44 protein-coding genes and 2 rRNA genes (2 of these 46 running past the window's edge) are annotated in these 57671 nt (G+C 37.3%); 23 read left to right on the top strand and 23 right to left on the bottom strand.

Going from position 1 to position 57671, the window contains the following annotated elements:
- The 3 genes in view from feoB to CLV96_RS06665 are tightly spaced (at most 9 nt apart) and all read right to left on the bottom strand, a layout consistent with a single transcriptional unit that may run on beyond the window.
- Positions 1–1107, bottom strand: partial view of a ferrous iron transport protein B gene (gene feoB, locus CLV96_RS06675; RefSeq protein ID WP_134151861.1) — the 5' portion only. Its footprint begins 963 nt before the window's first position; only the first 1107 of its 2070 coding nucleotides appear in the window; it begins with the start codon at positions 1105–1107; its stop codon lies beyond the left edge, outside the window.
- Positions 1104–1343, bottom strand: coding sequence for a FeoA family protein (locus CLV96_RS06670; protein ID WP_004786392.1), 240 nt, complete (start codon positions 1341–1343; stop codon positions 1104–1106). Before CLV96_RS06670 ends, feoB begins: the two co-directional genes overlap by 4 nt.
- 9 nt (positions 1344–1352) lie before the next feature.
- A complete protein-coding gene (locus CLV96_RS06665; RefSeq protein ID WP_004787064.1) occupies positions 1353–2651 on the bottom strand; it encodes an ABC1 kinase family protein in 1299 nt (432 codons plus the stop codon).
- A gap of 115 nt (positions 2652–2766) precedes the next feature.
- Between CLV96_RS06665 and CLV96_RS06660 the strand changes: the two genes are divergently transcribed.
- The gene (locus CLV96_RS06660) at positions 2767–4767 is read left to right on the top strand and encodes a hypothetical protein (RefSeq protein WP_004786851.1); all 2001 of its coding nucleotides are present in this window, start codon (positions 2767–2769) and stop codon (positions 4765–4767) included.
- 104 nt (positions 4768–4871) lie between these two features.
- On the opposite strand, the gene CLV96_RS06655 is transcribed toward CLV96_RS06660, so the two are convergent.
- From CLV96_RS06655 to CLV96_RS06630, 6 genes are all read right to left on the bottom strand, one after another.
- The gene (locus CLV96_RS06655; protein ID WP_004784493.1) at positions 4872–5168 is read right to left on the bottom strand and encodes a hypothetical protein; all 297 of its coding nucleotides are present in this window, start codon (positions 5166–5168) and stop codon (positions 4872–4874) included.
- Positions 5169–5193: 25 nt separating this feature from the next.
- Positions 5194–6816: an apolipoprotein N-acyltransferase gene (lnt, locus tag CLV96_RS06650; protein WP_004784809.1), complete on the bottom strand. Its 1623-nt coding sequence runs from the start codon at positions 6814–6816 to the stop codon at positions 5194–5196.
- A complete protein-coding gene (locus CLV96_RS06645) occupies positions 6785–7834 on the bottom strand; it encodes a lipase secretion chaperone (protein WP_004785645.1) in 1050 nt (349 codons plus the stop codon). Before CLV96_RS06645 ends, lnt begins: the two co-directional genes overlap by 32 nt.
- A gap of 95 nt (positions 7835–7929) precedes the next feature.
- On the bottom strand, positions 7930–8859 hold the full coding sequence (locus tag CLV96_RS06640) for an esterase/lipase family protein (protein ID WP_004786863.1): 930 nt from the start codon (positions 8857–8859) through the stop codon (positions 7930–7932).
- Between the two features lie 280 nt (positions 8860–9139).
- Positions 9140–9607, bottom strand: a complete 468-nt coding sequence (locus CLV96_RS06635) for a hypothetical protein (RefSeq protein ID WP_004786324.1) — start codon at positions 9605–9607, stop codon at positions 9140–9142.
- Positions 9608–11008: a glycine--tRNA ligase gene (locus CLV96_RS06630; RefSeq protein ID WP_040917281.1), complete on the bottom strand. Its 1401-nt coding sequence runs from the start codon at positions 11006–11008 to the stop codon at positions 9608–9610.
- A 63-nt stretch (positions 11009–11071) separates the two neighbouring features.
- Here CLV96_RS06630 and CLV96_RS06625 point away from each other — a divergent pair, with 63 nt between their 5' ends.
- From CLV96_RS06625 to CLV96_RS06615, 3 genes are read left to right on the top strand one after another with little or no spacing between them, the layout of a single operon-like run.
- Entirely contained in the window at positions 11072–12880 is a 1809-nt protein-coding gene (locus CLV96_RS06625) for an energy transducer TonB family protein (protein WP_004784831.1), read from the top strand.
- The gene (locus CLV96_RS06620) at positions 12877–13641 is read left to right on the top strand and encodes a PrsW family glutamic-type intramembrane protease (protein ID WP_004785739.1); all 765 of its coding nucleotides are present in this window, start codon (positions 12877–12879) and stop codon (positions 13639–13641) included. Before CLV96_RS06625 ends, CLV96_RS06620 begins: the two co-directional genes overlap by 4 nt.
- A complete protein-coding gene (locus CLV96_RS06615; RefSeq protein WP_004785521.1) occupies positions 13638–14075 on the top strand; it encodes a hypothetical protein in 438 nt (145 codons plus the stop codon). The genes CLV96_RS06620 and CLV96_RS06615 overlap by 4 nt, the downstream gene beginning before the upstream one ends.
- On the opposite strand, the gene CLV96_RS06610 is transcribed toward CLV96_RS06615, so the two are convergent.
- A complete protein-coding gene (locus tag CLV96_RS06610; RefSeq protein ID WP_004787373.1) occupies positions 14065–14529 on the bottom strand; it encodes a GyrI-like domain-containing protein in 465 nt (154 codons plus the stop codon). The genes CLV96_RS06615 and CLV96_RS06610 overlap by 11 nt on opposite strands.
- Before the next feature lie 91 nt (positions 14530–14620).
- Between CLV96_RS06610 and rrf (CLV96_RS06605) the strand changes: the two genes are divergently transcribed.
- Positions 14621–14737, top strand: a 5S ribosomal RNA gene (rrf, locus tag CLV96_RS06605).
- A gap of 593 nt (positions 14738–15330) precedes the next feature.
- On the opposite strand, the gene CLV96_RS06600 is transcribed toward rrf (CLV96_RS06605), so the two are convergent.
- The 4 genes from CLV96_RS06600 to CLV96_RS06585 all read right to left on the bottom strand — a co-directional run bounded on the left by CLV96_RS06600 (position 15331) and on the right by CLV96_RS06585 (position 17731).
- Entirely contained in the window at positions 15331–15960 is a 630-nt protein-coding gene (locus tag CLV96_RS06600; RefSeq protein WP_004784389.1) for a hypothetical protein, read from the bottom strand.
- A 112-nt stretch (positions 15961–16072) separates the two neighbouring features.
- Positions 16073–16549 carry a VOC family protein gene (locus CLV96_RS06595; RefSeq protein ID WP_040917282.1) on the bottom strand — a complete coding sequence of 159 codons (477 nt, stop codon included), beginning with the start codon at positions 16547–16549 and terminating at the stop codon, positions 16073–16075.
- A 136-nt stretch (positions 16550–16685) separates the two neighbouring features.
- Positions 16686–17030: a hypothetical protein gene (locus CLV96_RS06590; protein WP_004786623.1), complete on the bottom strand. Its 345-nt coding sequence runs from the start codon at positions 17028–17030 to the stop codon at positions 16686–16688.
- Between the two features lie 71 nt (positions 17031–17101).
- Entirely contained in the window at positions 17102–17731 is a 630-nt protein-coding gene (locus tag CLV96_RS06585; protein WP_004786176.1) for a TetR/AcrR family transcriptional regulator, read from the bottom strand.
- Positions 17732–17918: 187 nt separating this feature from the next.
- Here CLV96_RS06585 and CLV96_RS06580 point away from each other — a divergent pair, with 187 nt between their 5' ends.
- The 14 genes from CLV96_RS06580 to CLV96_RS06515 all read left to right on the top strand — a co-directional run bounded on the left by CLV96_RS06580 (position 17919) and on the right by CLV96_RS06515 (position 42955).
- Positions 17919–19451 carry a phytoene desaturase family protein gene (locus CLV96_RS06580; protein ID WP_004785050.1) on the top strand — a complete coding sequence of 511 codons (1533 nt, stop codon included), beginning with the start codon at positions 17919–17921 and terminating at the stop codon, positions 19449–19451.
- A 52-nt stretch (positions 19452–19503) separates the two neighbouring features.
- Complete coding sequence (locus CLV96_RS06575) at positions 19504–20688, top strand: FAD-binding oxidoreductase (RefSeq protein ID WP_004786468.1); 1185 nt, start codon at positions 19504–19506, stop codon at positions 20686–20688.
- 143 nt (positions 20689–20831) lie between these two features.
- A complete protein-coding gene (locus CLV96_RS06570; protein ID WP_004785355.1) occupies positions 20832–22379 on the top strand; it encodes a hypothetical protein in 1548 nt (515 codons plus the stop codon).
- A gap of 69 nt (positions 22380–22448) precedes the next feature.
- On the top strand, positions 22449–23474 hold the full coding sequence (locus tag CLV96_RS06565; RefSeq protein WP_004784644.1) for a hypothetical protein: 1026 nt from the start codon (positions 22449–22451) through the stop codon (positions 23472–23474).
- Positions 23475–23552: 78 nt separating this feature from the next.
- A complete protein-coding gene (locus tag CLV96_RS06560; RefSeq protein WP_004784666.1) occupies positions 23553–24500 on the top strand; it encodes a hypothetical protein in 948 nt (315 codons plus the stop codon).
- A 56-nt stretch (positions 24501–24556) separates the two neighbouring features.
- A 5S ribosomal RNA gene (gene rrf, locus CLV96_RS06555) occupies positions 24557–24673 on the top strand.
- 738 nt (positions 24674–25411) lie between these two features.
- Positions 25412–27370, top strand: a complete 1959-nt coding sequence (locus tag CLV96_RS06550; protein WP_040917284.1) for a PAS domain-containing hybrid sensor histidine kinase/response regulator — start codon at positions 25412–25414, stop codon at positions 27368–27370.
- 50 nt (positions 27371–27420) lie between these two features.
- Positions 27421–28548: an Nramp family divalent metal transporter gene (locus CLV96_RS06545; protein WP_243836424.1), complete on the top strand. Its 1128-nt coding sequence runs from the start codon at positions 27421–27423 to the stop codon at positions 28546–28548.
- 147 nt (positions 28549–28695) lie between these two features.
- Positions 28696–30048 carry a Na+/H+ antiporter NhaC family protein gene (locus tag CLV96_RS06540; protein WP_004784313.1) on the top strand — a complete coding sequence of 451 codons (1353 nt, stop codon included), beginning with the start codon at positions 28696–28698 and terminating at the stop codon, positions 30046–30048.
- A gap of 94 nt (positions 30049–30142) precedes the next feature.
- Entirely contained in the window at positions 30143–30961 is an 819-nt protein-coding gene (locus tag CLV96_RS06535; RefSeq protein ID WP_004787111.1) for a sigma-70 region 4 domain-containing protein, read from the top strand.
- 63 nt (positions 30962–31024) lie between these two features.
- Complete coding sequence (locus CLV96_RS06530; RefSeq protein ID WP_002989181.1) at positions 31025–31366, top strand: STAS domain-containing protein; 342 nt, start codon at positions 31025–31027, stop codon at positions 31364–31366.
- 21 nt (positions 31367–31387) lie between these two features.
- Complete coding sequence (locus tag CLV96_RS06525; protein ID WP_004787673.1) at positions 31388–34420, top strand: LIC_11026 family protein; 3033 nt, start codon at positions 31388–31390, stop codon at positions 34418–34420.
- 7 nt (positions 34421–34427) lie between these two features.
- Positions 34428–35015 carry a DUF1318 domain-containing protein gene (locus CLV96_RS06520; RefSeq protein WP_004785098.1) on the top strand — a complete coding sequence of 196 codons (588 nt, stop codon included), beginning with the start codon at positions 34428–34430 and terminating at the stop codon, positions 35013–35015.
- 86 nt (positions 35016–35101) lie between these two features.
- Positions 35102–42955, top strand: a complete 7854-nt coding sequence (locus CLV96_RS06515) for a PD40 domain-containing protein (protein ID WP_004784386.1) — start codon at positions 35102–35104, stop codon at positions 42953–42955.
- On the opposite strand, the gene CLV96_RS06510 is transcribed toward CLV96_RS06515, so the two are convergent.
- On the bottom strand, positions 42952–44037 hold the full coding sequence (locus CLV96_RS06510) for an aminopeptidase (RefSeq protein WP_004786302.1): 1086 nt from the start codon (positions 44035–44037) through the stop codon (positions 42952–42954). The two genes, CLV96_RS06515 and CLV96_RS06510, sit on opposite strands and share 4 nt — an antisense overlap.
- A gap of 3 nt (positions 44038–44040) precedes the next feature.
- On the opposite strand from CLV96_RS06510, the gene CLV96_RS06505 reads away from it, so the two are divergent.
- Genes CLV96_RS06505 through purM form a run of 4 tightly spaced genes read left to right on the top strand, consistent with a single transcriptional unit; the run spans position 44041 to position 48303 of the window.
- Positions 44041–45168, top strand: a complete 1128-nt coding sequence (locus tag CLV96_RS06505) for a S1C family serine protease (protein WP_004784920.1) — start codon at positions 44041–44043, stop codon at positions 45166–45168.
- A 5-nt stretch (positions 45169–45173) separates the two neighbouring features.
- The gene (locus CLV96_RS06500; protein ID WP_004785511.1) at positions 45174–46475 is read left to right on the top strand and encodes a pyridoxal phosphate-dependent aminotransferase; all 1302 of its coding nucleotides are present in this window, start codon (positions 45174–45176) and stop codon (positions 46473–46475) included.
- Positions 46476–47285, top strand: coding sequence for a glutamate racemase (gene murI / locus CLV96_RS06495; protein ID WP_004787517.1), 810 nt, complete (start codon positions 46476–46478; stop codon positions 47283–47285).
- Positions 47278–48303: a phosphoribosylformylglycinamidine cyclo-ligase gene (gene purM / locus CLV96_RS06490; protein ID WP_004784305.1), complete on the top strand. Its 1026-nt coding sequence runs from the start codon at positions 47278–47280 to the stop codon at positions 48301–48303. The genes murI and purM overlap by 8 nt, the downstream gene beginning before the upstream one ends.
- Here the strand turns inward: purM and CLV96_RS06485 are convergent.
- The 8 genes in view from CLV96_RS06485 to CLV96_RS06450 are tightly spaced (at most 7 nt apart) and all read right to left on the bottom strand, a layout consistent with a single transcriptional unit that may run on beyond the window.
- Complete coding sequence (locus tag CLV96_RS06485; RefSeq protein WP_040917285.1) at positions 48296–50782, bottom strand: ATP-binding protein; 2487 nt, start codon at positions 50780–50782, stop codon at positions 48296–48298. The genes purM and CLV96_RS06485 overlap by 8 nt on opposite strands.
- Positions 50782–51147: a response regulator gene (locus CLV96_RS06480; RefSeq protein ID WP_004787315.1), complete on the bottom strand. Its 366-nt coding sequence runs from the start codon at positions 51145–51147 to the stop codon at positions 50782–50784. The genes CLV96_RS06485 and CLV96_RS06480 overlap by 1 nt, the downstream gene beginning before the upstream one ends.
- Before the next feature lie 7 nt (positions 51148–51154).
- Positions 51155–51514: a response regulator gene (locus CLV96_RS06475; RefSeq protein WP_004787467.1), complete on the bottom strand. Its 360-nt coding sequence runs from the start codon at positions 51512–51514 to the stop codon at positions 51155–51157.
- 2 nt (positions 51515–51516) lie between these two features.
- Positions 51517–52773, bottom strand: a complete 1257-nt coding sequence (locus CLV96_RS06470; protein ID WP_004786735.1) for an ATP-binding protein — start codon at positions 52771–52773, stop codon at positions 51517–51519.
- The gene (locus tag CLV96_RS06465) at positions 52770–53813 is read right to left on the bottom strand and encodes a protein-glutamate methylesterase/protein-glutamine glutaminase (RefSeq protein WP_004784918.1); all 1044 of its coding nucleotides are present in this window, start codon (positions 53811–53813) and stop codon (positions 52770–52772) included. The genes CLV96_RS06470 and CLV96_RS06465 overlap by 4 nt, the downstream gene beginning before the upstream one ends.
- A complete protein-coding gene (locus CLV96_RS06460; RefSeq protein WP_004786011.1) occupies positions 53810–55690 on the bottom strand; it encodes a chemotaxis protein CheA in 1881 nt (626 codons plus the stop codon). Before CLV96_RS06460 ends, CLV96_RS06465 begins: the two co-directional genes overlap by 4 nt.
- A gap of 3 nt (positions 55691–55693) precedes the next feature.
- Positions 55694–56197 (bottom strand): chemotaxis protein CheW, encoded by a 504-nt coding sequence (locus tag CLV96_RS06455; RefSeq protein WP_040917286.1) that lies wholly within the window; start codon positions 56195–56197, stop codon positions 55694–55696.
- Positions 56198–56204: 7 nt separating this feature from the next.
- Positions 56205–57671: the 3' portion of a methyl-accepting chemotaxis protein gene (locus CLV96_RS06450; protein WP_004787455.1), read on the bottom strand. Its footprint extends 282 nt past the window's final position; the window shows 1467 of its 1749 coding nt (coding positions 283–1749); the start codon falls outside the window, past its right edge; it ends in the stop codon at positions 56205–56207.

Genomic DNA, 57671 nt, shown 5'->3' with positions numbered 1-57671 from the left:
TCCTGATTCTTCTAAAATTCCAATAAATAAAAAGAGTAGTGCAATCTGAGGGATGAAAACAATCACACTTCCTACTCCTCCGATAATTCCTTCCGTCAAAAGAGATCTAAGTAACCCTTCGGGTATAACGGACTCGGCAAACGATTGTAAATCGGAGATCCCTGATTCGATTAAGTCCATTGGGATCTCTGCAAAACTAAATAAACTTTGGAAAAGAAATCCCATCAAAAGAAAAAAACAAATAAATCCGAGGACGGGGTGTAATAACACTCGATCCAGTTTTTCTTCCCAACTTCCTGGAGTGGATTTAGGATAGGTAATCACATCGGCCAAAACCTTTTTAATAAAAAAAGAGCGATAGATCATTTCCTCTTGGTAAAAAAAGGAATAACCCTTGCCTTCCACCTCGGATCGTAACCAATTTTTTGTTTCATTGGGAAATTTAACAAAGTAACGTTCTTCACTTAGATTGGGATCTTTATTTAAATATTTTAATGATTGCGATAAAAAGAATTCTGCTTCGTTGGTATTGATTCCTAATTTTTGTTTTGCTGTTTTTAAAAAAGATTCTTCCTTGTCTCCCCATCTCCATAACCTAGGGCGTTTTTGAAATTGACTTTGATCTTTTAAAACTTCCTTTAGAACATCGACACCTTCTCCAGACTTTGCATTTACCAATAAAAATTGAAGACCAATGGATTTTTTAAGTTTATCTAAGTCCAATTGAATTCTTTTTTTCTCCAACACATCTTTCATTGTTAAAACTACAAGTGTTGGAACACCCATGTCGATGATTTGTAATAAAAACTGGAGGCCTCTTTCTAGATTTAACGCATCTAAAACATAAATTACTAGTTCATCTGATTTTCTTGAAAGTAATACTTCGTAAGCAATTTTTTTGTCTTCTGCGGTTCCACCTAGGCCGTATGTACCAGGTAAGTCGGTGATGGTCCACTCTAACTGATCTAATACTAAAGTTCCTTCTCTTTTTTCTACAGTGACTCCACTAAAGTTTCCTGTTTTTTGTTTAAGCCCAGTCAGTTGGTTAAATAAAGTTGATTTCCCACAGTTGGGATTCCCAACTAAATAAATTCGTTTGTCTTTCATGTTTGTTTCAGTTTGATTTCGATTGCTTTCCCATCATCGATTCTTAATGCAATTGTGGTTCCACTTAAAACACAGACCATCTTCCCCAGTAAAAGCGACTTGTTTTGGAGTGTGATTTCTGCTCCAGGAAAAAAACCGAGTTCTAATAATTCGGTTATCATCGGTTTCGGAAGTTTTTGTGAATTCAGTGAAACAATCTCTGCCGTCTCACCGATTTTTAAATCTTGTATAGTCATTCGTATTATTTAAGAAATCGCAAATTTTTGTGAATCGCGGAACAAGTTGATTTCTGGTGCTATTGATTTAACATATCTGTCAAAGTATAACATTTGTTTCATGAGGAGTGCAAATTCTCTCGGAATCTTCAGTCCATTTTTTTCTGCAATTTCCTTCATGTCGTACATGATTCGATTTACCCTGGATTCGTCAAACATCTCATTATCGGTTAAATGGACATAAACGGATTCTAATTCATTAAAAACAGAATCCAATTCTTTTGCAAGGACAGTCGGATTAACTCCGCTATTGGTTGAGTCCATTTCGACCAAACCTTGTGCAACTAATGTTGGTTCGCCGATGCCGATTCCTTGGGTAAATAACATCAAACCTTTCCATATTTTTGGAGAAATTCGTCCTACGATACCGAAATCAATAAAACCGATGGTTCCATCTTTTAGAATCATTAAATTTCCAGCATGCACATCTGCATGAAAAAAACCTTCGTTAGATAAAGAGGAAAACCAAATTTCTAAAGCATCACTTAGAACTTTTCTAGGATTGTTTGTAAATTTACGCAGACCAACTTCATCGGTAATGGGAACACCGTAGAATCGTTCCATAGTTAAAACTTTTTTGGAAGAGAGAGTATGATACACTCTGGGAACCCTTGCTCTAGATTCTTTGGCTCGCAAAAGATAATCTTCAAACTCTTCAATGTTTTTGGCTTCTTGGATAAAATCGATTTCTTGCAAGATTGAGATTTGAAATTCTTCGAACATAGCCGTGAACCCTGATTTTTTAAAGTCAGGTGCAATGAATTCCAAAATTTTGGTTAGAATTCCGAGAATTTGCATGTCGGTTTTTAATGTTAGGTGGACATCCGGCCTTTGGACTTTTACAACAACATCAAGACCTTCTTTGGTAACCGCAGCATGAACTTGTGCAATCGAAGCTGAGGCTAGGGGAGTTTCTTCAAAACTATGGAATAAATTTTCGAGTTTTCCACCCAATTCTCGTTCTACGGAAGATCGTATGTCCCGAAAGGCCACAGGTCGTACAGAGTCCAAACATGCTTGCATTTCTTCTACATATTCTTTGGGGAAAAGGGAGGGGGCACTGGCGATGAATTGGCCTAACTTGATATAAGTGGCACCTAGATGGGAAAATGCCTCTCGGAGGGTGATGGCAATTTCTCTATGGTTGGGTTCTCCTTTGGCAAGTTGGGTCAGGATCCCAAAGGCTTTAGAACTGAACACAAAACTGGAATGGGCGACTCGTAGGCTTGATTGCCAACCAAAAGAAACGATTTCAGAAAGGGAATCCATACGCCCTAGTTTAAGACCTAAATCGGGATTGGAAACGAGAAAATCTCCTTTGATCCTGCAATTGAAATAGAGTTGCAGGAATAGGTCCCAACCAAAAACTTATCAAATCGCACCCATGAGCCAAGAAACTGTCCTGTACCAAGAGTTAGAGAAACTCGATCTCAACGAGATCAAAAAAATCGCCAGCCTTTGGAACATCCAAAAGATCCCGGGAAAGGACAAAAAATCGACCATTTTGGGACTTATGGAGATTTTCCAGAACGAATTTTACCTCAAAGGGGTTCTGGAAAAGTTTACCCCACTCCAAGTCAATATTCTAACATCCATATTAAAGAACAAAGGGGTGATGACACTTGGTGAAATTTCTAGAAAGGTAAACATTCCACCCATTAACGTGGAGATGGAGCTCAATGTTCTTAGGAAATACTACCTTCTTTACCAAAGAAAAAACCGAGAGCGTCTTACTAACAATTTAGATAAATACCATACTTATGATGAATATTTAAAACTCATCAAAGTGGAAACAAACCCTAAGGGGGAGAAATTTAAATTCTCCATTGAGAAGGCTTTACACAAATCGACTCTTGCTGAACTCCCTGAAGAATGGAAAGAAGCTGTTGGTGCCAAAAAAGGCGAACACATTGAAACATTCTTAAAGAATGCTCTCGAGAGGGAATTCCTTCAAAAGTTAATCGAAGACCTTTCTGATTTTGATAAAGATATTCTCCATCAAATTTATATTCATGGCGGTGTGATTGAAGCGGATACCATTCGTAATTACATCACGGTCAACCGCGGTAAGTTTGAACAAACTATTCCTCACCTAACATCACTTTATCTTGTTCGTGACTTATATTATGTAGAGGATAAATTTATTCGGGTCATTGTCATTCCGAAAGAAATTTTAGACCATTTGCAGTTCTCTCCTATTTTACCTCCTGTAAAAAAAGGAACCAGAGTGCGTCAGGAAAAAATTTCTGCCAATGGACTCGATTTTTTCCTAAATGTCAAAAAACTCATTTCTTATATTTCACGTAAAGGTTTGAACCTTGCAAAATCAGGGAAAATCAAACAGGCAGACCACAAAAGAACCGAAACGGAACTTTTATCTCCTGATATAGAAATTTTCCCTGAAAAAAGTCAGGTCTATCAAATTGAACTCATCCTTCCGATCCTAAAACTTTTGGGATATGTGGATATCAAAGGTGAAAATGTAATTCTCATCCAAGAGACCGATGAATTTTTAAAGAAAGACATCTTTGAAATCATGAAACTCGTGATTCATGAAGTCAATGAAGCAAGAACACGTCGTTTAAATCCTCCTGAAGTGTTTACAGCCACCGAAGTTCCGTTCTACGAAAAAGGTATTTTGGATAAAACTGTAAAACTGATTATGGCACATGGAAAGATCAATACTTCTGTGATTTTTTCACATATCATTCGTGACCATCTGGTGTTTTCACCGACTTTCCAAATCAAAACGTATGAAGAAGATTTGGCAGATTTACGAAAAGAAATCATCTCTGCTATTTTTTACTTACAACTCTTTGGTCTCATCGAGGTGGAATACCCACAGCGAAACCTAAGCCTCTCTGAGCTTGGTGCTCACTATTTCAACCATGAAGCACTGGTAACAGTAACAGAAAAAGGTGGAATCACCATCAACCCAGATTTCTCGATCATTGCCTTCCCTGATCGGGTTTCTTTACATGGTATCCATTTGTTAAAGGCTTTCTGTGAGTTAAAAGATTACGATCGCGTTTACACCTTTTTACTTACCAAAGATAGTTTCCAATTGGGAATTCTTTTAGGTTATGACAAAGAAACTTTTGTTCATTTTTTACGAGAATCATCCAAGGCGGATTTAGCACAAAACTTACTCTTCCTACTCGATGATTGGGGTAACAACTTACCAATTGTTACCATTACGGAAGATTCCGTCCTTCTCCGAACCAAAGACTCGCAAGTGATGGAACTTCTACTTGGTCAAATCAAAGGGAAAAAGTTTGTTTTGGAAGAAGTTAGCCCGACAGGAATCATCATTGAAAAATCAAAGGTGATGGAAGTCATCGCCATTGCAGAAAAGTTGAACATGATCATCCGACTGAATCGGTAGTTTTAAAACCTAAAAAAACAATAAAAAAAGACCAACATTTGTTGGTCTTTTTTTATGTACACAGGGCCTAAACGAAGGACAACACAGGCCAGGTATTTGATCGTTTATTTTTTTTCGCCAGCTGCTAGCTCTGGGTCAGTGACTTTGATTTTGTTTTTAAAATCCCATTTACGAAATGGAGAAACTGCATCCAAACGTTCTTGAGTGACAAAGAACAATCTCTCACCGTATTTTACGAGCCCACCCTTATAATAAGCATACTTGGTTTTGTGGTCTACCATTCCCACTTCCATGACCTTATTCCAATCTTCGCAGGTCTTTAAAGAAGGTACCTTTCGGAGATACAATTCCTTAATTGAGTTTTCTTTCACCGCATCGCGAAGTATTTTTTCCCATTCCATATTCGAATAGCCTTTCTTTCCTTAGCTAAATTTCAATTTCATTTTTCTTTTTATGAGGGACTAACTGAGGTGGACTACGGAAAAAAACAAAAAATATTAGAAAAAGGGCCATGATTCGCCAAGGACTCGGGCCGAATTGGAGATAAGGCGTGGTTCTCTCCTTGGTCACTGTTGGTAAATCAAGATAACCGATGGCTTTTTGGAATGTTTGTAAATCGCCCATCATTTCTCTACCCCATGGATCAAAAGCTATGGTGAGCCCTGTGACCGCAACACGAACGACCGGCCTACCAGATTCGATCGATCTTAGCCTACCTGCTCCCGCATGTTGTTTGGTTTCCGTTAAACTTTCAAACCAGGAATCATTGGTAAGATTCAGAATGAACTCAGAAGGAGAATGATTGACTATCTTTCTAACAAATTCGGGATAAAGAACTTCATAACAAATCAGCGGACTAAATGTAACTGTTTCGCCCGTTTTTGTTTGGAACCCTAAAGCATCTGTTAGTTTTCCTGGAATGTGACGGCTGGTTTCTGGGAAGATAGTTCGTAACCAAGGAAATTCTGTTTCCCCCGGTAAATACTCTCCAAAGGGTAATAATACTTGTTTGTATCGTCTTTCTGATGATAGGGACAAAGGATGAAGGACGGTGAATGAGTTCCTTGAACCTTGGTCCCAAACTAATTCATTAAATGCGAGAGGGGTTTTGCCAATTTGAACCAAACTTGTTGTAATATCCACAAAACTTTTGCTATACGTTGAATTAGGATCTTTTGAATCAAGAGTGCCCAAAAAGGGAATCGAAGATTCAGGCATCACCAGTAAATCAATGGGTTTTGGAGAATTTTGAATGGCCTCAAGTCCTATATCATAAACGGATTGGATGGTTTTTGTCATCCAGTCCTGGTTTTCTTGAATTTCTTTCTTCGCATAAGTCGTATTTGGTTGCAGTAATGCGAGGTGGATGGTTGGGCCTTGGGGTATGGTTTCTGCTAGAAAATAGAGATTCATCGAAAAAAAACAAAAAATTGGGAATAAAAAAGGGAGATAACTTTTTACTCCCTTAGCGGATTTTAAAAGCATTAAATACAGGAGGGAGGCAGAGACCACGGAAACAAAACCCAAAACCTCAATGCCGAACCTTGCCATTTGGCGCCAAAGGATTTGGTTTCGAAATAGATCACCCCAATATACGGGAAATACCATGGGGCAAATCCAATCAGATATTAAAAATAAAGAAGGAAGGACAAATAAAAATAAATGAGAGTCCTTGATGGCTCGATGTTTGGTTAAAAAAACAGAACCAAAAAAAACAATTCCTATTTTATAAAAAGAAAGAAGTGCATAGACCAAAAAGAGAAAAGCCGAGACCAGAACCCCTTGGCTAGAAATATTGCGAATGGCATTCCAGATCCAATAAAAACTTGTCAATGTCACAAGTGAGGAAAACAAAATGGTGCCAATAAAGGTTTTTTTCCAACTAGAACTAACCGTTAGTTGTTTTGTGAAGTGAAGCAATAGAAAGATACAAAGAAACCCCGCAGAGGTGAGTCCAAAGGGTTCTAAGGCCAGTGCAAAAAAAACTGAGACTGGAAAAAGTATAAGGATTGGATATTTAATTTCCGGAATTTTTGAGTGTTTTCTCATATTCCATTCTTCTTGTGTATTCCTCTGCTAGTTCTTTACTTCCCAAGGTTTGGATACGAAGGTCCATCAGTTTCTTTTCACGTTCTGACTCAGAAAGATTGGGAAAGTTTTTTAATAGTTTTTTTTCTTCGACTTGGAGTTTAGAAATTTTTTCTTCCTCTTCTTTCATCTCCTTTAAAACCTTCTCCATCCTTTCGTTCCCGTCTTTACCAAAATAACGAATTCGAACTTCTTTTTCTTTGACTTCCCTTTCCGGACCAGACAACTTAGAAAGTTCAATTTGTCTTAAGTCCATTTCGGTTTCGAACTTATCAAACTTAGGTTCTCTTGCTTCAACTGCATTGTAAAATGCCCCAAAAGTTTTTTTGCGATAGTCCTCATATAAACGAATTCTTTCGTCGGCTTTTAGATTTTTGGTTTCATCTAAAAAGTTTTTTCTATTGAAACTAAAATCTGCTGTTGCTTCTTCTAATCCGAAAATGAGTTCAGCATCTTCTTTGGCAAAATACTTTCTACGAAGTTGTTTGATTTGTTCGTATCTTTCTTGGTTGGTATAAGATTTACTGGAAGGATCCAAATGCACCATAGCTTCTTCATATTTTAAATAATTGGAAAGCATTGTAATCAGTCGTTTGGCTTCTTCTCCCCCATATTCATTTTGGAGAAAGGCTTTGATGTATTCGTGGCATTGTTCGCGGGTGCTCCCTTCCGGACATTGTCTTCGCAGGTTCCAAAGTTCAGAAACTAAATTCAACTCACCCGATTTTGCTTTTGCTAATATTTCTTCAAAACGAAGGAACTGGCCATCGGCTGAAAAAATTGTTTTTGCGGATTCTAAATAAAAAGGGTCCACCGAAAATCCATCACTTTGGGTTCGAAAATAGGACTCTGCTTTGTCGTTTGGATTTTCCTCATTTGTGGTTTCTAACTCACTTGGTGAGAAGATTCGAAAGGCAAAGTAGATAAGAAGAAGGGCGCCAATGGCATAACTTAGATAACGAAAAATTTTAACATTCATGGGAGATGGTATCGTAGTAAAGGATGGATTGAAACATCTGGAAACAAAAAAACCCAAGCCGAAGCTTGGGTTTTCTTAAAAAATTCGAAAGTGAATTACTGATTTGCCTTCATGTTAGAAGCCATATCTAGGTAGAAACCTTCCACATCATACCAAAGACTTCCTGAACGGAGAGTGTTGGATACTTGTAAGTGGTCAATTCCAGTTGTGAAGATTCCATAGGAAGGTCCACCTTTCCATGTTCCCCATTTTTGTGAAGAAAGTGGAACGAGCCCATCGTTTGTGAAACCTTGTCCTTGGAAAAGTCCACCGGCCCCACAAGCAGGGTGAAGGATCCCCATGAGCGGGTGTTGGATTAGGTCAGGAATTGTGATAGAAGATCCGTAAGAGAAATACTTCACACCGGATTTGTTTGGAGTGTATCCGTTAAAAGCAGTGAGTCCTTCTTTTGATAGAGAAGCTAAGGCCGCCAAAGCATTTTGTTGGTTGGTTCCACCATAAACAAGTTTTACAAGAGTTTCTACTACACTAGCAACAAAGGGTTGGATCCAACTCGGAAGAACTGTTTTCACAATGTCAGCAATCGGAGAACCATAGTGAGGTGTGTTGAGAGTCGTGAGTGTTGCTGTGCGACCAGAAAGTCCTAAGTTAGAAACCATATAACGGCTATCAAGTCCACCTTGAGAGTGACCAAGGATGTGGAACTTTCCAGTGTAGTTTGTTGCTGCGGCATAAGTAAGGATAGCGGCTTTTAGTTCAGCAGCTCGCACCTCGTTTGAGTTGGCTGCCGTTTTCCCTGGAGCAAATACAGTAGCCCCTTGGCTTCTGAGGTAATCGTCCGTTCCACCCCAGTAGTTGACGATGCTGATGATTCCACCGGAGTTTTCGCCCCAGCCAAAAAGACCATGAGAAAGGATAATGGGATAAGTGCCTGCGAGCGGTTTGGAAGAAGAACCCGAACTAGCGAGAACAGGACTTGCTAACGCAACCGTGATAAAAATGGCCAAAAGACCTTTGCGAATCATATATATTTCACCTCTGAATTTTCTAAGATAAAACTGTGTCAATTTGCCTTATTTGGGGCAAGGATATTTTTGCTACAAATTCGAAAAAAGTGGGGTGGTTTGGGTCAAATTGAACATCTTTAGATATGGAATTGTGTTTGCCGAATTTAGAAAATTAGTTCCAGAGGATTGGATATGGACCAACGGGATTGGTTTTGGGATTTGTTTTTTTTACCGTTTCCCATTAAGGTAAAGTTAGGTGAAATTAACTAACAAACGACTTAATTTCGGAGTAAAAATTTCAATCCACTCGTTTGCGGTAACGAATGTAAAATCTTTCAAAGGAGGAGTTGTCCCAAAATTCCACCGCCTCTTTATTTTGTAAAATGGCCCGTAGTTCGATCGAAGGGATAGATTTTTCTTTGCACCAAAGATCCACATCCTTCAAAAGTTCAGACATATATCCTTTTTTCTTTTTACCAAGTTTGGTGACTGCAAGATCGATAAATAGGCTTCTTTCTTCTTCTAGGTGTGGTTTCTCTTCGATTCGGCCAATGAGTAAAGATACAAGTTCCGAATCCACAAAGAACCCACGCATATAGACCTTGCCGGTTCCTATGAGTTTAAAGTAGATATCAGTAAATTTCGTAGCGGCGCGAGGACGGATGCGAAAAAGACCATCTAACTCGAGTTCGTTTACTTTTCGGTAAAACTGATTCACGAGTTCGATGGTTTGGTTTCTGTCAGATTCTGTTAAATCTCGAATCACCTATACCATTCTGTTGATTAGGTAAGATTTGATTTCTGTGATTGCAATTCTTTCTTGTTTCATTGAATCTCTTTCCCGGATGGTGACGGTTCCATCACTCATGGAATCATAATCCACTGTGATACAAAATGGAGTTCCGATTTCGTCATGGCGGCGATAACGTTTTCCGATGGCGCCACTTTCATCGTAATCTACATACCAATGGTTACGAAGGTCCGCATAAATTTCTTTTGCTTTGGCATCGAGTCCGTCTTTTTTCATCAAAGGGAAAATTGCCACTTTCATTGGGCTGACACGTCTTCCAAAACGAAGGACAGTGCGAATGTCGTCTTTTTCTAACTTTTCTTCTTCGTAAGCATCACATAAAACAGCAAGGAAGAGGCGGTTAAGACCAAGGGCAGGTTCGACTACATATGGAAGGTATTTTTTCTTTTGGTCGAGATCATGGTACTTTAAATCTTCCGAAGAAAATTTTTCATGTTGGGTAAGGTCATAATCGGTTCTCGAAGCCACACCCCAAAGTTCCCCCCAACCAAATGGATATTTGTATTCGATATCACTTGTGGAATCACTGTAGAAAGAAAGTTCTTCTTTTTCATGTTCTCTCACACGTAAGTTTTCTTTTTTTAAACCAACCACATTCACAAGCCAGTCCATGCAGTAGTCCACCCAATACTTAAACCATTCTTTCTGAGTTCCTGGTTCGCAGAAAAACTCCATCTCCATTTGTTCGAACTCACGTGTGCGAAAGATAAATTGGCGAGCCATGATTTCGTTTCGAAAAGACTTCCCAATTTGTGCAATTCCAAACGGAACTTTTTTCCGAGCGATTTGGGTTACATTTTTAAAATTAATAAAAATACCTTGGGCCGTTTCTGGGCGAAGGTAAATGTCAGTGGCACCTTCTTCGGAGGCACCATGCGATGTTTTGAACATCAAATTGAATTGGCGGGCATCCGTAAAACTTCCCACAGTGCCACAAGTTGGACAAGCATAGGCTTTGTCTCGGATAGTATTTGTAAGTTCTTCTAGAGTTTTTCCTGTCGCTGCACCTTCGCCTTCTTTATCTTCCAAAAACTTATCCACGCGGATCCGCGTTTTACATTTTTTGCAATCCATTAGGGGATCGTTAAAGTTAGAAATATGACCAGAAGCTTCCCAAACGCGTGGGTGGAGGAGGATGGAGGAATCAAGTCCCAAAACATCGTCCCGTCTGTGTACAAAGTATTCCCACCAAAGTCGTTTTAGGTTGTTTAATACTTCGATTCCGTTCGGGCCATAGTCAAATGTATTGGAGAGGCCTCCGTAAATTTCGGATCCTGGGAAAACAAAGCCCCTTCTTTTGGAGACTGCAACTATGGGTTTGAGCGACTGCTCTTCTTTCTCTTTCGGCTGTGCCATATCCGCCAAATTTTTTGTTTTCCATGAAAATTCAAAGTATTTTCCTTGAGATAAGACTAAAGAATGGATTCGGCAAATTCAAAACAACTCTCTCCCTGGGCTAAAAAATCCTTAACCTTCTTCCTTTGGATGTCCCCTCTCTTTTCTCTTGGGCCATTTTTGGCATTGGGAGTTCTATTTGCTTTCCCCAGAGAATTCCGTCTACGCCTTCGTGCCACCTCGGTGATTGCAGTTTATATTCTATCTTGGGTTGTTTTTTATCCCATTGAACTAGTGCACAGGTCGGGACTCGAATGGGAGGCAGTCATAAATGAATTCCTAGCGAAAGATTCTCGGGGGCTCCAGCTAAAGTTTGGGTTTGTGGTCATTTGTTTTCTTTTGCTCCTAACAAACTACATTCATAGCCACAAAAGAAACAAAAAAAGAGAATCCATACGAACGACCCGATTGCAAACAGATCATCCTTACGGAAGGATCCGAACGGAGATGAGAATTCGCGATTCCAAGTTTGATACTTTATTGTTAGTTTTGTTTCTTGCTCTCCTACTCAATTTTGGATTCCAATACCTTTCTGAAAAATTACACCCGATCAAATCACTTTCTCCATTGGCACCGCTTGTGGATCTATACCAGTTTGTTTTTAATTATTCGATTTCACTTTGTATCCTTCTATTTAGTTTCAATCGAAACAAAATTCCGTCTCTGATTGCAAAACCTTATCTACGTTATATGGAAGGGATTCGTATCCGAGAAAGGTGGAAAGCAGCTGTTGTTTCACAAGGAAGATTCCCATTTCGGTTAGAACTTATTGTTAAAGAAAAGGCAAAATTCCGAGACCATATCCTTCCTGGATTTGGACATATTTATGTTTATGAGTATTGGCGTGGGTTCCCGATTTTATTTTTAACTTTGTTGCTTTTTTTGTTTTCTGCTGTTTGGGTATTCTCGTATTTAAGTCCCATTTTTGGAATCCAGTTTTTGGCAGGATTTGGATTAAAACCGGGAGTCCCCGATAAAGATTTTTTTATCTCATCACAAAACATTGCCTATGCGGGCTTTTCATTATTAGCACTTGTTGGAATTTACTTTTACTCCTCTTATTTACTCGAAAAATCCTTTAGTTTAGAAAATTTAGGAGTTAAAGAAGATAAAGTAGGTGAGTCAGAACCCTTTTTCAAACCTGGTCTTCGAAAAGGTTTCAGGAATGTTTTACCACTTTCTTTACTCTTTCATTTAATTTTGATCTCTCTTGTTTTTCTCATCCCGATCACTCTACAACGTGGTAAAAAGAAAGAACAATCCTCACAGAAGAATGATCACTTCCGTCCTGAAAAAATGGAATTCTATTTTATTGATCCTAATGTCCCCGATGATACCAAAGGCCTGAATGGTGGGGTTGTGACGGGGAATGAAACAGAAAACAAGGAAAAAGGAGAAAAGATCTCCAACGAAAAAGTAGCAGATAACGGTCCAGTCAAAGGCCAGATCAAAAAAATTCGAGGGAAAAAAGTCCCACCAACTTACTCTAATTATATCTCTGCAAAAATGCGAATCCCTGAAAGTTACATGGACTATTGGGCCAAGGCCCCCCATCCTTATTCTTCTGTGGTCGCTTATACCATTACCCAAGATGGGGATGTGATTGATGTAGAACTTGTGGAAGCATCGGATTACCCAGACCAAGACCTCCGTACCTTACAACTTGTAGAAAGTTTGGGACCACTTATGCCTCCACCAGGAACTAAAAACGACATCCGCGTGACGGAACTTTTCTGGAATGGACCCATTGATCCTGAATTTGTTCCCACACAATTGCAAAAAGAAATGATCAATTTATTTGACGGGCGTTATATGGAAGAGCTACCAGAATGAAAGAAATTGGACCCATTGATTATTTGATTGGAGCATTCACGATTCTTCCTTGGGCCATAGTCATTTGGAAGGCATACAAACCAAAAAAAGGTTGGCAGGAAGTTTTTGGCATTCTTTTGGCTTTGTTCTTTGGTTGGTTGTCCACAGATCTGATTCTTAGACTTCATCCCATCCTTTGGCCAGAAACTGATTTTATGCCAAAGAAAAAAGTAAGTATGTTATCCCAAACAGCTCATTTGGCTTTTATCCAAGCGGGGATCACTGAAGAAACATTTAAGATATTTTTTATTATGGTTTTGTCTTTTATATTGGGTTATGATAAAAAAACAAAAACCTTTTCTCCTAATGTGGTTTTGTTTGGATCTTTTGTTGCAATGGGTTTTTCTTTTATCGAAAACACCCATTACATTGCAAGAGAACCGGACGAAAAAAAATTCGACCTCTTTATTGCAAGAACCGTTCATTCATCCAATATCCATTTGCTGATCAATCTTTGTTTTTCATTGTTTTTGTTGAAAAGTAATTTGAGGATCGAAAGTGCTAACAAACGATTATACATAATATTGGGTTTTGCCTTGGCAGTCATGCAACACGGGGTTGTAGACTTTCTATTGATTCCCGGTTCTATCATTGGCCTTTGGATCGCTACTGCCCTTTTCGTTGGGATTTGGGTTTGGACAGTGAACGATTGGCGGGAACTGGTGGTGGATGGGAATCTCCAACCAATTGAAAATTTAACAAATAGAGAGGAAGTAAAATGAAACCCAATCAATTTTTACTGATTGTTATGTTTGTAGTTTCATTTGGACATAATTCATCTGTTTTGGCTCTGAATTCCAATGAGAAAAAACAAAACGAAGTTTACTGTAAGAACTTCCAATCAGGTTCATTTGTGAACCAATGTTCTTCAGGTCATACATCTAAATTCAAAAGACTCGATGGGGTTCAAGTTCAGGAATATGGTAACTTTTATCTAAAGGAAAAAAATGTATGGACTGCTCCATGTGAGTATAGAAATACACTACTTGAAACAAATGATCCTGAAATTCGTTTGTATGTTGGTAATAGTATTAGTATCAAAATGGTAAATGTCACAAAGACTAGTTATCGAACAATAGAAGCGAATTCGGGTGACAAAAATATATTTTGCGAAGTGAAAAAAATAGGTGAGATTGAACCTTCTACTACTTTGTAGATAAAAAAACTCTGATCCCAGCTTCCGAATATTCTTCCCAATCAGTTTGGTAAGTTCTGATTCTGGGAATCTCTGGATGGTTCCAAATTTCTGCCCAAAATTTAGGAACAACTTCTTCCGGTGCCCCGGGTTGGATTTGAAAATAACGACCGTTTTGTGGTTCGATGTGAACTAACTCCATTCCGGGTAATAACTTTGTGTTTGCTTCTACGGCATAACCTAACAAAAAATCATAAGCACCGTTTTCGTCAGATGTGTAGTTGAAATAAACAGCAAAAAGCGGATCATACTTTCGAAACGTTTCCATCTGTTTAGGGATGTCTTCTTTGTAAAACCGAGAGTACGTTGCGGGTATTTTGATATCAGCATCACCAGGTGCGTTGGAAGTCCGGATTTTAAGACCCATCACCGTGAATTTTTCAGTTTTTACCAATGGTTCCATCAGTTCCGACATAGAGAAAAAGTTTCAGCTTCCTAAAAAAACGCAACCTTTTCTTACTGAAAGGTTTGACTTACTGAACCTCTCCGTACATATGGTAATTACTCCTGGTGATTATGGAGAGAAGGCCATACCCGTTCCCATTCCGAACACGGAAGTCAAGCTTCTCATCGCCGATGGTACTATTGGGTTCGCTCAATGGGAGAGTAGGACATTGCCGGGTTAGCACTAATAACTCTTTAGAAAGCGTTCACGAAAGTGAGCGCTTTTTTTGTTTGTGGAGCGTTTTGTGATCCGGCTAATGTCCGCGACTTTTGGCTACGCTCCGCTGCTTCGCCCGCCAAAGTCGCCTGCTCGTTCCCTATGGGTCACTGCGCAGGATTGCGGGTTAAAATCTTTTTCTTATCTATTAATATAAAAAACCCAAATCATACCGCTAGTCACCAGTTGTTCGCGAAATGACAGACTTGCGACCCATAGGGAGCAAGGCTCGGACACTCGCCCGCGGTAGCGGAAAAGCGAGTGGGGGTGGAAGTAGGACATTGCCTCTGTTAGCACTAATAACTCTTTAGAAAGCGTTCATGAAAGTGAGCGCCTTTTTTATTTGTGGAGCGTGGTGTGAGCCGGCTAATGTCCGCGACTTTTGGCTACGCTCCGCTGCTTCGCCCGCCAAAGTCGCCTGCTCGTTCCCTATGGGTCACTGCGCAGGATTGCGGGTTAAAATTTTTTTCTTATCTATTAATATAAACCCCAATCATACCACTAGTCACCAGTTGTTCGCGAAATGAGTAAGGGTTTCGACGGGATAGGTCCTTGTTAGGTGGCATTAGATAATTCTATCGAATACTTAATGTTTTTTTGTGATTTTATTTTGAAGTATATTTTTCTTGTATGGGTTGGATTACATGATGGATCGAAATAAATTAGGATGCGCTTTCTGGGAAGTTCTGTGATTTCGACGTTAGCCATCCTCGGTTGAAATTCAAATTGGTATTTTTCTTCAGGAAATTTTGGATAAATATTTTCTCTTTTCCCTCTTAGAAGGACGAATTTGATATAATCGTAACGATAAATTTCATATTTGGTCGCAATACAATCAGGATTATCAATTTCGATTTCATTTAGCCTATTTAAATCTTCTAATCCGTTTTCTGCGAAGACGTCGATGATGAATGCGAAATTGGATATTTTAATATCTTTAGAAATTTTTTCCAAGTTTTTATTAAAGTTTGGATTTAGTGAGGAAAAGTTATTTATATCAAACAAAGCTAATTCTAAATTTTCATTGCTCAGTTTAAAAACATATAATTTATATTTACTATTGTCGGTTGGATTTTTGGTCTCATTGATCGTGACTGCTAAATCTGAGTTGATGCCAGGTGAAAGTATATATCGAGTGCAATTTGAAAATAAAACAAGAAACAATATTGGATATGTAAGTTTCATAGCAGTAGTGATCCCCGATTGTAATTATTAAATATCTCTTATAGCGAACTATGCAAGAAATAGTTTGGCATTATGATTTGATAAGAATCGATTCCATTCCATTCCATTCCATTCAGTTTTCTAATAAATCTGTAGCTGTTTGGGTTCCAATTTGTTCGGCAAGTCCAATGAGGATTCCTTCCACTCCCCGAATGTAACAGAGTTTGTATATATTTTCAAATAATACAACTTCTCCTACTACTGTGGTACCGTGTTTCTTGAGTCGTGATATTAATTCTTCTAGGTTGTCCACTCTAAACATGATCCGAAGATAACCAAGCGAATTGACAGGAGCGGTTCTGTGGTCTGCGACTGTTTTCGGGGAAATAAATTGAGAGAGTTCAATGCGAGTGTGTCCATCTGGGGTAACCATCATGGCAATCTCTACTTCCTGATCCTTAAGTCCTGTGACTTTCCCTGCCCACTCGCCAGCAACGACCATACGGCCTTCCAGTGTTAACCCGATTTCTTGGAAAAAAGAAATGGCATTGTCGAGTGATTCAACAACAATACCGACATTATGCATTTCTAGTAGTTTGCTTTTTGCCATGACTTCCTTTTTGTCTGAAGTCTAAAAAGGTCAAGATGATTTATATCTGTCGCGATTTTAATAATGAATCCCTTTCAATCTCAGGGATTTAAATCTAAAGGATAAGTTTTTATGAGTGGAATTGACTAAAAAAGATTCAAGATGATGGAGGTGAGCCCTTAATTACTTTTGTTTCGAAAGGGAATAGTGACGGTTCGATTAGTAAATCGAATTTTGGAGAATAGAAAAAATGTTCAATATTGCTATTCTTTACAATTATATTTATGAATGGGTATAAACCTGCCAATTTTGCCTTCAATGGAAAATCGGTTTCCGATTGGCAAATCAACATAATGTAGTAATATGTTGCATTCCAGCTATCTAATAAGTGACTATCTTCTTTCAATTCACTCATACTTTCATATTCTTTGTAATATGAAACCTTTGAATCATCTATTTTATATCCATCAAAGGCAAAATTAGTTTCGATTAATGAAATCATAACTCTTTCTTCTGAGCTTGAAATTCTTTCGTAATTTAAACCATGAATGGTATGAATTAAGGTCAACTTTTCTACTCTATCTCCACAGAGGAACTAACAGTTGCTTTGAAAAGTTGTATGACATCCATTCCTTCCGGAAGGACTAAGTGTCCATCGATGGCAAGAGAGGCGATTCCATGTACAGTGGCCCAAGCACCAAGTGCTCTTGCATGAGCTATTTTTTTACTAACCTTTTCATTCGCAAAAGCAGCAAACAACAAACGAAAGGGGCGCTGAGAACTCACCCATATCTCTCTTTCAATTGTCTCGGAACCCTTTTTTTTTCCCAAATCAATTTGGTTCATCATCAAACGGTAAAGGTTGGGGCTTGCGATGGCAAAATGGATGTATTCCACACCATAATGATAAGCCATCATTCTACCATGAACATTCGGATGTTTTTTTTGGGCCTTCAGCATATTGGCTGCCAGTTCATCATACCCAGATGCGGCAACTGACTGGAGTAGTTCTTGTTTCCCTTTAAAATGTGCATAGGGGGCCATATGTGTGACACCAATGGCGGAGGCTATGGACCGTAAAGAAAGGGCATCGGCCCCTTGTTTTTGTAATAAACTTCGTGCGGCAGAGATGAGGGCAGGGCGAAGGTCTCCGTGATGGTAGGAAGTCGTTTGTTTGTCTATTTTCTCTTTTTTCCCGGCCATTACAACCTAGTAGGCTCCCATGCTTCACTGGTAAAGCCTTTTCGGTAAAGGTTTAAAAGATAAGTAATTCGAGCCTGTTTTTAATGGGTGGGTGATTTTTTAAAAAATGGATCAGAAAAATGTTTGCAATCTTTACAGTGTAAAGATTGGGTGTTCTTCATAAGGATTACCTTGGGGAGAATGAAAAATGCTTCATTATGACACTGTTGTAATTGGTGCCGGTAACGCCGGTTTAATGGCAGCCACTCGATTGCAGCGAGAAGGTTCAAAAACTTTGTTACTGGAAAGGCATAATGTCCCTGGCGGGTGTGCCACTTCCTTTGTGAGAGGGGATTTTGAATTTGAAGTGGCTCTTCACCAACTGAGTGGGGTTGGAACGGAATCAAATCCTTTCATCATGCGTCGTGTATTTGAAGAACTTGGTGTTCTGGATAAGATAGATCTAGTTCAAGAAGAAGAACTCTATCGTATCGTAATCCCTGGAAAATTAGATGTTACATTACCTGCCGACTGGGAAGAATTAAAAAACCACTTAAAGAGTCTTTTTCCAGAAGAAGAGAATTCGATTGATCGTTTTTTTGCTCTTAGTGAAGCCGTTGTCAATGAATATTATTTTGTGTTACCAAGGGTCAGATTATCTAATGATCAAGAAAAAATTCGAACAAAGTGTCCTACTTTTTCAGCATATGGACTTCGTTCTACAACTGATGTTCTAAATGAATTTTTTAAAAATGAAGACTTAATCAGTGTAATCACACCTTATTGGAGTTATGTTGGAATACCTACGACGGATTTGGTGTTTGCTGAATTCATCGGTATGGTATATTTTTATTGTGTTTATAAACCTTGGCATATCAAAGGTGGCTCCCAAATGCTTTCGAGTGCACTTCTTACTTCCTTTGAAGAAGCCGGTGGAGAAGTTCGCTTCCATTGTGCGGCGGAAAAAATCCTTACGGAACATGGTGTAGTGCGAGGGGTTCTTTTGGAAACAGGAGAAACTGTCAGTTGTGATGCCGTTGTTTCCAATGCTAGTCCTCTCCTCACTTATCATGAAATGTTGGATTTAGAAACTCCTCCTTCTGTTTTAAAAGATTTCCAATCAAGACGAATGGGTGTTTCGGCAGTTTGTTTATATTTGGGTTTGGATTGTTCTCCTGAAGAATTAGGATTCACAACTGCTTCGACCTTTGTGATGACAACAGCTAACTCAAAAGTCACAGAAGACCGCATGTATACTTTGGATGCTCCCGATTGGGGGATGGTCACTTGTTATAATTATATCGATGAGGAATTGGCCCCAAAAGGAAAATCAGTCGTCACTCTTGTTGCATTACAATATGGAGAGGCTTGGAAGGATGTACAACCGGAACAATATATTTCCACAAAATATGAGTTTGGTGATAAACTTATCAAACTTGTTGAGATGGCATACCCTAAAATCAGAGCACATATTGAAAAAGCAGAAGTGGCCACACCAATGACGATGATGCGTTATCTAAATACACCAGGTGGTGCCATTTATGGGTTCAAACAAAATTTACAAGATGGTCATCTATTCCGTGAACCTTTGGATGCGATTGATGGACTTTATTCAGCCAGCAGTTGGACAAGTATGGGCGGCTTCCAACCAACGTATTTGAATGGTTACAATACGGCGCGGAAGATTATGAAACGGTCGAAGATTCTTCGTAAATCAAATACAACTGCTTCCACTCAATGAACAATTTAGGATTTGAATGAATCGATCGACTCGGATGGATAGGAAATAGAATATGTTAGATAACAACAAAAAATTAGAAACAAACATTTTGAACTCTGTGGTTGGGTTTAAGGAAGCAGTTTTAAAAAAAGAGGAGCTTGAAACAAATGGCTCAAACTTTAAAGAAGAGAAAGGCCTTGTCCGAGAAAAAATAAATAGCCTTCATCCAAAACGACTAAAACTACGTGTAGAAGAAATTCGAGTGGATACTCCTTCCACAAAAACCTTAAAAATGGTCTCTGTCGATGGTAAAAAATTGCCTCCCTTCCAAGCAGGACAGTACATCAATTTATTTGTTTCTCTTTCGGGTGTCTTGACTGCGAGACCTTATTCGATTTCTTCTTCACCAAAAGATCTAAACTCGTATGAATTGACCATCAAACGAGCAGAAGGTGGTTTTGTGAGTCCTTATCTATTAGATGAAGTTAAGATTGGACAAGAATTTGAATCTACAGGACCAATGGGTTCTTTTCATCACAATCCTCTTTTTCATGGTTTGGATCTGGTATTCCTTGCTGGTGGATCAGGGATTGCACCCGCGATGAGTATGTTAAAATCGTTTTTATCTTCAGACGAAAACTTTCGATTCCATATTATCTACTCTAATAGTTATGAAGATGATGTTATTTTTATTGAGGAACTTCGTAACTTAGCTGCTGCCCATCCAAACTTTATTTTGACCGAGTTCCTTTCTCGGGAAGTCAGTCCTAATTTTAAAGGATACCGTGGTCGATTGGATTATAAAACATTACAAACCTTACTGCAAAATCCTCCATCTAAGATGTATTATGTCTGTGGCCCCACTCCTTTTAATGAACATGTAGCAAAACTTCTTTTTGAACTTGGAGTGAGATCGGGACGGATCTTAATCGAAAGTAATGGCCCACCTGCAAGACCCGATACAATGGATGGTTGGCCGAATTCGGTTCTTCCAACGAAAGAAGTGAAGATCAAAGTAGGAAACAACCAAGCTTTCCAGGCGAAAGTTGGAGAGCCACTCCTGAATAGTTTAGAAAGAAATGGATATTTTACAGAAAATGCCTGTCGATCGGGCGAATGTAGTTTGTGCAGAGTGAAACTGAAATCAGGAGAAGTATTCAGTCCCCAAGAAGCCAAAATTCGCAAGTCCGATAAAAAGTTTGGATGGATTCACTCTTGTGTTGCCTTTCCTGTTACCGATATAGAGATTCAACTATAAAAACTTTTTCACGGATCTGTTGGTGTTTGTGCGATGAAAAAAACTTATTTCGTTTGAGGACTTTTTTCATAATTTTAGTAGAATAATAGACTTTTCTTTGTTCCTGGATAGATAATTAATTTGTTCAGGATCAATCTCATTCGATGAAGCTAAAATTTTACAAATTCTATTCCGTTCTTGTTTTGTTGTTTCTTCTTTCGAATTCGATTTTTATCAAACCAGATCGAGATGTTTTGTTTTATGATGAAACAAATTATTTAGAAGCAGGAAATCAGAAATTTGCTTTTGTTGATTCTGCCATTTATCAGCTTCATTATAAAATTTTATCCAATTTTATAAAGGATCCAATTGATCGATATTTCATTAACTATCAATTTTTAGTATTTCTTTTTGGCGTTTGTTTCCTTTTTGTAGCACGATCAAAAAAGGAATTAATCCTAATTGTAACTTTCCTAATTCTTCTCTTTTCAAGTCGATTTTTATCAGACCTTTGGCCCTTTATTACTTTGTTATCTAGTATATGGTTAGTATTCTTATACACTTCGTTTCGTTCGAATTATGATTTCCTCTCGATTGTCTTTTGTTTTCTCCTCGTATACACAAGAGTGGAGTTTCTTTACGTATACTATTTATTATTTTTTCTAATTTTATATAAGTCATGGGGAGATAAGGAAAAAAAGAAACTATTACTTTTTAAGATCTTTTTATATTCTTTTGGATTCATTGTCATTTTTACTCATAATCCCAGTGATGGTACAAGGTCCTATAATGCTTTTTGTCAACACTATGCATTCTCGCAATTTGTAAGAAAGCTTTATGTTGAAGATCCTTGGACAACATGCGATTTACTCTTAGCAAAGGATTTTGGGAATGCAAAAGATCTTTTGGATCTTTGGATGTTGAATCCTAAACACCTTGGACTCCATCTTTTTCACAATTTGGATTTATTTTTAAAGAAAATTCAAGAATTGTTTTTAGTTCCGCCTTTTGTGAGTTTTGGTTTAATACTCTTGTTTATATTCTTTGAGACAAAGGACTTCATTCGAATTTGTTTCCAAAGAAATAAAAGAAAAATCGCAACCCATTTGCTTCTTTATGTTTTGCTCAGCATTAGTTTGATTACGATTTTATTTATTTTCCCAAGGGAACATTATATCTTGCACTTTTTAGTCTCAATAGTGCTTTTGTTGATTCAGCAAAGAAACTTTAATAGAATCCTTCGATCTTTGCAATCCAATCCAATTTGGTTGTATTCTATAGTGGCCGTCTTTTTGGTGGTTCTTCTATCTTTTTATTTGCAGAAAGCAAAGATCATTCGATCTGAGGCTCTCCGTAATCCATGTAGTAACGTATTTACAATCCAAGTGTTACGGAATTTAGAGTTAAAAAAATATCATATTTTGGCATTTGATGGAAGTGTCTGCGCCTATCTCCCGAACACCAGCTGTAAACAATTTCACATTTCTGATAAAAATATAAGTTTTGATGAATTTTTAGAACAAAATAAAATCAACGTATTAATTCTTTCTGAACATTGGGATCGGGATCAGAAGTATATTAAGGATGTCGAATATCAATTTTTCATTTCCCATCCTTACAAAACAAAAACAACTGGTGACCAATTTGAACTAAATCAATTTTCCTTATGCTCTAACCGAAAAATTTTATTAAAAAAAGAAACAAAGTATTGATCCTGGAATTTTTTCATTGCTACAAATTTTGTTTATTTTTAGTTTAAACAAAAAATATTAGATTTGGTTATGCGATACTTTTTATTAGTTTTTCTTTCCTTTTTGTTTATCATTTGCCCTTTGTTTGCTGATGAATCTTCTGACAAAGACACTATTTCTCCAAATGCAGAACCACAACGAACGAAGTATTTTTCCATCAATCCGGGAGTAATGATTGAAAGCGTTACCGTTGATATTTCAGGAAGAAATCGAAATGCAACAATGACACAGGAAGGTCCAGGGAAAGTTTCTTGGATGTTGGATATCAAATCTGCTGATTATCAGATTACAAAGTATTTTGGTATTAACCTTCTTTTACATAACTCAAATTTTTATCTTGATCGTCAGTTTGTGTCAAAACTACCTTCAGTCGATTCTCCATCGTCATCAACAAGTGGAAGTTCATCCAGTTCCAGTGGAACAAATTCCGGTCCCAATCAAAACAATCGGGTAAAAGATGATTTGGATACAAATGTCGAAGGCACCTACTCTATGTTAGTTCCTATTTTTTATATTGGTAATCCTGAAACATTTCGGTTTGGATTTGGGTTAGGTCCCGCAAAGGTCCGAATGCGGGGGAATGCTGATTTTCAAGATCCGGGCACTGGTTTAGCTCTAGCACTTTCGAATCGAGGCAACCGGGCCGATTTTTTAAATAATGTCAGCGCCATACAGTTTGCCTCCGGAAACATCAATCCTAACGATGATCCCACACTTTCTTATCTTTTGGCTAATTTAGGGACTGGAAACAATTTGGAACTTCTTGGATATTATTTTGCGAGCAATGGTTTACTTCGACCTGACCTAACAGCACTCAGTGCATTTTCAACAGGAAGATATACAGCGGTTGAGTCTATGGCTTTAAGTAGTTTGTTTCGAAACCAAATCAATATTAATTCTAATGCAAGGTTTGCATTTATGTTTTATGTCGAAACTCCACAATTTATGGGACTTCGTGGCCGTCTTTCTTTTGGTGGTCCAATCGTCAAAGAAAACGGTTACACATACGAAATGAGAACCTTTCATATTGCAATGTATATGCCTTTAGAGTTTTAAGTTTTAGTTTATATTGTATAAATTTTTATTGAGTCAAACCTTTGTTGCTTGTTATTGGATGTAGAGGTAATTCAAATAATGAAACGTAGTCTCATTTTTTTTCTAATGATCATGTCCGCATTTACTGGTTCTGTATTTGCGCAAGGAAAAGTGGATGGAAATACATTACGATTAAAAGGTGCTTTATTTCTTGGTAGCCTTCGTCCCGACTTTGAAAAAAGAAATTTTTATAGCGACATCGTTGGTTTGGAATACAACCAGGACTGGCAAAACAATCGTGGGATGACCTTTATTAATGATTTAGGGTTCGACTACTTCCATTCCTTGAATGCAGGAATCTTAAGTAATGTTTTTTTAGGCTTACACCTAAACCGGTTTGGTCGTGGTTATGAATGGAATTCGTATTACGCAAACGGCTTGGGTATCAAAGATGCCGACTATCGTCTGCTCTATTCTGACATCAACATTGGATTTACACTTTCACCTGTTTCCAATTTTCGAATCCTACCCAAATATGTTTTACGAAGTGTTGGCCAATCTTTGGAGGGAAGTTACCTCGGTGTAGGTGCTCCTGTCTACTTGGGGCAAGATACAAAAACGGCAACGGGAACTTCTGGCCTTCTCGGAGTTGGTTTTGAATTCGATTTAAACGAACGAGCTACACTCTTTGCTGATTTCTTAATTTATGGACCTTTCCTCTTAAACTCTACCGGTACTTATAATTCAGAACAGTTCCGAATTTATAATAATGGAATTGTATATAACTATGCCAGCGGTGGTTACACTTTTTATTCTGAGAAGATCAGTGTAGGTGGAAGCATTGTCGTTGTGCCTAGGCTTCGTTTGTTTGCAAGTTTTGAAAGTGAAAGGATGACTGCTAAGTCCCAAAGTCCCATTGCTTTCAGTGTTTCTGAAAACGGAATCAGTAGTCTGGGGACTTTAATGGAATTTGTATCTGCAACAGCAGAACACAATATCCTCGTCTCTGGATTAAAATTTGGTGTGACTTACGATTTAAATTTGTAAATTTTCTTTTAAATAAACTTGCAAATCCAGCACACTTAGAAGTAATGGTAATTACTCCTGGTGATTATGGAGAGAAGGCCATACCCGTTCCCATTCCGAACACGGAAGTCAAGCTTCTCATCGCCGATGGTACTATTGGGTTCGCTCAATGGGAGAGTAGGACATTGCCGGGTTAGCACTAATAACTCAATAAAAAAAGCCAGCCGAAAGGTTGGCTTTTTTATTATACAGAGTAAAATCCATTGGGCGAACCCAATAGTACCGCTAGTGACTAATTGTTCGCGAAATGACAGACTTGCGACCCATAGGGAGCAAGGCGCAGGGCTCGCCCGCGGTAGCGGAAAAGCGAGTGGGGGGTGGAAGTAGGACATTACCTCTGTTAGCACTAATAACTCTTTAGAAAGCGTTCACGAAAGTGTGCGCTTTTTTTGTTTGTGGAGCGTTTTGTGATCCGGCTAATGTCCGCGACTTTTGGCTACGCTCCGCTGCTTCGCCCGCCAAAGTCGCCTGCTCGTTCCCTATGGGTCACTGCGCAGGATTGCGGGTTAAAATCTTTTTCTTATCTATTAATATAAAAAACCCAAATCATACCGCTAGTCACCAGTTGTTCGCGAAATGACAGACTTGCGACCCATAGGGAGCAAGGCAAGGACACTCGCCCGCGGTAGCGGAATAGTGAGTGGGGGTGGAAGTAGGTCATTGCCGTTAGCGCTTATCACTCAATAAAAAAAGCCAGCAGCAAGGTTCACGTTTGGTCCATTCAAATAACTTAATTTTCTAAAAAACCTATCAACGACGAGTCTTATCGAATGGAAGAGGTGTCCTTCTGAAAATACGTAGATTCACCCATATCTACGAATTGTCGGTTATCGCTTGCACTTTTTTCGTAGGGAGTTTTTGTGATTTGGGTAATGGAAAATTTAATTCCGAGCGAGGTGTATTCTTCGCTAATTTTACAATATCTCTATGACGCAGTAATTGTCACAGATATGGAATTCCGAATCATAAATTGGAATTTAGCCGCTGAACGTATTTATGGATTCACGGCAAAAGAAGTGATCGGACAATCTACCGTTTCCATTTTAAAAACGGAACAAAATGAAACCACAAGAGAAGGTCGGATTTCGGAACTCCAAACCAAGGGAATTTGGCAAGGCGAAGTATACCAATACAACAAAAATTTGCAGAAATTGAAAATTCGATCTGCAGCCAGTTTTTTAAAAGATAAATCTGGACAAACAATTGGACTGATTGCGATCAACCGTGACATTACGGAAGAAAGTAAGTTCCAAGAAGAACTGGCAGATCGCGAAGAACGATTCCGCATGAGTTTTGATAATGCTGGAGTTGGAGTTTGTCTTCTGGATTTAGATGGACGTTTTGTCAGAGTGAATAAAAAACTAGAATCGATGTTAGGTTACGAATCATACGAACTCATCGGACGAAGGTCAAATGAGTTTGCTTATGAAGAAGACAAACAAGTTTTTGATTCATTTCGAGAATTGGCCCTCAGTGGTTCGAAAGAGAATATGATTTATGAAAAACGGTTTTTTTCGAAAAATCAAAATATTTTGTGGGTGGAGATTTCTAATACTTTAGTGAAGGATCGAAGTGGAAAACCTTCCTATTTTGTAGTTCACTTAAACGATATTACAGATCGAAAAAATGCTGAGTTACATCTTCTCAATGCCAAAAAAGAAGCGGAAAGGGCCAATCAAGCAAAATCAGAATTTGTTGCGAATATGAGTCACGAGATTCGGACTCCTTTGAATGGAGTGATCGGGTTTAATGAATTATTACTAACTACTAATTTAACTTCAGACCAGAGGGAGTATGTGCAAAATGCAATCAGCAGTGCACACGGACTTTTGGGTATCATCAATGATATTTTGGATTTTTCAAAAATTGAAGCTGGAAAATTGGTTTTGAATGAAGTGACATCCAGTTTGGAACAAATCATCAACGATTCGTTAGGTGTTCTCAAATGGAAAGCCAATGAAAAGGGAATTGATCTCAAACTCGAAGTTGGACTTGAATTGCCAAAAATTATTTTGGTAGATGCGACTAGGTTACGCCAGATTCTAATTAATCTGCTTGGGAATGCTGTGAAATTCACAGAAATAGGCGGAGTTGTATTAAAAGTGAGTGCGGCCCAAGCCTCACCCCAAAAAACAAAATTGGAATTTATCATTACCGATACTGGAATCGGAATTTCGGAAGAACAAAAATCTCATCTTTTTCAATCCTTTTGGCAAGGAGAATCTAATTCAACAAGAAGGTATGGCGGGACTGGTCTTGGGCTTCGCATCACAAAATCTTTGTTAGATTTGATGGGAGGAGAAATTGAGGTCCAATCCAAATTGGGAGTTGGAACAGAATTTCGATTTGTGATTGAATGTAGTGCTGAGGGGCAAACTCCAAACCAAATGGTGGCTTTGGAAAATGAACTAGATAAGGATTTTGTTTCCAATAGAAACCACCCAAAACTAAATGAAATTTCACCAAAAATTTTGGTGGTAGAAGACAATGAAATGAATCGTAACCTGCTAAAACGTATGATTCTGAAATACATCCCCAAAGCCAAAATTGTGGAAGCCGTGGATGGACTCGAGGGAGTTCGTTTCTTCCGTGATTTAATTCCTGATTTAGTTTTTATGGATGTTCAAATGCCAAATATGGATGGATTAGAAGCAGTCACAGAAATTCGCAAACAACCATCTGGTCATTCCGTTCCCATTGTTGCACTCACCGCAGGTGCCTTGTATGAAGAACGAAAAAAATGTTTTGATGTGGGAATGGACCAATTTTTGACCAAACCGATCGATATTTTAGCCCTCAATCAAATTCTATTTCACTATTTGAATCAATAGACCTTCGAATAGAGTAGCAAAAACTAATCCAACCAGTCATTTTGTCCAAAATGAGACGATTTCCTTTTTTAGCTTATCTTGGTCCAGGCCTTCTTTATGCAGGAGCTGCCGTTGGTGTTTCCCATCTTGTGCAATCGACTCGGGCTGGTGCCGTATATGGATACGGATTACTTTTCGTTGTTCTATTTGCTAATTTGATCAAATATCCTTTTTTTGTCGTCGGAACCAGATATACCATCATTACCGGTAAATCGTTGTTAGATGGGTATGAATCATTGGGTCGACTGCCAGTGTGGATTTTTTTTCTAATTTCCGTTGGAACAATGTGTATTATAGTCGCTACTATAACGCTTGTCACATCAGGATTATTTTCCAATCTTCTTGGTATTTCAATGGAACCTTGGTTACTTTGTTCCATAATTCTAATATTCTGTTTTCTTTTACTTGCGATTGGTAAATTTGCTGCTTTAGACGGCCTTATGAAATGGATAGTCGTTTTGTTAACCATTTCAACTATCGTTGCCATGGTCCTTTCCTTTTATGCAGGAATTCCCAAATTAGAAACAGCCGGAAAAACTTTTTCAATTTCGGAACTTGGAGACGTAGCCTTCCTAATTGCCCTTATGGGTTGGATGCCAATTCCTATTGAAGCTGCGGTATGGCAGTCAGATTGGACCTTAGCGAAAAAAACACCCGATGGCAAACTTCCTCCTATGAAATATGCGATGATCGATTTTAATATTGGTTATATTGGGACAACCTTACTTGCTGTTTGTTTTTTGGCACTCGGTGCAAACATGATGTACAATACGGGAGCGGAGTTTTCTTCACAGGCAGTGAGTTTTGCTTCAGAACTTGTTAAGTTGTATACAACGGCCATTGGTTCCTGGTCTTACCCCATTATTTTGATTGCTGCATTTTTTACAATGTTCTCTACAACACTGACTTGTTTTGATGCTTATCCCAGGGTGGTTTCTAACGCAAGCCGCAGATTGTTCAAATCGTTGGAAAAATTTCCCACTGAAAAATTGTATTGGTATTGGATCCTTCTTGTAGGTGTGGGTTCCATTTTGATTTTGCTTTTTTTTAGAACCAATATGAAGAGTTTGGTGGATTTTGCGACTACAGTTTCTTTTTTGAATGCGCCAGTGCTTGCTCTTATTCATCATTTGATTTGATTTGGAAAAGAGATTCCCAAAGAACAAAGACCAAAACCTTGGATGAATTTACTTTCATGGTTTGGCATTTTGTTTTTATTTGGATTCTCCATCTATTATATCAATATTACTTTTCTTTAAAGTATGAAGAGCGAGAAAACACACTCTATGTTTTTTTCGCTCTCTCCGCTTTTTTATTTAATTCTTTCGATTCTTTTTTTTCGATTTGTATGGATTGTTCCATACCCTCATCCTCTAGCTTTGTTGGTTGCTGGTCTCATTGCTTTTTTGCAACGAAGGTATCGAAAGTCTGTATTTTTAAAATCATCTTTTCGCAAAAATTTTTTCTCTGTATTACCGGCAATGGAGATTCTTTTTTTTGTTGGCATGCTCATCGCATCTTGGGCTTATTCAGGAGTACTTTTAACAATGATTCAGGCAGGAATTTTGTTTTTGCAGCCTGATTATTTTTTGCCTTCGTTGGCAGTTGTTGCAGCCATTGCCGCTATGGTTTCTGGTTCTTCTTGGACCACTGCTGGTACATTGGGTGTTGCACTCATGGGAGTTGCCGAAGTCATTTCGTTTCCAGGAACGATGGCAGCTGGAGCTATTGTTTCAGGCTGTTATTTTGGAGATAAATTGTCCCCTCTTTCTGATACAACCAATTTGGCATCCAGTTTAACTCATGTTCCTATCTGGAAACATATCCAACATATGTTAAAGACAACATGCATTAGTTTTGGGATTGCTATATTAGGGTTTTATATTTTAAATCTTTACGTTTTGAATTCTCATGCGAATGCGGAATTATCTTTAAAACCGGGACTTATTTTTTCTCTACCTTCTTCCAGTATTTTATGGATCAAGTTAATTCCTGTGATTCTTGTCTTCGGGTCTTCATTTTTTAAATTGCATATTAGGATTTCATTGATACTTGGAATTGTATCAGCCATTGGATTTAGTATAGTTGAACTTGGTATCCAATGGCAGATTTGGGAAACATTAGTTTTTGGTTTTGAATCAAATACTGGCAACGAGGTTTTGGATCGGTTTTTAAGTGGGGGAGGCGTGGTTGCAATTCTTCCTACGGAAATACTAATACTTTCAGCTGTTTGGTTTGGTGCGGTTGTGGAAGGATATGGTTATTTGAACGAAATACTAATCAAAATCAAAATTTGGGCAAAGGACAAATGGGACATACTTCTTTCGACTATGGCAACATCGTTCCTTTTGAATTTAGTAACGGCAGACCAATACTTATCGCTTGTAATTCCTGCTCGTGCCTTCCGAAGTTTAGCTGAGGAAAATTCCATTCCAGAAAAAGACATCTCGCGTTCATTAGAGGATTCTGGAACCATCACATCACCACTAATTCCTTGGAATAGCTGCGGTGCTTTTATGTCTACTTCGCTCGGAATTTCTGTAATGTCGTTTTTCCCTTTTGCTTTTTTTAATTTATTTCATGTGATACTTTCAGTCTCACTTCTGTTAATCGAAAAAAATAAATTTAAAAGTTCGTAGTTGAACAAACCAAGTTCATAAAACGGAAGATACTCTCTCTTCATATATTATAATAAAGTTTCTTTCTTAAATGGGTGATTTATAACTTCCATCCATGTTACCAAGAATACTAGATGAAAAAATTTTACCTTTGATCGCAGAAGCAAGAGCCAATCATGATCTTAATATTGTGAAAGAACAATTACCTATCTGGATGGTAGACCGGTTGGCTAAAAAAAGGAAAATTACGGAAGATGAAAGTTGTGAGATGGTAGTGACGATTTTGGAAGTATTTCCCAAAATGTGGATTTTGAGTCTTAACTACCATATAACCAATGTTCTTGGCTTTTTTGTTACTTATGCCTTCAATCAGTATCGGAATAGGTTCCGTCGGACTGAAATTTCTGAGTCGGGGGAGTTGTATTTACAACTATGGAACTATGATCTCCCGGCCAATGAGGAGAATCCAATCGACATTTTAGACATTGAAAACCCGCTGAAGGCGGAATTGGAAAAGTTACCAGCCCTAACGGCACTCGTTTTGTCCTTACAGTTTGATTTGCCAATGAAACAGAATCTAAAACAACTCTTGCTTTGGAAGTTACGTGAAACAAACCATGACATTGATATTTTTTATCGGGATCTAGATGAGAAACGGTTGCGACAGCGCCAAATTTTATCCCGACTTTCAGGGATGATTACGAGGTACACACGCAAACTCTATGAAGCAACGGATCAGAATCGGCGGAAATGGTATCTCAAACAAAAGAAACTCTGGATTTTACGAAGAACAAAAACAATCGATCGCAGTTTTCTTTCGGAGCGAGAGATTGCAAAGGTCTTAGGAATTTCCAGAAAGGCAGTTCGCAACCATTTGTCACAGGGAAAACATCAACTCCGAAGGGCCGGCAAAGATTTATTGTACTATGCATAAAAATTTGCTTTACATTCAGCAAAATCAAATGATCTTAATGGCAACACCACCTTCCGAAGGGTTATGAAAATCAAAGTTACTAGTAAAAACGACGTGCACATCATTAAAATTGAAGGTGCCATCAAAGCCGGAAATGAGTTCGAGCTGTCTGAAAAGATTGAACAGTACATCAAAAAAGGCCAAGTCCCTAAGTTTATTATAGATTTGAAAAAGGTTCCTTTCATCAACTCCGCTGGATTAGGAACGTTTCTAAATATTTATAAACACATCGACGGCCTGAATGGTAGACTTGTATTTGCGAACTTAAATTCCGATATCGAGAACCTAATGGAAATTACAAAACTTTCTAGCGTTTTCGAGATTTATAAAACTCTGGAAGAGGCTGAAGACTCCTTCGAATATTAATCGCACGAGGCGATTCTACTAATGAATCCAATCCTGAAGGTAAGTTTAGGAATCGCCAAAACAAAAACCTTTCGTGGACTTTTTGTCCTTTTCCTACTTTATAAATCTTTATTCAATGCCTTCACAGCGGATCTAATTGTTCCCAAACTTGTATCTCGTTTTACATTGGGAAAAATGGAGGGGAACTTTCGTAGTTTTTCTCTGTTTTTCGGGATTGAGATAGAGGACTTTCGACTCTATCCAGGCGCTCCCTTTGAAAGCCAACCCATTGTGGAAGCAAAACGACTTTGCCTTCGTTACAACCTTCCTCTTTTGGTTTTTGGAAAACTTAAAATCTCTGAAATTGGTATGCAGAATGGAAAAATCCAAATTGAAGAAAGTTTGGGCCACTGGAATTTTGTTTCTCTCCTAAAACAAAACAAAGCAGAAAAGCAGGAACCTGCTCCGGAATCAAAAACGCCACTAAAAGAAATCAAAACCTATCTTCCGTTACAGGCAAGTGTCTACATCAATATGGATGCGGTCGAATTTCAACTAAAACGAGATACAGGTCGCTTACATTTTTTTTCTGTCCAAGATATTTCTTTGCAAACGGAATTGGAGACCAATCGATTCACATCGATTCCATTTGATCTTTCCGCACTCAATCAAATCGATCATATTCTCCTCTCTCTGAATGCCTCCAAACCAATTCCACTGGATTTAGATTCAACAGAGTTACGATGGAAACAAACAGTTCCTTTTTCTTTACGATTTGAATGGGACCGGACAGTGTCTCCCGAAATGTTTTTGTTCACAACAGACATTGGTAAGGATGATATTTTACTAGAAGTTCGGAAAAAACCAGTTCAGTTAGGCTTACGTCTGTTATCTGATATTCATTATGATAACCAATTGGATCAGATTAGATTGAACCAGTTGGATCTGAGAGTCCTTGGTCAATCTTGGCTTAGTTTTTCTGGTTCCATTTTGGATGTTTCAAAGGAAAAACCTAAAGTTGACATTGCGGTTGTACAATCCAATATGCAACTCACAGTTTTACAAAGATCACTGGATCAATTATCTGGGATTATCCCAGAAATGAAATTGTCAGGAGATCTTTCTCTGGAAGGTACAGGCATTCGTGGAGATTGGCAAAATGCAGAAGCAAATTTAAAACTAAAAGCAAATCAGTTATTCTTGAAGATGGGAAAATCCAAAGCCCATTCGATTTCTTCTGCATTAATCGACATTGGATCCCGATTGAATTTTGCCGATACCAAACTTCAAACTGCTGAGAAACCTTTCCCTTACGTAAATACCTTCGTCATGGCCCCTTCTCATATCAATTATAACGGAGCCTCGTTATCATTCTTTGGTGATTATTCGGAACCAAAAGGATTAAGCCTTCATTTAAGCACAGATAAACTTCAGTTAGGTGAATATATCTCAAACTTAGGTGGAAAACTGAAAATGGAGGCTGATGTTTTAGGAGATTCATTTGCAACACTTTCCATTCAGACAAATGCAAAAATTGACGGTTTCCGTTACCAGTTGGATCGTTCTCGTTCTCCTTCTTCTTTACTCGGCCTTAGTCTAAATGCAGATTTACTTTTTGATCGACCCTTTGGATTATCGGAAATCAAAATTACCAACTTAAGGCTCGATCAAAAAACCATCACAGGTAACAAAGCGTTGGAATTGGACCTAAAAGGGAATGTACAACTGGGTTCCCACCTTTCGGCAAACTTAGCTCCATTAAGTTTAAACGTATATACATCTAATCTTTTGCTTGTCCTTCCTTTGGTATTAAAAGAGAAAGTATCTCCGCTCCAAAATCTATTAGGAAATCATCCAAAATTAAAACTGAATGCTCGTTATTCTGGATCAGAGACTTCAAAACAAATTAAAGCAGACTTAGGTGCAGAATTACCTGGATTGGAAATGAAAGATTTGAAATTGGTTACGGATCTTTCTCTTTCTGGAAACGATACAAACGAAATTTTAATCAAAACTTTAAAAATGAATGCCTTCGGTGGTATTTTTAATTTAGCAGCAAGCGGTAAGTTAGGAAAAACGGGAAAACCAAAACCACCGTTAGGTCCTTATTTTGGCAATTTAGATTTATCTTTTGGTCTTGTATCCGCAACTAAAGAGTATCTAACCAAAGGAATTAGTTTTCAGGGAGATCTGGGGCTAAATTTAAAAATTCGTGATTATGATATTACTGGTGAATTCCATTCTAAAGTCCCGGTGATTGCTTATAACAATCAAAAATGTCCTGGGGAACATTGCAAAGCATACCTTTTGGAAGAAGTAATCGCAAAAATTCCAATCCAACATAACCTCGCACGTAATGTTGAAGATAGTTTGATTGTTGGTGATAAATCAATATTTATAAAAAACTATGGAAGAAACCAACCTGCTAACCTAACAATTGGACATGTCCTCGGAACACATCCCAGTATACCAAATTTACCATTTGAGTATGTGAAACGGCAAAAAGACGGACCAGGTCTTACTGCTTCCATTGAATATAAAGAAAATTATGCGAACATAGAATCCTTACGATCCTATTCTCTGGATGGATTGGTTCTTGGAAAAAACATGGTCTTTAACTTAGGAAATCTGGATCCTAAATCAATGGAATTTCGGGGAAATTTTCTAATAAGAGATATTGATTTAAAACAATTGATGGCTCCCAAAGTTCGAGATAAAATTGATGATGGAAAACTAAAAGCAGATCTTAACATATCGGTAAGAGATTTGAGTGAACCTGTAGCCAACCTGGATTTGTTTTTTTCCATTTTCCAAATTGGACGTGATTTTGGGAAAAGCGCTTTAAATGTTATTTCTCCGCAAAATTTCATTATTGATCGTATAACAGATAGCTATACGATCAATAAAATAGATGTGTCTTTGTCCAAGGGATTGGTTTACGCAGATGTATATTTTAATCGATCTCTGTTATCTTTGCTGGTAAATTTAGAAGATGGTAAAATTTCTCAACAGAGAATGCCTCTGGCAAATTTTTTGAAACGAGCACAAAGCGAAATCCAAACATACCAAGAGTGAGGTATTTATGAAACGTCTTATTATCTTATCCCTTTTGTTGGGATGTAAATCTTTTTTAAATCTTAAGGTTCCACCGATCACAATCACCAATGCACAAACGGCAGCCGAAAAACAAATGGTGGGAGAGGATCGAGAATTAGAAAAAGAAGGTTGGATGATAGCATCCATCCAATCTTCCTCAAACGGTAGATCAAATCGTGAAAAAATGGCAACTGAAGATTCTGACCCAGATATCAAAGCTCATCGCATTCGTTTAAATTATTTGATGCCAGAGTTAAAAAGATACAAAATGCACGGTATTGTTGGAGAAACGCCTGTTGGTCTGGTCAAGTTAAATCCTTTGGCGAGTGGTTTGCCGAGTTATGCTCAGTATGAAATCCCTGCCAAGAGGAAACGAGTGGAAGACGTGGTTTTATTCATAAATGAATCAAGAAAAATCATTTGGGAAAAAGAAATCCTTAATCAAAAGAAAAAAGGTAAAAAAGAGGAAGAGTTAATTCAATTCAAACAAACCTTGTTAGATGAGTATTATAAATCTGTTTCGGCAGGAGAATATTATGAAACAATTAATGGCAGATGGGAGAAATTCCAATGAAACCAATTCCTCGGTTTCTTTTTTCCCCAATTTTTCTTATTCTTATTCTTTTTTCAAACTGTGTCCTATTTCAGAAAAATGTTAAAATGACAAATGTCGATTTCGACTATTCTGCCATTTCAAAAAACTATTTTTCGCCAACTCAATCAAAACCTTTCCCACTTACCGTTCAAAGAGGTAACAATCTTTATAGCTCTACAACAAATGATGGTAGATATTTATTTTACGCAACAGATCAAAAAGGAAATTTCGATATTTGGTTTCGTGATTTAAAAAGTTCTGTCGTTGTGCCGGTAACAAATCACCCTTTTTCTGAATCAAAACCTTCTATATCACCTAACGGAAAGTATCTTGTGTTCGTTTCGGAGGAGTTTGACTCTGAAGGTGATTTGATTTTGTTGCCAATGGATATTGAGGAATGGACGCATGAATTGCTAAAAGGCAATCGTTTCGTTAGTGATGAATTCATTCAGCTTACCAATAAACCAAACAAAAAAGGGGAATACACCAAGGGAGTCATTGATACAGACCCTGTTTGGTCCCCAGATGGAAAAATAATCTATTTTGTTTCAGATCGTTTTACTCCTGGTTTACCAAATATTTGTGCTATTAAATTAGAAAATCAGGACAAAATAACGCAGGTTACAACTCAAGGCGCTACTTCTCCTTATGTTTCTGCGGATGGGAATCATATTTATTTTATATCATATTTTGAGGAACCTAAAGGTGAGGTTTATCGTATAGGTCTTCAAAATTCTGAAATCCAGAGAATAACAAATAATTCTTATTTAGATTTTTCTCCTACCGTTGATCCCAAATCTAAAAATTTATACTATGCTTCAATCCGAAAGGATACAAATCAAAATGGGAAATTGGATGAACGTGATAACAGTATCCTTGTTATGAAAAATTTGGAAACTGGTGAGGAACGAGTTCTATCTTCTGGTGAAACATCAAATTTTGATGTTCGTTACTCAAATTTCAATGGAGGTTCAATTCTTTTTTCTGCATCCTATTTCAATGCGATTAATATATATTTTATTCCGGAAAATGGAGCCATCCCTAAACAACCGAACATCCGTGAGCAGTATCAATATGCAAAAAATTTTTCTGCGGGACAAAGTTTAGAATCATATTTTTTGGCTTTGGATTCGGTTGAATTGTTTTACTCCGATGATCCTTTGTTTTCGGTTTATTCTGCAAGAGTAGCAATTTTAAAATATATTTCTTTGGTGCGAGTTGGGAAAAAAGAAGAAGCGCGAATCTTTTTTGAATCTTATCGTCAAAAATCAGCACTGAGCCAAAATCAATTTGCCCTTTTTTTGTTACACTGGGAGGAATCGAATCAGAATCACAAAAAATTCGACTTTTTAAAGGAAATACAGGCGGTGACTAACTCTAAGTGGACGAAAGATGCTTTGGCAATGTTATATCATCTTCATGTGGATGAATTAGAGAAAGATAAAAAAAATACCGCTGCTTTTGATAATTTGAGATTAATATACGAACGTTTTCCAGATTACCATCAAATCGATGAAATAAAGCGAAGGTTAGGTGGTTTTGAATTCCAACCTAATTCTTTAAAGTTATCACAATTATACAAAGAAATGATCCAAGGATGGGAGCAGGAGAAGGTTCGTTATTTATCAAACCCGAGTCTTCCGTTTTCGAATAATCACAAAAGGGATCTTCGGTTTCTTTTGGAAGACGTAATTCAAAAAATAACAGAAAACCGAAACAGCGATTCAATTATTGCTTACGTTGATACATTGCTTGCTGATCCAGATACCAACCAAATTCAACAATATTCTATCGCACTAAAATATCTCAAGGCCAAGGCTTTGTCGGATATTCGAAAGTTTAATGAATCAAATACAATTTTGGATTCTATTATTCCTATACCTATTCAGGTGGATTTGGAACCTCCAGGAAAACCTTCTATTTTTGAAACACCATCGTTTATTGCTGAATACAAAAGCCCCATTTTATTGCGTGCCAATTTATTAAAATATTATAACCAAAAATCTGCGGGCAATACCTCGGATGCGTTACGAAACTTAAAAATATATTTAGAGTTTTACGATCCGGTTCTTGGTGTTGATTTAGGTGAGGAAGATATTCAAAGTGCTTTCTTCTATTTCGAAAACAAGGCAGTTGAGTTCGAAAGAATTGGTGATTTACTTCAATCTTCTTTTCATTACTTCTTTAATAATCAAAACATGTTTCTTGTAAAAACTAGAAATCTATATTTAGACTCTTTATACAAAGAGTATGCAATTTATTACCAGCGAAAGATGGTGGACACTATTTTTTTGTATGGGAAAAAAATACGTGAAGAAGAAGAACGCGCTTTATTGAATCAACTTAATATCTTGAGTAAAGATAAACTGAATGTGGTAGGAAATATTTCAGGTATAACATCTTTGCTTACTGATAACGAACTGCTTCGTGGTGTTGTTGATATTAAGGATTTTGAAAAAATTGAAGTCCTCTCCGAAAAAGCGCTTAGTTGGACCGAATTATATTACAAACAAGCTGTACCTCGTGCTAGGCCATATTTGGACCTTGCTACACTTTATGGATATTCGTATTACCTGATTAATAAATATGTAACTTTTGAGTCTTATTATTATTCTACGGGTACAATGACCGATGCTCGTAAGACAGAAATTTTAGAAAACTTCAAAAGAGCAGAATTGGAACTTCGTTGGATCATTTATGCTGACCCAACGCATTATGATGCATACCAATTACTTGGTTGGCTTTATCAGTATGTTGATTTAATTAAAATGCAGAAGAACCAAAAGTCGGGGGAGGTTGATTCTGAGGTATATGAAGCACTTTATAAAAAATATTTTCCTGATAAAAATTTAGAAGCTAATATTGAGCTATATAATCAGATTTTAGTTTTTTTGGGTGATGAATACGGTGATCGTAAGGTACTCTCTGATCTTAATTTAAACCTAGGTAATAATTATTTCCTTTTAAGCAACTTTCCAAAAGCCAATGAAAGTTATCGCAAAGTTGAAGATGTATCTGCTTATTTATCTGTTAAAAATCAATTTGAAGGATATAAGCAAGAGGCAATCTATCGATTTAATTATGGGAAATCATTAATTTATCAAGGACAATATAAAAAAGCATCCGAACAATTTTCTAAATCAATAGATATTTATTTTAAAAATGAATACTACCAGTCTGTGAACACTTATGCTTCCGAACCGAATTCTTTTTCTTTAGGAAAATTAAATGAAATTCGATCTAAGTTGGCTCTTTTATTTTCATTAAAAGGTTTATCTGAATTAGAATTTGGAATTTACGAAGAAGCCATTGCTTCCTTTCAGACTGCCATCGCCTACAACAAAGATGTGAAGTTTATTAGTCCAGTTAACTTGGCAAATTATTTGGCGATTGCATTTCAAAAAATTGGTCGCTTTCGAGATTCCTATCAAATGTTAAATTTAGCAGAAAGCGAATATAACCAGAATCAAGAATCCGTTGTAACACGATTTCGAAAATGGAGTTTTTCTAATTTGTTTTTTGGTGATAGCTTTCGTGTTAAAGGGGAAGGTAGATTCCCTGGTGAGTTCCCAAATGATTTTAAATACTTATTAACCTTGGGAATTCGAATCGAAAATCATATTGAACAGGAAGAATACACTGCTGCTCTCTCAGAAATCCAAACAAGAAATGAATTAATCACCTCCAAGGATTTAGATGAGACAATCATTGGTAAAAACATTCTCGCAAAATCAAGACAGGTAGAGGCACAAATTTACCAAAGAAGTAACTTACAAGTAGAAGCAGTCGAACATTATAAAGAACTAACCAACATTCTTTTTGAAAATAAATCAAATAAGGGAATAGAAAATTTATTTCAAAATTATGCTCACTCGATTTTTTCGCTACAGGAATCCTCTGATTTTTCTTTAGAGATTAAACGTAAGTTCTTAGAGCAGTTTCTGCACCAATTAGAAATTTGGAAACAAAGAGAAGTTGCCAATTGTACCGAACCGATTGAGTTTTGTGAAAATCAATTCAGGTCAAACAATCCAAAGTTCGACATCGTATATGGAGCCACTTTGTATTATTTATCTCTTCATTTAGAGAGCGAAGGAAAAGATTTTCATCATATATTGGGGAGAGCCGTTGAGGCGTTGGAAAACCCTGGCTTGGTGGATCCTAGGATCATCGGTTTATCAAACGACCCTATTCCAAGACGAACGAGAATACGTGCTCAATTAAATCTTTATTCCGTTTACATGAAGTTAGGTGACATTTTTATGGCGGAAAAAAAATGGAAAGAAACCTCTGAGTTAGCATATGAATTTAGATTAGATGAAGAGATGTTCTGGGCGAATGCGCAGAGATTTAAGTGGGAAAAATTTAATATTGGATCTGAAAAAAAATCTAATCATTTGCTTTTTGGAAAGGAGGCTTTTCAAACTTACCAATCCAACTTAAATGTTCGTCTTTTTTCTCCTAAACATCGATTGGTTGACTTTTTGGAAACATACTCAGAAACACAGCTGACATCGAATGAAACAAAAGCTTTTGTCAATCACTGGGAGAACTTTAGAAGTCTTGAATTGTTTCGAGATTTAATCTCGGCACAATTTGAATTTGAAGATTCTAAATTGAATTTATATTATCAAGATTTAGTAAAGTGGGTTAAGGGTTATCGCAGGCTCAGTAATTTAATTTCTGAAAAGGCATTAAAACGGGAATCTGTAGTTGCTTCCTTAAAGCAACAAACATTGGAAATTCAGAATTTAGATGGAATCCTTGGGAAAATAAAACAAGTGTCACCTGAACGTTCTCCTTTTTTGGAACCAAAACGTTCTGCAACAGATTTGTTTCTAAACGGTTGGATTGGATTTTATCCTACGAATGGATCGAATGTTTTTCTTTATTTTCAGGAAGGAAAATTAAAAGCAGATGTTTGTAGGATCCAAGCTGATTTGAGCGCTTGTATTCCCAAAATACAAAACACATACCCAACCATACAGCTTATCGGAATGAAGGCAAACGGAGGTTTGGTGAAGTCTGTTTTGATGGAATACCATAAATTAAACATATACCCAACAATTTATTTCGACAGAAACCACCACGAATTATTTTCGGAAAGAACTGAACGTCGGTTGAAATGGGTAACTATCTATGGCGAAAATGAAAAGAAAAGACAAAATCAGAATGTGAGGGCTCTACCTTCTGGAAATTTGGGTATTTATTTGTATGACACCGATTACCTAGTAACAAACCGACCTCTCAGCAATCAGACAAGTTTGTTCGGTGATGAAAAATCTCAGGTGTTTCCTTTGCGCGAAATATTCCAAGGCAGCGGCTCTGAAATTTCCATGATTGGGATGAATGAAGCAAGTTTTGACACAGAGAAAGAATGGAATTTAATCAGTAAACTATTTGAAGTATTACGATCAAAACGAGTTCAGAATATTGTTTCTTATAACTCCAACAACAGCGAAGATTTTTCTTCCAAGAGGTTAGACGAATTTGCAAAAGATCCTAACCGTTTCTTGCTAGGAAATTGGAAAGAATTTTCAATTTCTAAAGATGGTTTAGAAAAAAAAATAAAACAACTGATTGAAGAAGGCTTCTTAAAAGAGAAATCGAAGGAATTTGTAGATGCGTATGAAAATTATTATACCGCATCCACTCTGTTAGATGATGGTGACCAGTTTTTACCAGGTCTTGAGTTGAAATTGGCAAAAATAAAAACGGAAATTTTCCCTAATGTTCCTAAAAAAACAATTTTTAGACCTCTTTGGATTAAATATTCTAAATCACCATTTCAAAATCAAATTCGATATGAGTATTTGGTTTCTTGTCTTTCTTCTAAGGAGAAAGAGGATTGTAAATATAACTCCTCTGATTTTATCGGTGACGAAAAGGATCTCTATTTGGGTGCCTTAGAGTTTTACTTTCAACTTCGTAGTGGGAATGTGAAAGAGATTGCCTCTAAAAATGAACTTCGATCGAAAGTAGAATCAAAAGAGGATCCTTTTTTACAAGCATATCGGTTGGGTACATTATACATCCAGAATTATATGTTTTACGAAGCAGAGTCAGAGACAAACAAACTGGCTAAACTTGCTAAAACTGCTAAAGAGAAAACAGTAGTCAAAAATCGTATTTTGGAAATATATTTCCATAAAGGATTTTTGTTAGGTGACAAGGATATTTATCTAACAACTCTCACTTCTACTTCAGCCTACAATTATGGGTTTAAAAAGGATTGGAAAAATTTTGATGAAAAAGTCCTTTCTCGGGATTTTACGAAATTTGGATATGCAGATTCCATTTATGATTCATATCGATTGAGACTATATACAGCTTGGAAAGAACAAGTCCAGACGGGATATTTTGAGCCTATGTCGTTAACACCAGAATACCTAACTAGTGGTGAATCGGTCTTGACGAAACTTTCACATTTAAACCGAACTTTATTTTATCATTTACTTTTGACTTCTATTCCATTCCAGAAAAACCAGGAAGTGAATTCATTGGTTGAGTTATTGCTTGCGGAAGAGGTGAAGGAAGGGCGTAGTTATCGAACACTTTTTTTTCGTTTGGAACTGGCAAAGGCTTTATTACTTCGTGGCGACTTTGAAATGGCTTCGTCTATGGTTTCAAAGATTCAGTCCATAGATAAAGAGTTAGGTGAAGGAAATCGGTTTTGGCAAGAAAAGTGGAATGATTTGAAATGGAAACTTGATTATTTAAAAAACCAACCTTCCTCGATTCAACATTCGAATCCATTTTTGAAGTTGTTCCAGTTGGCAAAAACCCAAAAACCTGAGGAATACATTGGCATCTTAAATGAATTTAATCGAAAAAACCGAGGAGAATTTTTAAGTCCTGAATTGAAAGAGGAGTATGAGTTTTTTTTCCATTTTCTTTTGCAACAAAGTTTAGAAAAAAATAGTTCGGAAAGTTTTTTTGATCTAGCGATTGCTCGCGATATGTTTCGATTTACTTCCAGTCGTTTTTCTGATGGAGATTTGTATGTAAAACACATCCCAAATTTTGAAGTACATTCGGAAAAATTAAAGAAAAAGATGATCGGTAAACAGGAGTTTCATGGGATTTTCGATCATGGTAAAAAAACATACCTATTAAGCTTTGCATCGGGTAAGTCTTTAGGGCGGGAAATGTTTTCTGATAACAAATTAATCTACAGAGAGTCTGTCAGGTATTTCCGATCTGCTGAATCGGGAAACCAGGAAGTGATCCTACGAGAATCTTTGGTCGATAAATATAGAACGAGTTTACGACTCAATAAGACAAGTCGTCACTATATCTATAGTTCCGGAATCCATGCAGTGGTGCCTATGGTTTTACCAGATATGGAATATTATTCTGTTGCTTCCGTTCCTGATTTTATCGCAAATCAAACGATCAAAATTGCTTCTATTTCGCCCAAAAAAACTGATGTATCCGTTCTGGGTTGGAAGTCATCTTTAGAGAACGAAATCAGTGCCAATCTTTTGTTATGGGAAACAAATGGAAAAAAAGATTCCAGTGCAGCATTTAGCGTCGATTTTGCGGAAATCGGTTGGTGTCAGAATCATTATTTATGTAGTGGTGGAACACCATTGTTTGACACGTCTGGAAGATCTGGAAGTGTCACTAAATTATATGCAAACCAAAGAATAGGAAATTCCGCTCAATATACAAATGATTTTAGTGGAGTCGCTTACTATCTAGCTCGAGAAAATAGTGGCTTGTTTGTTTTGCATTCCGGAATTCAATCTGGTGTTCATAATTTGTTTTTTCTAAAACAATTTTTGCAAACAAGTGATTTGCCAAAACCTTTACATGTTCGATTAGTAGAGGGTAAGGAAGCGGCGCGGAATTCGACAATCGATGACCGATTTTGGATTGGTTATAAGTTATATACTTCGGCCATGATTGAGGATTAAAGAGTTTCGTTTAAAAATTTTTTGCGTTCTTCCTCTGATAGATCAAAAAGTTTTTTTACTTCTTCATGAAATTTTTGGAAGTTATTGTTAGATTTTTGAAACAAAGTTTCAAAACTGACTTCACCCGAATGGTAACGAAGTGTACCTAAAAAATCTTCGTTATTCCATTCCCTTGCTAAAAATTCTTTGGATTTTTCTTCGGGGACTAATTTTTTTTGAATCACTTCTTCTTTGAATTCAACCATAAGCAAGTTTTTTTGAATTCTCTTTTGTTCATTCTCTAGAGGAGAGGCATACAGTATTTTTAATTTTTCCGCATATTTTTTCAAAAGATGCAGGGTAACTTCTCTTCTTGTTTTATCTCTACGGAATTTCTCCAAATTGGCACTTTTTTCCCCTTCCTTCTTAGTATAATATAATTCGATTCCCTTTTCTTCCACATAACTTGCATAAGACTCATTTAATATGGAATCCCCAGCGAGGTAAACAGTTGCATGTGCCATTTCATGAAAAACGAGTCCCACAAGTCGATAGTCTGGCCATTTTAACTGGGGAGACAATACTGGATCAGAAAACCAACCAAGTGTCGAGTATCCTCCGATAGGGCGGATGCGTGTGTCTAAACCTTCTCTTTTTAATTCTTTTTCTAAAGAAATGGCCATTTCTTTTTCAAAGAACCCTTTATAGGGAACAGTACCAGCAATGGGAAACCACCATGTATAAGACTTTAACTCTAATGCTTCTGAAGCACTTACATTCCAACCTATTTCTTCTCTATCTAATTTTGTATAATATTCAAATCCACCTTTTTCGTTTAGCGCGAGTTCCCCGATGGCAAACATTCTTGCTTCTCGGATTAAGTTTAATTTTTGTTTTGTTTGCGAATCCAAACCTTGGTGTTTTAGAATTTCATCTATTTTTTCACGACCCAAGATGATCGAAGATTGTTCCTTCCCCAGATGAAATAAATAAGGCAAACACCCGGAAAGAAAAAGCGGAATCAGTAAAAACAAGAATATTCGAGGAATCTTTTTGGTTCGACAAGGAAGGGGAATCGGCAAAAGTGGAAGGGGTTTTGGCATTCTATGGAAAGAAAAACTTCGATTCCGCCAGTCGTCTACATTAACTTTGCCTTAGTTTTTGTACTTTTGTTCGCAATCTTCTTTCCCGAGATTCGATCAGCTGTCACAAAACTATTTGCATCTCCTAAACCAATTTCATCTAGCAAACAAAGCCAGGCCATTCAGATCCAAACTAGTTTTCGTAATGTATATCGCGAAGCCCAACAATTTGTCGTTTCGATTCGGACCAAAAAAACAGAGATGATTTTCCATCCATATGCTTTCGGCGAAAGCAGGGAAGATCGGATTTCTTCCATTGGCAGTGGTTTTATCATCGATGAGAGAGGGTTTGTTGTCACAAACTACCACGTCATCAAAAATGCAGAGATTATAGAAATTATCATGTCGGATGGTCGCATTTTCCCTGCTCGTTATGTGGGAAGCCATGAACGGGCGGACATTGCCTTGTTAAAAATCCCAAGTAACGACCGTTTTACTCCGGCTTTTTTAGGAAATTCGGATGAAATTGAGGTCGGGGATTGGGCCATTGCTGTTGGCTCGCCTTATGGACTCGAAAAAACATTTACTGTGGGTGTGGTATCTGCCAAATCTCGAGAAGATTTGGACGAAACGGGACAAACCCATATCCAAACGGATACAGCCATCAATCCAGGCTCCAGTGGTGGCCCGCTATTGAATATTTATGGAGAAGTGGTGGGAATCAATCGTATGATTCGCTCATCGTCTGGGGCGAGCGCCGGGATAGGATTTGCAATTCCCATTAGTTATGCGAAACGGGTCCTACGACAAATCGAACAGAATGTAGGACAGAACATTCGTCCTGCCACTCTTGGTGTAATGGCCACTGCTCCGCTACCTGATCACAGGCGTTCTCTTGGAATTCCAGGAGAAACCGTTGGAGTTTTGGTTTATGACATAGAACCAAATTCTTCTGCGGAAAAAGGCGGACTGCGTCGGTATGACTTTATAGAGGGTGCAAATGGCCTCCAAATCCGCCATATCAACGATTTACGAGAACAAGTGGGACTTGTTGGTCTCGGAGGCGTCTTACGGTTGAAGATATTACGGGATACCCAAGAGATGGAATTATCGATCCCTTTGGTCGAAGCCGCCTATAAAAAGGGCCAGTAAATTTTATGAGAAGAAATATAGTCCACTCGGGTGCTGATGCACTCATTTATGAAATCCGCCAGATTGTTGCCCTTGCTAAACAAATTGAGGCAATGGGAGTTAGTATCACCTGGGAAAACATCGGTGATCCCATCCAAAAAGGAGAATCTGTACCAACTTGGATGAAGGATATCGTCAGTGGACTTGTAGCCCAAAACAAATCTTGGGCCTACACAGCGACACAAGGGGACGAAACCACTCGTAAGTTTTTAGCATCCAAAGTCAATGAACGTGGTGGGGCACAAATCACATCTGAGGACATTTTGTTTTTTAATGGTCTTGGGGATGCAGTCGCAAAAATTTTTGGTTTTATGAGACGAGAAGCAAGGATACTTGGTCCTTCTCCCGCCTATTCTACGTTATCTTCCGCTGAAGCAGCACACTCTGGATATGAACACCTTACTTATGAATTGAATCCAGATAATGATTGGATGCCTGATTTAGAAGATATTGAAAATAAAGTAAAATATAATGACTCAATCGCAGGGATTCTACTGATCAATCCAGATAATCCAACCGGTGCTGTTTATCCAAAAGAAGTCATGCGAGAGATTGTCAAAATTTGCGAAAAGTATGATATCATTTTAATCTGCGATGAAACTTATGCACATGTAAATTATTCAGAATGGGGAAGTATCCACTTATCAGAAGTCATAGGTGACAAAGTTTGTGGTTTTGCTCTCAGATCCATCTCTAAAGAATTTCCATGGCCAGGTGCTCGATGTGGTTGGCTTGAGGTTTTTAATCGTAAAAATGACCCAACTTTTGAAAGATACATTAAGTCATTATTAGATGCAAAGATGTTGGAGGTTTGTTCGACGACTCTTCCGCAACTTTCCATCCCTCTTGTTTATTCCCATCCAGAATTTTTAAACCATTTAAAATTTAGAAACCAGAAGTTTAAAAAGAAAGCAGAAAAGGCTACAAAGATTCTTACCGGGATACCTGGTGTTAAAGTCATTCAACCCAAAGGTGCTTTTTATTTAACTGTCCTCTTTGAGGACGGGGCATTGAAATCTCATATGACACTTCCAATTGTAAATACAAAAGTTCGTGATTTTGTGGCGCCCTTAATGGATAAAGCTGCTTTGGATCGAAGATTCGTATTGCATTTGTTAGCTTCTGCAGGAATCTGTGTTGTTCCTCTTAGTTCATTTTGTTGTAATCGAAATGGATTTAGAGTCACGCTATTAGAGGAAGATGAAACAAAGTTCGAGTGGATTTATGAAACTCTCGCTGACAATATCAGGAAATATTTAGCATCTTAGATGAATTCACGAGGCCGTTACAAAATTGGAATTTTTGACTCAGGCCTTGGCGGTCTATCTGTCCTTAGGACACTCTGGAAAGAAACGTCTAATATTGATTACATTTACTTTGGTGACTTAATCAATTCACCTTACGGACAAAAATCCAAATCGGAAGTCTTGGAACTTTCGAAAAATGCCTTTGAATATTTGTTAGAAAAAGATTGTGAAGCAGTTTTGTTTGCTTGTAATACGGCAACGTCGGCAGCAGCGGATTTTTTGAGAACAAAACACTCTGTCCCTATTTTTGGAATGGAACCTGCTTTGAAACCAGCAGTAGCAGAAAATCCTGGAGTAAAAATTGCGGTTTTTGCAACAGACTTAACTTTAAAAGAAGAAAAGTTTAAAAACCTGGTTTCAGGATTCCCTGCGGGAACTGAGATCCTTCCTGTCCCTTGCGAAGGTCTTGCTAAATTAATCGACAAAGATCTTTGGGAAGATGCTTGGAATTTATTTGATTCAAAAATAAAAACCGTAGTGAAAGACTGTGATGTTTTTGTTTTGGGTTGCACTCACTATGTTTTTCTCAAAGAACGAATTATTTATAATTATCCAAAAGTAAAAGTTTACGATGGTAATTTAGGCACTACATTACATATGAAACGAGTTTTGAATCTTCCTGACTTCCAAGAAAATAAAAATCAGTTGGATATTCTTTTAAATACTTCTGATTCGGACTATGTTCATTTGGCAGGAAGGATTGCAAAAACAATCACTCCTAATCACACTCTTTCGCTCATTAATACTACTACAGGAAAACTCCATGTCTAATTCAAACAAAGTTACGTATAAAGAAGCTGGCGTTGATACCGAAAAAGGGCAAGAGTTTGTTAAACGAATCAAAACAAATGTAGCATCTACGCATAACAAAAATGTTTTAGGTGGGTTAGGTGGATTTGCCGCCTGTTATGATGTTGGTTTTTTGAAGTCTTACCAAGAACCAATTTTACTTTCTGGAACAGATGGTGTTGGTACCAAGTTACAAATTGCACGGTTACTTGATATTCATGACTCTGTTGGGATTGATTTGGTCGCAATGTGTGTGAATGATATTCTTGTGAATGGTGGGAAACCATTGTTTTTTCAGGATTATATTGCCTGTGGGAAATTATTTCTGCCAAGAATGGAAGCCATCGTATCTGGTATCGTTAAGGGTTGTCAGTTGGCGGATTGTGCTCTTGTTGGTGGGGAAACGGCTGAACACCCAGGAGTAATGCCTGATGATGAATATGATTTGGCTGGCTTTGTAGTTGGTGTTGTTGAAAAACAAAAGATGATTGATGGCCGTACGATCAAAGTTGGCGATTCTATCATTGGGCTCGGTTCCTCTGGACCACATAGCAACGGTTTTTCTCTTATTAGAAGATTATTATTAAAAGATGGAAAATTACCATCTTCTACTGCGGAATTGGATTTTTTAAAAGATCATATTTTCCAACCAACAAAAATTTATGTAAAAACTATTTTGAGTTTAATTGAAAAGTTTTCCATTAAAGGAATGGTTCACATAACTGGAGGAGGATTTTATGAAAATATCCCGCGAGTATTACCCAAAGGAATTGGTGCGGAAATCACTCATCTTCCAGAAAGTTATGTTTTTTCCAAATTAGAAAAAGATTATGCATTGGATCGTCACGACATGTATGGGACTTTTAATATGGGGATTGGATACATTCTTGTAGTGGATCCATCTCATACGGATGATGTGATGTCCGAATTGAAATCTCTTGGCGAAGATGTTTATTTGATTGGTAAAACAAATTCTACAGAAAAAATTACAATTAAGTAGTTAAGGGAAAAATCACTTTAAAAACAGTTCTTCCTGGGTTAGATTCAAATTCTACATTCGCATTGTGCCTGTTTGCAATTTCTTTTACTAAATATAACCCAAGCCCGAGGCCATCTCCGGTTGTCTTTGTTGAGAAAAAAGGCATAAACACTTTTGTTTGATTTTCTGGTGAAACTCCAACTCCTGAATCTTCAATTTCTACAACAACTGTTTCTGATTTTTTAAAACTTCGAATCTGGATTGTGCCCTTGGAAGCAACCGCTTGAATGGAGTTCCAAATGATTTGGCTCCAGAGCTGAACTAAATCTCCTTGAATGCATCGAACGTTCCCACTATATTCTAAATTTAATACAAGATTGATATCACGTAAAAAATATTCCTTATAAAGGGATACTGCTGAATGAATTGTATCGGTTAATGAATAGTCGGATAATTCTAAGTTGGATTGTAGTCCTGCAAAGTTTTTAAGAGTGTATGTAATTTTTGAAAGCCGTTTTACTGAATATAAAATATGTTCGGAGGATTGTTTTACGAGTAAAATTCTTCTTAAAATTTGGAAATCCTCTTTGTTCTGAATGGTTGATTTGATTTTAGAGATGATCGGGTGAGATACATTGCGTATCCCCGAATCAACAAAGAGTTCTGCAAGTTCTTCGCTAAAAGGAAGTTCATGTTTTCTGAAACTATCAATCAGTGATATGCGAGCTTGCCTATTGGATAGTCCCGTGATGATACGAAGTCCACTAGGATCAGTATCCAGAATTAACTTAATCAATTCGCTAATACGTAATGTTTTTTCCTGGATCCTTTCTTCTTCCCATTCGGAAATTAATGTTTCTACTGATGATTTGATCATCCCAATGGGATTGTTAATTTCATGCGCAAGTCCAGAAACCAACTGTCCAAGAGAAACCATTTTCTCGCTTTGAATTAATTTTTGTTGTGCTTCTCTTAAAGCAAAAAGAGCAGAGTTCAATTCAAAATTACTAGATTGTAATTCTTTGGTTCTTGCTTTCACTTTTTCTTCTAGAGATTTATTCAATTCTTTGAGCTCTATTTCTGCTGCACGTTTTGATGTTTGATCAATTCCAATCCATATGATCTTCGAAGGTTCGCTACGGTTATCACGAATGATCCCTAGTCTCCATTCTAAAAAAAGAATTTGGTTTGTCGTGGTCACACATCGTAAAATTAAACTTTCTGCAATGTTTTGGATTTCATTAACATCATCTAACACATCTTTAAGATACTCTCTGTCTTCCGGTAATAAAATTACATCTTGAATGTATTTTCCTAAAACATCTATTTTTTGTATTCCTAAGATAGTTTCCGCAGCAGAGTTGATACTTTCAATCAATCCTTTTGCATCTGTTAACAAAATTAAGTTTGCAGCATTATCAAATACAGTGTTGTTTAAATTTTTCTCCTGTAATAAGGAAATTTCTGTTTTTTTTGATTTCGTAATATCGAGTGCCACTACATCAATACGTTTTTCGATTCCCAGTATATCAAAAGAAACATTCACATAATGTTCTGTCCAAATGAGTGAACCATTGGCGTGAATCATCCGAAGAATCACCGGCGAGTGACCAGCAAACAATTCGGCGATTTTGTGTTGGTCTTCTGGGATCACAATCTCCTTGAAAAAATCTGGATTTTCATAAAAGAAATTCAGGCCATAACCAGTGATTTCCTCCATTTTCGGGCTGATATAAGAAGTCCTTGGTTCAGGTAAAAATTCAATATTATAAATGATAGCAGGCAGTTGGTTGTACATGATGAGAAGTCGGACATTTACATCTTTGATTGTTTTCTGTAAAAGTTCTAATTCTTCTAATGATAAGTTGAGTTTTTTTGTTTGTATGTTGAAATTAAAGATTATACAGCCAACTCCAAATAAAAACATAAACAAGGTATTGATGATATAACCGAGAGGCCTATACCATTCTAAACTAAAAAGGTAGGGAAATGCAAGCCTCTGCAGGGCAATGATCAAACATGTAGTTAAAAAGAAGATTCTAAATGCTTTGGGATAGGTATTTAGTTCATAAACAATAACTCCAAATATAACAAGGACTCCTGCATTAAAGAGAGAAGATGGGAAAGCGATCCAAAAAAAACTTATTTCTGTTAATAGAAGAGTAACAAACAATAGATAAACAAAAATTGAAATAAAATATAGGTAGGTTGGTTTGATTTTCTTTGTCGCAACAGGTGCTATCGCAGCTATTAGTAGATAAGAACCAAAAATTGAACAACTTTCCGAGAAGAAAAAAAAGATCTTTTCGTTTTCTTCTCCAAAGAGATAAAGGGCAAAGTTTCTAAATACGAGAACAGCTAAAAAAAAAGCCGTATATACTAACTTCACTTCTGATTTGGAGTGTTTTGATAGAAAGTAAATTATAAACGCTAATGAAGTATTGAATATTACAGATATTATGGTAACTGCAAAGATTACGTTTACTTCCAAGGATAACATTAATATAGAAGCTCCGCTACTTGTTTGATTAACTGTTCGTTGTTGAATGGTTTCAGCATCCAGGCATCTGCACCTTGAAACAAAGCGTTAGAGATGATTTCTGGTTTGTTCTCAACAGATAAAACTAATAATTTGAAATTACTGTTCCCAACTTTTTTTTTGGTTTCGAGAATTAAATCCACCCCACTTAAACCTGGCATGTTGAAGTCAAAAATACCGAGACTAATGGATGGGTCTGCTTTCAGAATTTCTAAAGCTTCTTCCCCTGAATCGCAAGTAATGACTCTATGACCCTGACTACTCAAGGCCAATCGAACAATTTTTAAAACGGCAGAGGAGTCATCGACTACAAGAATAGATGCCATCGTTTAACTACGTTAATTGAGAAATAAGTTTAACCAAAGATTCGTTGGCAAACGGTTTTACAAGCCATCCCACTGCGCCTGCTGCCTTCCCTTTGTTTTTCATTTCATCACTTGATTCAGTTGTGAGCATGACAATTTTCATGGATTTACCATTTTCTGTTTTTAGTGCCTTTTCTGTTAACTCAATCCCAGTCATTCCTGGCATATTCACATCAAAAATTCCTATGTCAAAACTCGATGATTCAATTTTTTGAAGTGCATCTGTTCCGTTGGTAGCTGATGTAACTTCGTGTCCTTCTGTTGTTAAGACCAGGTTCAGTATTTTTAAAACTGCCGGTGCATCGTCAACTGTTAGAATTTTTGCCATTTTTATTTCTCCTTATCAAACAATGGAAATCGAATTGTTAAACATACATCTTTTGAATTTTCATTTCTAAAGTTATTCTCTATATTATAAATTTGAACATTGGATTGGTGTTGGTCTAAAATTTTTTTTACCAGTGGCAGGCCGAGCCCAAATCTGAATTGTTCAAATTTCGCGTAACTATCATCGACTACCGATGAAATTCTGAAAAAAGGTTCGAAAACGAAGGTTTCATATTTTTCTGGAACTCCACTGCTTCCATCGTCATTTTGATATGCTGGATTAATTACCTTTAATTCTAAAAAATTTTCTTTGTGAAAGAAAATTACATAAATAATATCTTTATCTCTCGAATATTTGATGGCATTGAGTAGAATTTCTCGAATGACATAGGAGAGTTTTGATTCGTCAAAACGAATTTTTTTACCTACAACTGAAGTTGGGATTTGACTTAAATTAAATTTTTGTGATTTGATTGTAAGTGCTTCGTTTAAAATTTCCATTTCTCCATTGATAATGGATAGAAGTTTTTGTGGAGATTCTTTGCTTTCAATAATTGTTTCATCATCGATGACCGATTGCGAAATAGACATGCTGTCAAACATACTTTTGGCAGCGTCATAATTCTCTACTAATAAATCCATAATGGCTTTGGGTATGGAATAATGTTTCCCTTCATCATCTAATTTGCCTTTAGATATTAGAATACTGACAACACTCATTAAAGTTCCAATTCCACTGCCTTGAAATAGATTGATATTCATTTGGTGAATGATATCTGATGCAATGTTTTCGTTTTCTTTGTGAGAAAGGGATTTTTTCCAATCAAAAATTTCAACCATACGTCTATAGAGATGATTCTCTGCTTCATTGATGAATTGAGATTTTAGTTTTGTTAAAAGGTATTGAAGAGATCTGTCTAATGTAAACTGTAACTGGTTTATTTCTATTGGTGTTTGAATAAAATCATAAACCATATGTTGTTTTAAGAGGGATGCTGTGGTATCCCATTTGGTTTTGTCAGTGATGACAAGAATTAGCGTTTGTGGAAAATGTTTGGTGAGTTCTGTAAGTTTCTTTTGTTCTTCATCATTTGTTACATCTGCAACGTGAAATATTAGAAAATGAAATTTTCCATCTTCCAAAGCTTTTGCAATTTCTTCAAATTGAACTACTCTTTCAAAGGTATAATTTATTTCCTTTAATAATTTTGCAGTGTGTTTTGTGTTTTCGCTATCAAATAACAAACTATGCGGAATCATAATGAGGCAATTTCCCTAATTTTATCTACCATCATATTTAAAGGAACTTGATAAGTGACTGCTCCTAATTCGTAGGCAACTTTTGGCATCCCATAAACAACGCATGTTTCCTTATTCTGTCCAATGGTGAGGCACCCTTGGTTTTTTAATGCCAATAGACCCGAAGCTCCGTCACTACCCATTCCTGTAAGTATAATGCCGATGCTATTCTCTGCGATTCCTAGTTCGCTTGCCGATTCGAATAAAACATCCACAGATGGTCTATGCCCATTCTTTTTATCTGTTTGGAATATTTTTGTATAATACTCTGGACCAATCTTTTGGATCCCAAGGTGGAAATTCCCGGGCGCAATGTATACATGGCCAGATTGTAAAACTTCTTTGTCTTTTGCTTCTTTCACCCGCACCTTTAAATCAGCGTTGAGTCGCTGTGCGAACAAAGCTGTAAAGTTCTCGGGCATATGTTGCGCAATCAGAATCGGTGGGAAACTTTCATCGACGTTGTTTAACAAATTTCGTAAGGCGGTTGTTCCCCCTGTTGAAGAACCAATGAAGATGAATTTTCTTTTGAAGGTTGTCTTTTGGTGATCTTTTTTTGTTGTCGGGGGTTCAGTTTGAGAGTCAAAGCTAATCTTTGTTAAATTGTAATTTAGGCTTTCTTTTAATTTTGAGAGCAAGTCTTCTTTTGTTTCAGTTAAACTTTCTGGTGTGCCTATGGGTTTGGTTACATAATCAAAGGCACCTGCTTCAAGTGCTTCCAAAGTTATACTAGCCCCTTCTGTGGTTGAGGAACTAAACATAATCACTGGCATAGGATATTGTGGGAGAAGTTTTTTTAGAAAAACAATTCCATCCATTCCCGGCATATGAACATCTAAAGTCATCGCCTCTGGTTGTTTTTCTACTATGAGATCTCTGGCTTCATAAGGGTTTGCTGCTTCTCCTACGACTTCCCAGTTAGAATCAGATTCAATCCAACGTTTAATCATACTGCGCACAGATTTTTGATCATCCACAACAATGACTGTATGTTTCTTCATATTGTAACCGACGATAGATGGTTGCTAATTAGTTTTCTTACATCAAGAATTAAACCTGCATGGCCGTTGCCAAGTATGGTGCAACCGGCAAGACCATTGATGTTTTTAAATATTGGTGATATGGGTTTAATCACAATCGATTGGTTTCCTAGGATTTCATCAAAAACAATCCCCATTTGTTTTTCATGTGATTCTGTAACAATTAAGTATTTTTCTTTAAGATACCTTTGATCGTTTAAATCGGAATCTTTTCCGAATAATAAGTTTATATCGACAATGGAAATCTGGTTGGTTCTATATTGAATACTATGGTTATTCTTATATAGTTCGTTGATAGGTTCATTGGAAAGAAACATTGATTCCTTTACATCTATGGAAGGTAAGATAAAATAAGTATCCGACTTTCGAACAACGAGTCCTTCAATGATGGCAAGAGTCAAAGGGACTCGAATGAGAAATGTTGTTCCGTAGCCATAATTCGAAAATACATCGACGAATCCTTTTAATGTGGTTACATTTTTTCTAACGACATCTAGGCCAACACCTCGTCCGGATAAGTCGGTAACTTGGTTTGCTGTAGAAAAACCTGGATGAAATAAAAATTCCCAAACATCTTTGTCTTCAAGATTTTCTGTTTCCGATTGATGGATGAGTCCAAGTGATATCGCTTTATTTAAAATTTTTTCTCGATTTAAACCTTTTCCATCATCGCATACTTCGATCCATACTTCTTTACCTGATTGATTCGCTGTTAGTTGGATTGTCCCTTGAGGTTGTTTGCCGGCTTCTTTTCTTTCTTGTGGTGTTTCTAATCCGTGATCGATGGCATTTCGAATGATGTGGACTAAGGGGTCATACATTTCTTCAATGATGGATTTATCTATTTCCGTATCTTCTCCGGAGATGCTAAGTAACACCTGTTTGCCTGTTTTTTTTGCAGTGTCTCTCACAAGACGTTCCATACGGGTGAAAATTCCGGCAATCGGAACCATTCTTAAACTAAGAGTGATTTCCTGAAGATTTCTAATTAATTTTTTTAACTGGAGAGCCGTTTTTTGAAAGTTTTCTAGTTTGAGTTTTGTGATATCTGGATGATCGGTTACCATCGGTTCGGTGATGACTATTTCTCCAACAATGTCGAGAAGAGAATCTAACTTATCTGTATCAATTCGAATATCTTTTTTGATAATAGATTTTTTTTCTGTTTTTAAAATTTCCTCTGTTTTTTTAAGAGATTCTTTCCCAAAAGGTTCTTCTTGTTTTGCAAATAATCCAAACTCTTCATTTGGTAATTGTTTAGAGTCATTTGAGAACAGCCCAAACTCTTCGTTAGTATTCGGTGCCGAATTTTCTATGAATAAACCAAACTCTTCATTTTGATTTTTGTTCTCCTTTGTTTCAGAAAACAATCCAAACTCAGACTCATCCTGTTTAGGCTCTGAGGTTTCTATTGTTTGAATTTGTTTAACACGGATTAAATCATTTTTGTCGTTCAATTTTTTTAAGAATTTGGTTTGTTCCTCGTTAAAAAAATCGCCACCAGATGGAGACGATTCTTCGTGTTCCACTAACTCGTTCAAGTGGTCGAGGGCAGTGATCAGTAATTCTAAAGTGTCTTCGTCTTGTGCTTCTGGATTGTTTCGCAAATAATCGAGGAGATTTTCGGCTGCATGGGCCATTTTTACAATGGCAGATAATCCAAAAAAACCAGAGCTCCCTTTGATGGTATGGAAATGTCGAAATAATGTATCAAGCAGTTCTCTTTCTACTAGGCTACCATCTAACGTTGATTTCTCGAATTGTAGGAGTTCCTTTTCGATGTTTTCAAGTGTTTCCCGTGCTTCTAACAGATATTCTAATACATCGTCTCTTTCCATGGATTAATTTCCCGGAATGTCCTTAATCAAAACTGTTTCTTCTTCAGTCAGTAATCTTTGTAGATTGATAAGAATCTTTACTGAATCACCTACTCGTCCAGTGGCGTAAATGAATCGAGAAGATTTTGATTCTCCAATTTTTGGAGCTAAGTCAATATTTTCTGAAGGAATCCTTAAAACATCGTTAACCGTATCTACGATCAAACCAAGTGGTAAACCATCCAACTCAACAAGAAGGACACAAGTTCTTTCATGATAAGGTTTAAAAGGCATATCAAACCGCAATCGAACATCCATCACTGGTATGATTTTTCCTCGTATATTGATCACACCTTTCAGAAAGGGTGCCGTACCTGGGATTGTAGTGATGGCAGGGAGTGCCAATATCTCTGTTAGGTGACGAACTTCAAATGCATAATCCCTATTTTCCAAGCTAAAACAAAGATACAAATCTTTCATGGTATCTTCGTCTGCACTCATATCCCACGATTTTAATTGCTGATTCATCACTGGCCTACAAAACAATTCTTGGTCTTTCGACCCGAGTAAGGGCTGTTGATTTAGATCCATCATCTTTTAGCTTAAAACTCATGATTACAGACCGCATAATTTCAACTTGTCGTTTTAAGGTTTCGCTTGATGCGGCCACTTCTTCGGCAGAAGCCGCAGTAGTTGAAGTAACGGTTGTTACCTGGTCTATGCCTTGGGTGATTTGTAAAACAGCAGATTTTTGTTCATGAATGGATAAGGCTAAATCTTTTGTGAGATTACTTACGTTCTCTGCACTATCAGAAATTTGGCCAAGAACTTCGGCGGTTTTTTCCGTGGCATCGTTTCCTAGTTTTACTTTTTTCATCGAAGACTCAATGAGTAGGGTGGTTTCATCAGCAGCATTTGCACTTTTTTGAGCAAGGTTTCTAACTTCTTCTGCGACGACAGCAAATCCTTTTCCATGTTGACCAGCTCTTGCTGCTTCAACTGCTGCATTGAGTGCTAAGATATTGGTTTGGAATGCTATATCATTGATGACCTTGTTAATTTTTGAAATTTGGTCAAAGGAATTACTAATCTCTCCCATTGCAGAGACTAGATCCTTCATTTTTGAATTTCCTTCTAATGCTTGTTTTGCGGTTGATTCCGAGAATTCTGTCATTCTTTCTGCATTTTCAGCATTTGCAAGGAAACTGTTGCTTATTTCTGTGAGGGTTGCCGAAATTTCTTCTACAGCACTAGCTTGTTCGCTGGCTGCTTCCGAAAGGGAAGTGCTGGCATCCGCTAATTGTTGGGCTCCCAAATCCACTTCTTGTGAGGAAAAATAAAGTTTTTCTACTACATCAGATAGGTTGATCAGCATACGACGCAAACTCAGACCCAGTTGGTCTCGTTCTGATTTGAGTGTGACATCGGCACTGAGATCTGAATTAGCAATTCGTTCTAAGTGTTCTGCTCTTTCTTTGATAAAAGAAACAAGTTCCATAAAAGCTTGTGAAAGTTGTTGAATTTCGTTTCCTTCTAAGTGTTTTGCATTGGCATGAGTTTTATGTTTTGTTTCTAAATCAACATCCAGATCCCCGATGGATACTGTTTGTGCTACCTCCACAATTTTTTTCATAGGAGCAGCAATGGAATCAGAGAAAAAGATCGCAATGACAAAAACCAAAACGAAAGCAATGGCTACAACTGCAGTGACAATGGCCAGAGAACTTTTGAACTGTGCTTCCGATTTATGATATTCTTCTTTGGCCACTTTTAGTTGAACACGAATCAAATCATCTAAGTGGTGAGTAAGTGGTTCAAAGATGGGGTACATATCCACAGTGACAAACTTTTCTAATTCAACTTCGTTTCTTGTTTCTAGGAGGATACGAAGTTGTTTGACTCCTGCTTTGAGTGGTGGAAATTCTTTTTCCATCTGATCGATGATCGCTTTTTCTTCAGGAACAAGATAGGTTCCTAAATAAACTTTCCAAACTGCATCTGC

Origin of the sequence: Leptospira meyeri (assembly GCF_004368965.1) — a bacterium.
Lineage (GTDB): Bacteria > Spirochaetota > Leptospiria > Leptospirales > Leptospiraceae > Leptospira_A > Leptospira_A meyeri.
The sequence above is the reverse complement of the archived record's forward strand: the minus strand, read 5'-3'. Positions and strand labels throughout refer to the sequence as shown.

Coding starts and splice junctions, on each gene's coding strand:
- CLV96_RS06670 (WP_004786392.1), bottom strand. CDS start 1,343: ATGACTATACAAGATTTAAAAATCGGTGAGACGGCAGAGATTGTTTCA.
- CLV96_RS06665 (WP_004787064.1), bottom strand. CDS start 2,651: ATGGATTCCCTTTCTGAAATCGTTTCTTTTGGTTGGCAATCAAGCCTA.
- CLV96_RS06660 (WP_004786851.1), top strand. CDS start 2,767: ATGAGCCAAGAAACTGTCCTGTACCAAGAGTTAGAGAAACTCGATCTC.
- CLV96_RS06655 (WP_004784493.1), bottom strand. CDS start 5,168: ATGGAATGGGAAAAAATACTTCGCGATGCGGTGAAAGAAAACTCAATT.
- lnt (WP_004784809.1), bottom strand. CDS start 6,816: ATGAGAAAACACTCAAAAATTCCGGAAATTAAATATCCAATCCTTATA.
- CLV96_RS06645 (WP_004785645.1), bottom strand. CDS start 7,834: ATGAATGTTAAAATTTTTCGTTATCTAAGTTATGCCATTGGCGCCCTT.
- CLV96_RS06640 (WP_004786863.1), bottom strand. CDS start 8,859: ATGATTCGCAAAGGTCTTTTGGCCATTTTTATCACGGTTGCGTTAGCA.
- CLV96_RS06630 (WP_040917281.1), bottom strand. CDS start 11,008: ATGGCACAGCCGAAAGAGAAAGAAGAGCAGTCGCTCAAACCCATAGTT.
- CLV96_RS06625 (WP_004784831.1), top strand. CDS start 11,072: ATGGATTCGGCAAATTCAAAACAACTCTCTCCCTGGGCTAAAAAATCC.
- CLV96_RS06620 (WP_004785739.1), top strand. CDS start 12,877: ATGAAAGAAATTGGACCCATTGATTATTTGATTGGAGCATTCACGATT.
- CLV96_RS06615 (WP_004785521.1), top strand. CDS start 13,638: ATGAAACCCAATCAATTTTTACTGATTGTTATGTTTGTAGTTTCATTT.
- CLV96_RS06610 (WP_004787373.1), bottom strand. CDS start 14,529: ATGTCGGAACTGATGGAACCATTGGTAAAAACTGAAAAATTCACGGTG.
- CLV96_RS06600 (WP_004784389.1), bottom strand. CDS start 15,960: ATGAAACTTACATATCCAATATTGTTTCTTGTTTTATTTTCAAATTGC.
- CLV96_RS06595 (WP_040917282.1), bottom strand. CDS start 16,549: ATGGCAAAAAGCAAACTACTAGAAATGCATAATGTCGGTATTGTTGTT.
- CLV96_RS06590 (WP_004786623.1), bottom strand. CDS start 17,030: ATGATTTCATTAATCGAAACTAATTTTGCCTTTGATGGATATAAAATA.
- CLV96_RS06585 (WP_004786176.1), bottom strand. CDS start 17,731: ATGGCCGGGAAAAAAGAGAAAATAGACAAACAAACGACTTCCTACCAT.
- CLV96_RS06580 (WP_004785050.1), top strand. CDS start 17,919: ATGCTTCATTATGACACTGTTGTAATTGGTGCCGGTAACGCCGGTTTA.
- CLV96_RS06575 (WP_004786468.1), top strand. CDS start 19,504: ATGTTAGATAACAACAAAAAATTAGAAACAAACATTTTGAACTCTGTG.
- CLV96_RS06570 (WP_004785355.1), top strand. CDS start 20,832: ATGAAGCTAAAATTTTACAAATTCTATTCCGTTCTTGTTTTGTTGTTT.
- CLV96_RS06565 (WP_004784644.1), top strand. CDS start 22,449: ATGCGATACTTTTTATTAGTTTTTCTTTCCTTTTTGTTTATCATTTGC.
- CLV96_RS06560 (WP_004784666.1), top strand. CDS start 23,553: ATGAAACGTAGTCTCATTTTTTTTCTAATGATCATGTCCGCATTTACT.
- CLV96_RS06550 (WP_040917284.1), top strand. CDS start 25,412: ATGGAAAATTTAATTCCGAGCGAGGTGTATTCTTCGCTAATTTTACAA.
- CLV96_RS06545 (WP_243836424.1), top strand. CDS start 27,421: ATGAGACGATTTCCTTTTTTAGCTTATCTTGGTCCAGGCCTTCTTTAT.
- CLV96_RS06540 (WP_004784313.1), top strand. CDS start 28,696: ATGTTTTTTTCGCTCTCTCCGCTTTTTTATTTAATTCTTTCGATTCTT.
- CLV96_RS06535 (WP_004787111.1), top strand. CDS start 30,143: ATGTTACCAAGAATACTAGATGAAAAAATTTTACCTTTGATCGCAGAA.
- CLV96_RS06530 (WP_002989181.1), top strand. CDS start 31,025: ATGAAAATCAAAGTTACTAGTAAAAACGACGTGCACATCATTAAAATT.
- CLV96_RS06525 (WP_004787673.1), top strand. CDS start 31,388: ATGAATCCAATCCTGAAGGTAAGTTTAGGAATCGCCAAAACAAAAACC.
- CLV96_RS06520 (WP_004785098.1), top strand. CDS start 34,428: ATGAAACGTCTTATTATCTTATCCCTTTTGTTGGGATGTAAATCTTTT.
- CLV96_RS06515 (WP_004784386.1), top strand. CDS start 35,102: ATGACAAATGTCGATTTCGACTATTCTGCCATTTCAAAAAACTATTTT.
- CLV96_RS06510 (WP_004786302.1), bottom strand. CDS start 44,037: ATGCCAAAACCCCTTCCACTTTTGCCGATTCCCCTTCCTTGTCGAACC.
- CLV96_RS06505 (WP_004784920.1), top strand. CDS start 44,041: ATGGAAAGAAAAACTTCGATTCCGCCAGTCGTCTACATTAACTTTGCC.
- CLV96_RS06500 (WP_004785511.1), top strand. CDS start 45,174: ATGAGAAGAAATATAGTCCACTCGGGTGCTGATGCACTCATTTATGAA.
- murI (WP_004787517.1), top strand. CDS start 46,476: ATGAATTCACGAGGCCGTTACAAAATTGGAATTTTTGACTCAGGCCTT.
- purM (WP_004784305.1), top strand. CDS start 47,278: ATGTCTAATTCAAACAAAGTTACGTATAAAGAAGCTGGCGTTGATACC.
- CLV96_RS06485 (WP_040917285.1), bottom strand. CDS start 50,782: ATGTTATCCTTGGAAGTAAACGTAATCTTTGCAGTTACCATAATATCT.
- CLV96_RS06480 (WP_004787315.1), bottom strand. CDS start 51,147: ATGGCATCTATTCTTGTAGTCGATGACTCCTCTGCCGTTTTAAAAATT.
- CLV96_RS06475 (WP_004787467.1), bottom strand. CDS start 51,514: ATGGCAAAAATTCTAACAGTTGACGATGCACCGGCAGTTTTAAAAATA.
- CLV96_RS06470 (WP_004786735.1), bottom strand. CDS start 52,773: ATGATTCCGCATAGTTTGTTATTTGATAGCGAAAACACAAAACACACT.
- CLV96_RS06465 (WP_004784918.1), bottom strand. CDS start 53,813: ATGAAGAAACATACAGTCATTGTTGTGGATGATCAAAAATCTGTGCGC.
- CLV96_RS06460 (WP_004786011.1), bottom strand. CDS start 55,690: ATGGAAAGAGACGATGTATTAGAATATCTGTTAGAAGCACGGGAAACA.
- CLV96_RS06455 (WP_040917286.1), bottom strand. CDS start 56,197: ATGAATCAGCAATTAAAATCGTGGGATATGAGTGCAGACGAAGATACC.